Source organism: Roseibium algicola (assembly GCF_001999245.1).
In the GTDB taxonomy this organism is placed as follows: Bacteria; Pseudomonadota; Alphaproteobacteria; order Rhizobiales; family Stappiaceae; genus Roseibium; species Roseibium algicola.
Map to the genome: position 1 here is coordinate 3,544,350 of NZ_CP019630.1, position 57,671 is coordinate 3,602,020.

50 protein-coding genes and 1 tRNA gene (2 of these 51 cut by a window edge) are annotated in these 57,671 nt (G+C 59.4%); 33 read left to right on the plus strand and 18 right to left on the minus strand.

The window, feature by feature from the left end; all coding sequences use genetic code 11:
- Nucleotides 1-837: the 5' portion of an RluA family pseudouridine synthase gene (locus tag B0E33_RS16475; RefSeq protein WP_077291778.1), read on the minus strand. It extends 189 nt beyond the left edge of the window; the window shows 837 of its 1,026 coding nt (coding positions 1-837); the start codon lies at nt 835-837; its stop codon lies off the left edge, out of view.
- Between B0E33_RS16475 and B0E33_RS16480 the strand changes: the two genes are divergently transcribed.
- On the plus strand, nt 836-1,192 hold the full coding sequence (locus B0E33_RS16480) for a hypothetical protein (protein WP_077291779.1): 357 nt from the start codon (nt 836-838) through the stop codon (nt 1,190-1,192). The genes B0E33_RS16475 and B0E33_RS16480 overlap by 2 nt on opposite strands.
- Nucleotides 1,193-1,327: 135 nt before the next feature.
- Nucleotides 1,328-1,403, plus strand: a tRNA-Glu gene (locus tag B0E33_RS16485).
- A gap of 91 nt (nt 1,404-1,494) precedes the next feature.
- On the opposite strand, the gene B0E33_RS16490 is transcribed toward B0E33_RS16485, so the two are convergent.
- The 3 genes from B0E33_RS16490 to B0E33_RS16500 all read right to left on the minus strand — a co-directional run bounded on the left by B0E33_RS16490 (nt 1,495) and on the right by B0E33_RS16500 (nt 4,481).
- Complete coding sequence (locus B0E33_RS16490; protein WP_055661274.1) at nt 1,495-2,277, minus strand: DeoR/GlpR family DNA-binding transcription regulator; 783 nt, start codon at nt 2,275-2,277, stop codon at nt 1,495-1,497.
- Between the two features lie 148 nt (nt 2,278-2,425).
- Nucleotides 2,426-3,736, minus strand: a complete 1,311-nt coding sequence (locus tag B0E33_RS16495; RefSeq protein WP_208997641.1) for a coiled-coil domain-containing protein — start codon at nt 3,734-3,736, stop codon at nt 2,426-2,428.
- Nucleotides 3,737-3,875: 139 nt separating this feature from the next.
- A complete protein-coding gene (locus B0E33_RS16500) occupies nt 3,876-4,481 on the minus strand; it encodes a DUF1134 domain-containing protein (RefSeq protein WP_023003415.1) in 606 nt (201 codons plus the stop codon).
- Nucleotides 4,482-4,754: 273 nt separating this feature from the next.
- Here B0E33_RS16500 and B0E33_RS16505 point away from each other — a divergent pair, with 273 nt between their 5' ends.
- The 9 genes from B0E33_RS16505 (at nt 4,755) to B0E33_RS16545 (ending at nt 14,651) form a co-directional block, all read left to right on the plus strand.
- Nucleotides 4,755-5,090 carry an eL24 family ribosomal protein gene (locus B0E33_RS16505; protein WP_208984764.1) on the plus strand — a complete coding sequence of 112 codons (336 nt, stop codon included), beginning with the start codon at nt 4,755-4,757 and terminating at the stop codon, nt 5,088-5,090.
- Nucleotides 5,091-5,273: 183 nt separating this feature from the next.
- Nucleotides 5,274-5,918 (plus strand): histidine phosphotransferase ChpT, encoded by a 645-nt coding sequence (gene chpT, locus B0E33_RS16510; protein ID WP_023003413.1) that lies wholly within the window; start codon nt 5,274-5,276, stop codon nt 5,916-5,918.
- A gap of 134 nt (nt 5,919-6,052) precedes the next feature.
- Nucleotides 6,053-8,851: a hybrid sensor histidine kinase/response regulator gene (locus tag B0E33_RS16515; RefSeq protein WP_055661212.1), complete on the plus strand. Its 2,799-nt coding sequence runs from the start codon at nt 6,053-6,055 to the stop codon at nt 8,849-8,851.
- Nucleotides 8,848-9,339 (plus strand): chemotaxis protein CheW, encoded by a 492-nt coding sequence (locus B0E33_RS16520; protein ID WP_023003411.1) that lies wholly within the window; start codon nt 8,848-8,850, stop codon nt 9,337-9,339. The genes B0E33_RS16515 and B0E33_RS16520 overlap by 4 nt, the downstream gene beginning before the upstream one ends.
- A gap of 36 nt (nt 9,340-9,375) precedes the next feature.
- Nucleotides 9,376-9,741 (plus strand): response regulator, encoded by a 366-nt coding sequence (locus B0E33_RS16525; protein WP_031270504.1) that lies wholly within the window; start codon nt 9,376-9,378, stop codon nt 9,739-9,741.
- A 20-nt stretch (nt 9,742-9,761) separates the two neighbouring features.
- Entirely contained in the window at nt 9,762-10,985 is a 1,224-nt protein-coding gene (locus tag B0E33_RS16530; RefSeq protein ID WP_023003409.1) for a protein-glutamate methylesterase/protein-glutamine glutaminase, read from the plus strand.
- Nucleotides 10,982-11,872, plus strand: coding sequence for a CheR family methyltransferase (locus B0E33_RS16535; protein ID WP_023003408.1), 891 nt, complete (start codon nt 10,982-10,984; stop codon nt 11,870-11,872). Before B0E33_RS16530 ends, B0E33_RS16535 begins: the two co-directional genes overlap by 4 nt.
- A gap of 310 nt (nt 11,873-12,182) precedes the next feature.
- Entirely contained in the window at nt 12,183-13,154 is a 972-nt protein-coding gene (locus B0E33_RS16540; protein WP_077291781.1) for an MBL fold metallo-hydrolase, read from the plus strand.
- A gap of 141 nt (nt 13,155-13,295) precedes the next feature.
- The gene (locus tag B0E33_RS16545; RefSeq protein ID WP_077291782.1) at nt 13,296-14,651 is read left to right on the plus strand and encodes a lamin tail domain-containing protein; all 1,356 of its coding nucleotides are present in this window, start codon (nt 13,296-13,298) and stop codon (nt 14,649-14,651) included.
- 83 nt (nt 14,652-14,734) lie between these two features.
- Here B0E33_RS16545 and ctrA read toward each other — a convergent pair whose 3' ends face one another.
- The gene (gene ctrA / locus B0E33_RS16550) at nt 14,735-15,427 is read right to left on the minus strand and encodes a response regulator transcription factor CtrA (RefSeq protein ID WP_031270498.1); all 693 of its coding nucleotides are present in this window, start codon (nt 15,425-15,427) and stop codon (nt 14,735-14,737) included.
- A 372-nt stretch (nt 15,428-15,799) separates the two neighbouring features.
- Here ctrA and fliI point away from each other — a divergent pair, with 372 nt between their 5' ends.
- The 3 genes from fliI (at nt 15,800) to B0E33_RS16565 (ending at nt 18,204) form a co-directional block, all read left to right on the plus strand.
- Nucleotides 15,800-17,125 (plus strand): flagellar protein export ATPase FliI, encoded by a 1,326-nt coding sequence (gene fliI, locus B0E33_RS16555; protein WP_077291783.1) that lies wholly within the window; start codon nt 15,800-15,802, stop codon nt 17,123-17,125.
- A gap of 28 nt (nt 17,126-17,153) precedes the next feature.
- Nucleotides 17,154-17,561 (plus strand): flagellar export protein FliJ, encoded by a 408-nt coding sequence (gene fliJ, locus B0E33_RS16560; protein WP_077291784.1) that lies wholly within the window; start codon nt 17,154-17,156, stop codon nt 17,559-17,561.
- Nucleotides 17,562-17,769: 208 nt separating this feature from the next.
- Nucleotides 17,770-18,204 carry a paraquat-inducible protein A gene (locus B0E33_RS16565; RefSeq protein WP_055661214.1) on the plus strand — a complete coding sequence of 145 codons (435 nt, stop codon included), beginning with the start codon at nt 17,770-17,772 and terminating at the stop codon, nt 18,202-18,204.
- 86 nt (nt 18,205-18,290) lie between these two features.
- On the opposite strand, the gene B0E33_RS16570 is transcribed toward B0E33_RS16565, so the two are convergent.
- Complete coding sequence (locus tag B0E33_RS16570; RefSeq protein ID WP_023003401.1) at nt 18,291-19,406, minus strand: DUF2336 domain-containing protein; 1,116 nt, start codon at nt 19,404-19,406, stop codon at nt 18,291-18,293.
- Between the two features lie 298 nt (nt 19,407-19,704).
- Here B0E33_RS16570 and B0E33_RS16575 point away from each other — a divergent pair, with 298 nt between their 5' ends.
- The 10 genes from B0E33_RS16575 (at nt 19,705) to arsB (ending at nt 32,657) form a co-directional block, all read left to right on the plus strand.
- Entirely contained in the window at nt 19,705-22,008 is a 2,304-nt protein-coding gene (locus B0E33_RS16575) for a mechanosensitive ion channel domain-containing protein (RefSeq protein WP_208997642.1), read from the plus strand.
- Nucleotides 22,009-22,179: 171 nt separating this feature from the next.
- Entirely contained in the window at nt 22,180-23,700 is a 1,521-nt protein-coding gene (gene glpD / locus B0E33_RS16580; RefSeq protein ID WP_077291785.1) for a glycerol-3-phosphate dehydrogenase, read from the plus strand.
- Nucleotides 23,701-23,776: 76 nt separating this feature from the next.
- On the plus strand, nt 23,777-25,270 hold the full coding sequence (gene glpK / locus B0E33_RS16585; RefSeq protein WP_077291786.1) for a glycerol kinase GlpK: 1,494 nt from the start codon (nt 23,777-23,779) through the stop codon (nt 25,268-25,270).
- A 297-nt stretch (nt 25,271-25,567) separates the two neighbouring features.
- Nucleotides 25,568-27,172: an ABC transporter substrate-binding protein gene (locus tag B0E33_RS16590; RefSeq protein ID WP_023003397.1), complete on the plus strand. Its 1,605-nt coding sequence runs from the start codon at nt 25,568-25,570 to the stop codon at nt 27,170-27,172.
- A 118-nt stretch (nt 27,173-27,290) separates the two neighbouring features.
- On the plus strand, nt 27,291-28,298 hold the full coding sequence (locus tag B0E33_RS16595; protein ID WP_023003396.1) for an ABC transporter permease subunit: 1,008 nt from the start codon (nt 27,291-27,293) through the stop codon (nt 28,296-28,298).
- 16 nt (nt 28,299-28,314) lie between these two features.
- On the plus strand, nt 28,315-29,244 hold the full coding sequence (locus tag B0E33_RS16600; protein WP_023003395.1) for an ABC transporter permease subunit: 930 nt from the start codon (nt 28,315-28,317) through the stop codon (nt 29,242-29,244).
- A 3-nt stretch (nt 29,245-29,247) separates the two neighbouring features.
- Complete coding sequence (locus tag B0E33_RS16605; RefSeq protein WP_023003394.1) at nt 29,248-30,084, plus strand: ABC transporter ATP-binding protein; 837 nt, start codon at nt 29,248-29,250, stop codon at nt 30,082-30,084.
- 1 nt (nt 30,085) lies between these two features.
- Nucleotides 30,086-30,916 (plus strand): dipeptide ABC transporter ATP-binding protein, encoded by an 831-nt coding sequence (locus B0E33_RS16610; RefSeq protein ID WP_077291787.1) that lies wholly within the window; start codon nt 30,086-30,088, stop codon nt 30,914-30,916.
- A 179-nt stretch (nt 30,917-31,095) separates the two neighbouring features.
- Entirely contained in the window at nt 31,096-31,449 is a 354-nt protein-coding gene (locus B0E33_RS16615) for an ArsR/SmtB family transcription factor (protein ID WP_055661220.1), read from the plus strand.
- A 161-nt stretch (nt 31,450-31,610) separates the two neighbouring features.
- Nucleotides 31,611-32,657 carry an ACR3 family arsenite efflux transporter gene (gene arsB, locus B0E33_RS16620; RefSeq protein WP_023003391.1) on the plus strand — a complete coding sequence of 349 codons (1,047 nt, stop codon included), beginning with the start codon at nt 31,611-31,613 and terminating at the stop codon, nt 32,655-32,657.
- On the opposite strand, the gene B0E33_RS16625 is transcribed toward arsB, so the two are convergent.
- Nucleotides 32,636-33,301: a GntR family transcriptional regulator gene (locus tag B0E33_RS16625; RefSeq protein WP_055661222.1), complete on the minus strand. Its 666-nt coding sequence runs from the start codon at nt 33,299-33,301 to the stop codon at nt 32,636-32,638. The two genes, arsB and B0E33_RS16625, sit on opposite strands and share 22 nt — an antisense overlap.
- A gap of 192 nt (nt 33,302-33,493) precedes the next feature.
- Between B0E33_RS16625 and B0E33_RS16630 the strand changes: the two genes are divergently transcribed.
- Nucleotides 33,494-34,735 (plus strand): NAD(P)/FAD-dependent oxidoreductase, encoded by a 1,242-nt coding sequence (locus tag B0E33_RS16630; protein ID WP_077291788.1) that lies wholly within the window; start codon nt 33,494-33,496, stop codon nt 34,733-34,735.
- A gap of 41 nt (nt 34,736-34,776) precedes the next feature.
- Here the strand turns inward: B0E33_RS16630 and B0E33_RS16635 are convergent, their stop codons facing one another.
- Both B0E33_RS16635 and B0E33_RS16640 read right to left on the minus strand, forming a co-directional pair.
- Nucleotides 34,777-35,202, minus strand: coding sequence for a GNAT family N-acetyltransferase (locus B0E33_RS16635; protein ID WP_077291789.1), 426 nt, complete (start codon nt 35,200-35,202; stop codon nt 34,777-34,779).
- Between the two features lie 224 nt (nt 35,203-35,426).
- On the minus strand, nt 35,427-36,113 hold the full coding sequence (locus B0E33_RS16640) for a DUF2270 domain-containing protein (protein ID WP_023003387.1): 687 nt from the start codon (nt 36,111-36,113) through the stop codon (nt 35,427-35,429).
- A gap of 252 nt (nt 36,114-36,365) precedes the next feature.
- Here B0E33_RS16640 and B0E33_RS16645 point away from each other — a divergent pair, with 252 nt between their 5' ends.
- Complete coding sequence (locus B0E33_RS16645; RefSeq protein WP_077291790.1) at nt 36,366-37,304, plus strand: MliC family protein; 939 nt, start codon at nt 36,366-36,368, stop codon at nt 37,302-37,304.
- A gap of 43 nt (nt 37,305-37,347) precedes the next feature.
- Here the strand turns inward: B0E33_RS16645 and B0E33_RS16650 are convergent, their stop codons facing one another.
- A complete protein-coding gene (locus B0E33_RS16650) occupies nt 37,348-39,798 on the minus strand; it encodes a Tex family protein (RefSeq protein WP_077291791.1) in 2,451 nt (816 codons plus the stop codon).
- A 407-nt stretch (nt 39,799-40,205) separates the two neighbouring features.
- Between B0E33_RS16650 and B0E33_RS16655 the strand changes: the two genes are divergently transcribed.
- A complete protein-coding gene (locus tag B0E33_RS16655; protein WP_077291792.1) occupies nt 40,206-40,856 on the plus strand; it encodes a TetR/AcrR family transcriptional regulator in 651 nt (216 codons plus the stop codon).
- Here the strand turns inward: B0E33_RS16655 and B0E33_RS16660 are convergent.
- Both B0E33_RS16660 and B0E33_RS16665 read right to left on the minus strand, forming a co-directional pair.
- A complete protein-coding gene (locus tag B0E33_RS16660) occupies nt 40,840-41,961 on the minus strand; it encodes an ATP-dependent DNA helicase (protein ID WP_077291793.1) in 1,122 nt (373 codons plus the stop codon). The genes B0E33_RS16655 and B0E33_RS16660 overlap by 17 nt on opposite strands.
- Before the next feature lie 408 nt (nt 41,962-42,369).
- Nucleotides 42,370-43,692 (minus strand): NAD(P)/FAD-dependent oxidoreductase, encoded by a 1,323-nt coding sequence (locus B0E33_RS16665; RefSeq protein WP_077291794.1) that lies wholly within the window; start codon nt 43,690-43,692, stop codon nt 42,370-42,372.
- A gap of 285 nt (nt 43,693-43,977) precedes the next feature.
- Here B0E33_RS16665 and B0E33_RS16670 point away from each other — a divergent pair, with 285 nt between their 5' ends.
- Together B0E33_RS16670 and B0E33_RS16675 are read left to right on the plus strand one after the other, a co-directional pair.
- Complete coding sequence (locus B0E33_RS16670) at nt 43,978-44,913, plus strand: fatty acid desaturase (RefSeq protein WP_077291795.1); 936 nt, start codon at nt 43,978-43,980, stop codon at nt 44,911-44,913.
- On the plus strand, nt 44,910-45,737 hold the full coding sequence (locus B0E33_RS16675) for a phosphate/phosphite/phosphonate ABC transporter substrate-binding protein (RefSeq protein ID WP_208997643.1): 828 nt from the start codon (nt 44,910-44,912) through the stop codon (nt 45,735-45,737). The genes B0E33_RS16670 and B0E33_RS16675 overlap by 4 nt, the downstream gene beginning before the upstream one ends.
- A 78-nt stretch (nt 45,738-45,815) precedes the next feature.
- Here B0E33_RS16675 and B0E33_RS31505 read toward each other — a convergent pair whose 3' ends face one another.
- Nucleotides 45,816-45,944, minus strand: coding sequence for a hypothetical protein (locus tag B0E33_RS31505; protein WP_265733497.1), 129 nt, complete (start codon nt 45,942-45,944; stop codon nt 45,816-45,818).
- A 168-nt stretch (nt 45,945-46,112) separates the two neighbouring features.
- Here B0E33_RS31505 and B0E33_RS16680 point away from each other — a divergent pair, with 168 nt between their 5' ends.
- The gene (locus B0E33_RS16680; RefSeq protein ID WP_031270486.1) at nt 46,113-47,015 is read left to right on the plus strand and encodes a LysR substrate-binding domain-containing protein; all 903 of its coding nucleotides are present in this window, start codon (nt 46,113-46,115) and stop codon (nt 47,013-47,015) included.
- Between the two features lie 122 nt (nt 47,016-47,137).
- A complete protein-coding gene (locus tag B0E33_RS16685) occupies nt 47,138-47,446 on the plus strand; it encodes a hypothetical protein (protein WP_077291796.1) in 309 nt (102 codons plus the stop codon).
- Nucleotides 47,447-48,086: 640 nt separating this feature from the next.
- On the opposite strand, the gene B0E33_RS16690 is transcribed toward B0E33_RS16685, so the two are convergent.
- On the minus strand, nt 48,087-50,522 hold the full coding sequence (locus tag B0E33_RS16690) for a GcvT family protein (RefSeq protein ID WP_077291797.1): 2,436 nt from the start codon (nt 50,520-50,522) through the stop codon (nt 48,087-48,089).
- 66 nt (nt 50,523-50,588) lie between these two features.
- On the minus strand, nt 50,589-52,166 hold the full coding sequence (locus B0E33_RS16695; RefSeq protein ID WP_077291798.1) for a trimethylamine methyltransferase family protein: 1,578 nt from the start codon (nt 52,164-52,166) through the stop codon (nt 50,589-50,591).
- 253 nt (nt 52,167-52,419) lie between these two features.
- Here B0E33_RS16695 and B0E33_RS16700 point away from each other — a divergent pair, with 253 nt between their 5' ends.
- Nucleotides 52,420-53,337 carry a phosphotransferase gene (locus B0E33_RS16700; protein ID WP_077293393.1) on the plus strand — a complete coding sequence of 306 codons (918 nt, stop codon included), beginning with the start codon at nt 52,420-52,422 and terminating at the stop codon, nt 53,335-53,337.
- Nucleotides 53,338-53,392: 55 nt separating this feature from the next.
- On the plus strand, nt 53,393-54,439 hold the full coding sequence (locus B0E33_RS16705) for an ABC transporter ATP-binding protein (protein ID WP_077291799.1): 1,047 nt from the start codon (nt 53,393-53,395) through the stop codon (nt 54,437-54,439).
- 71 nt (nt 54,440-54,510) lie between these two features.
- Here the strand turns inward: B0E33_RS16705 and B0E33_RS16710 are convergent, their stop codons facing one another.
- The 3 genes from B0E33_RS16710 to B0E33_RS16720 form a co-directional block, all read right to left on the minus strand.
- Nucleotides 54,511-56,211 carry an ABC transporter permease gene (locus B0E33_RS16710; RefSeq protein ID WP_077293395.1) on the minus strand — a complete coding sequence of 567 codons (1,701 nt, stop codon included), beginning with the start codon at nt 56,209-56,211 and terminating at the stop codon, nt 54,511-54,513.
- 252 nt (nt 56,212-56,463) lie between these two features.
- A complete protein-coding gene (locus B0E33_RS16715; protein WP_077291800.1) occupies nt 56,464-57,444 on the minus strand; it encodes an ABC transporter substrate-binding protein in 981 nt (326 codons plus the stop codon).
- Nucleotides 57,445-57,633: 189 nt separating this feature from the next.
- Nucleotides 57,634-57,671 carry the 3' end of an MBL fold metallo-hydrolase gene (locus B0E33_RS16720; RefSeq protein WP_077291801.1) on the minus strand. 883 nt of this gene lie beyond the right edge of the window, so 38 of the gene's 921 nt are visible here — the last part of the coding sequence; the start codon falls outside the window, past its right edge; it ends in the stop codon at nt 57,634-57,636.

Below are 57,671 nucleotides of genomic sequence, written 5' to 3' on the forward strand. Positions count from 1 at the left end.
CCCGTAATCATCGTCTCCGATCAGCGGATGGCCAATGTGGGCCATGTGCACGCGGATCTGGTGGGTGCGTCCGGTTTCAAGGCGGCATTCCAGCAGCGAGGCGAGCGCAGGCTGTTCGGCGTTGCCGAAGCGCTCCTTCACCTGCCAGTGTGTGATGGCGTGGCGGCCGGACGTCTTGACGACGGCAATCTTCTGACGGTTTGCCTGTGAACGGGCCAGATTGGCATTGATCGTGCCTTTCAGGCCGGAGGGTGCCCCCCAGACCAGAGCCGAATAGGCGCGTTCCAGCGGTCCGGTGCGGCCGTGGTCGGCAAACTGGGCTGCAAGGCCCTTGTGAGCCTGGTCGGTCTTGGCGACGACAAGCAGTCCGGAGGTGTCCTTGTCGATCCTGTGAACGATGCCGGGGCGCTTCACGCCGCCGATGCCGGAAAGGCTGTCACCGCAATGATGGATGAGTGCATTGACGAGGGTGCCGGTCCAGTTGCCGGCACCAGGATGGACGACAAGCCCCGCCGGTTTGTCTACCACGATAAGGTGTTCGTCCTCAAAGACGACCGAGACGGGGATGTCCTCGCCCTTGGGCTCCGGGTCTTCTGCCTGCGGCAAAGTGAGGGTCAGGGCATCGCCTTCATTGACCCGGTATTTCGGCTCCACTATTTTCGCGCCGCCGACGGTGACGTCCCCGGACTTGATCAGGGACTGGATCCTGTTGCGGCTAAAGGCTTCCAGATGAGCCGCCAGCACCGCATCCAGCCGTTTCCCGGCATCGGCTGCATCAACTGTTAAACTGAAATCCTGGTCCAGACCGGCCGGATACTCGAGGGAATTGTCTGTCATGTCACAACCTGATTATCGGGATGAGGGGCCGGGTGAAAAGCCGCTTGATCCTGCGGCCGAACGCATCCAGGCCAAACTGAAGCGTTTGTTGCTCGGCTCGTCCCTCGTCATGATCGCCGGCTTTATCGCTGTCTTTGCAGCAATTCTCTACAAGATCAACTCCAATAAGTCCGATGTTTCAGCCGATCAATATGCCGCAACAGTGGCAGTTGGCGCTGACGCGGAAATTTTGCATGCCGACCTTTCGAACGGTCTCTTGCTGGTTCTGGTGCGCGAAGGCAGCAAGACGGCGCTACTGCGCTTCGATCCCGTCACGGGCAAGCAACTGGGCCGCACGGATTTTGTGGCACGCTGACGTAGCGTCGCGCGTGTCGCGCGCGGTTATGAACAGGCATGTGACAGAAAAATGAAAATTAGGGCTTGCGTCTTTTGTCATGCAGCCGTATACGCACGGTCCTCGGCTTGAGACACTGAGCTTCTCAAGCCCCGCGCGCCCATCGTCTAGCGGTCTAGGACGCCGCCCTTTCACGGCGGAAACACGGGTTCGAGTCCCGTTGGGCGTGCCATTTCTCCCCAAGGCACAAACAGCATATCCACATCCTGCGCACAGGGTTCTCCACCCGTTTGTGCACCGGTTACACGGAGTGCTGTGTTCGATTAGCCGGCAGTGCTGTCTTCCTGCTGGCCGGTCTCGATCAGTTCGACTTCTGCGTCTTGCGCGATCTGCGCGAAATCTGGCGAGGGGCAATAATCCGTTACGAAAGTAGTGACCTGTCGCAGGTGTCCGACACGGACCGGTGCAGTGCGCTCGAACTTGGTGCTGTCGGCGGCCAGAATGACGTGCCTGGCGTTGTCCATGATGGTCTTGGTGACTTTCACTTCCCGGTAGTCGTAATCGAGCAGGGAGCCGTCGGGATCGATCGCGGAAGCGCCGATGACGGCAAAATCGACCTTGAACTGGCGCATGAAGTCCACCGCGGCCTCGCCGACAATGCCGCCGTCGGAATGGCGCAACACGCCACCGGCAATCACCACCTCGATCTGGGAATAGCCGCGCATCAGGCTGGCGACGTTGATGTTGTTGGTGATCACCATCAGGCCGCGATGCTGGAGCAGCGCCTGTGCGACGGCTTCCGTGGTGGTGCCGATGTTGATGAAGATGGACGCGTTGTCAGGAATGAGCGAGGCAACCTTCTCGCCGATGTCTGCCTTTTCCCTGCTGGAGATGATCCTGCGCGCCTCGTAGCCGACATTTTCGATGCCGGACGACAGCAGGGCCCCGCCGTGGGTGCGCGCCAGCAGGCGCCGGTCGCAAAGCTCGTTGAGGTCCTTGCGGATCGTCTGCGGGCTGACATCAAACCGCCGGGCGAGATCGTCGACGCTGACGCGGCCCATCTGCCGTGCGAGTTCGAGAATGGCGTTGTGGCGTTCGATCAACATGTACGGCAGACTCATCCTGTGCATGACGGGCTGGCTGCGTTCCTGCATCTGCAAACGGAAATGCGGGCGAAGAGCAGCAGCGCGTCAGGTTCGTTCAATATTCGGACGAATGTCCATCGGACTAGATGACCGGAGCGACCTGCTCAGATCAAGCCACATCTTTCTTTTTTTGTTTCGTGGCTTTCGTTTTCCGGTCGCTGTCTTGCGCGGCGCCGGTACTTGCAGGCGTTGTTTCCGCCTCCGGCTTTGGCTTGTTCCGGCTGGAAGCAACGATCCTGCTTACCAGCGCTTCAGCCGCGTTGGCGATATCGCCGGATCTTGATTGTGCTTGTGCCGTGCCCTGGTCCGCGTCTGCCTGCAGATTTTCCTTGGAGGATGCCTCAGGCCGGTTGCGATCTTCCGGCGGGCTGTCCTTGGTCTGAAGAGAAACCGGGACGAAAGGCAGTGCCGGCTTTGCGGGAGCGCCTGCGGCAGAAGCATTGACGGCTGGAGACGCCTGACCGGTCAGCTTTTCGGCAAGGGCGCGGAAATCGCGGCGCAGATCCACGAGAGCTGGAACCGAGGACAGGTCCTTCTGCAGCTTTGCCATCTGGGCGGTGATCCGCTGAAGCGCACGGTCTTTTTCAGCAGCGTCGGCCTGGTAGCGGGCGGCTTCGCCGGAAAGCTTTTCCAGCTCGGCATCAAGATGTTTCTGGCGCTCGTTTTCCGGAAGCCTGGCTGCGTCCAGCATCAGCGACAGACGGGTGACTTCAGCCTGTGCGGACACATAGTTGGATTCCGTGTCGACCAATTGGGCTTCCAGTTCGGCGAGCCTTGTCTTTGCGGTTTCGCTGCGCACAGCGTCCATCTGGCCTGCAACTGTCGGCTCATACCGGGCCAGCTTGGCCTTCAAAGTGGCAACTTCCGCTTCAAGTCCGGTGATTGTGGCAAGTGCCATGGTGCCGGACGCCGGCAGCCAGCCGCTGTCGTCTTCTGCGGGTTCTTCCGGCTTCGCCTCGGCAGGCGTGTCTTCGGGAGCCTTGGTCCAGCTTTCCGCAAGAGCCCGTTCGGCTTCCGACAGCTTCTTTTTCAGGGAGGTCACTTCGGACGACAGCATGTCGACAGCGTGCTGATCACTTGCCTGGGCGGCGACCTTGGCTTCCAGGCCGGAAATCGTTTCCTTGTGAGATTTCGTCAGCGCTTCAACTTCCGCCCGCATCAGTGTGGTTTCGAGCTGAAACTTCGCAGCCTTCTCACGTTCGTTGTCGAGACGCTTCTCGACACGGCGCAATTCTACCGCGTGGCGCGCGCGTTCCTGATCCTGGGCAGCGCGGACTTCGGCGTAACTGGTCGGATTGACGGCGCGCAGGGCTTCTTCGGTCAGTCGGGCGGCCCGGCGGTAAAATGCAGGCAGGATTGCCAGTCCGATCAGGCCGGCGGTGCAAAACCCCAGCGCCACATACATCGCTGCTTCAATCAAGTCCGGCTCCCGGTTACGTTCTAAAAAACGCCCACAACTCCATCATTAGACGACAGTCGCCCTGCCGCCAAGTGTCCTGCGTGGAACGAATGCAACCCGTCTTCGTCGCCAGGTTGCGACAGCCGCCTTTCCGGTCCGATCAGAACGGGTTCCAGGTCGGCTTGTCGGTGAACTTCAGGTATCCCATGTTCAGCCCGAGACGGGCGCCGACACCGGCGCGCACAGGCACCAGCACGATTTCGTTGTTCAAGAGCACGGTCATGCCGACCCCGCCGACCAGGTAAGCCGATCCGTTGACACCGGCAAAGCGGGTGTAGAGGGAGTTCACGGTGGGCAGGTTATAGACCAGCATCATCACCCGCGCACCATCCGCGCCAAAGTCCCAGCCTACGGACGGGCCTTGCCAGAACAGCTTGTGAGTGCCGGCGTTGCGTGTGTAGAGGTTGCCTTCGCCATAGCGGGCGCCGGCGATGAGCGCTCCGGAGCCTTCTTCGCCGAGCACGTAACCGTTCGGTTCGCCGTAGCTGGAGAAGGCCTTCTCGACGACTGATGCAAGCCCACCCGAAACAGAGCCGAAGAACTGGTGGCCTGCCTGCAGGATTTCGTCCTGGTCGTAGGTTTGTCCAGACGGAATGGGCTCGTTGCCGGAATTCTGGGAGTACGCCGGGTTGGAAAACGCAAATGCACACAAGGCCAGGAACGCAGCCGATATCAGGGATACAACTCGCCGGGAACTTTGTGCCATTCGATATTCTCCCAAAATCTGTTGGCCGCGCCGATTGTTGCCGCTCGGTCAGACCGCAATGTTAAACTGATGCAATATCATGCTGATTCGCATGAGATGGTGCACCTTACATAAGCCGAATCAATGGAAAGCTGGCCTCAAAAAAAGACAAGGTTATGTCTTTGTGCTGTATTGATCCTGCTCTCCTGTCTTTTTGCGGGGAAAGTCTTCGCGCGTCCCCAGGTTTTCGTTCCCGATCCGATCACGGGATACGCGCTCGGCGGACATGACCCGGTGAGCTATTTCGTCGATGGTTACCCGCGCAAGGGAAAGCGGAACCATGTGCACAAATGGGGTGGCACGGAATGGATCTTCGTCAATGAAGGCAATCTTGCCGCCTTCAAGCGGGATCCTGAAGCCTATGCACCGCTTTTTGCCGCCTGCGGCGGGTATGCGCTGTCCGAAGGCTTTGGCACGGCGGGCAATCCGTTCATCTATGCCATTGTCGACGGACGGCTGGTCTTTTTCCATTCGGTGGTCAACCGGTTCCTGTTCGTCGTCAACGGCAGCCAGCTGATGACGGCGGCCCAAGACAATGCCGAACGGGTCGGCTGCGTGCCGATGCGGTAGGTGGTTACCCGGTTAAACTGCTCCCGGACGCCGGAAAAGGCGGATTTCGGGGCAAACTTTCATCTGGATGACATGGTTTGCTGTCCGCCGCTGCCTTGGCAGCCGCTGTGCGGATGTGTAACTCTTGCAACCACTATATCGAATCAGTTTCCGCCGCCTCCTCAAGAAGAGCCTCAAAACGCCATGTCTGCACTAAAAGAGCTTTCCTCTCTTGATCTTGCCGCCCTGGTGGCCAGCCGCGTCTGCCACGACATCATTTCTCCCGTAGGGGCGATAACCAACGGGTTGGAAGTGCTGGACGAGGAGGGGTCGGAGGACATGCGTGAATTCGCCATGGACCTCATCCGCAAGAGTGCGCGCCAGGCATCTGCAAAACTGCAGTTCGCCCGTCTTGCCTTCGGCGCTGCAGGCTCGGCAGGCGCGGAGATCGACCTGGGGGACGCTCAGGTCGTTGCCACCGGGTTCATGGAAAACGAAAAATCCGATCTAAATTGGCAATTGACCCGGCACCTGATGCCGAAGAACTACGTAAAACTACTTCTCAACTTGATCCTCATCGCCAACCAGTGCGTTCCGCGTGGTGGAGAAATCAAGGTTGAAATGGAAGGCGACCCACAATCTCCGTCCTTCACGCTTCAGGCCAGCGGCCTCAATCCACGCATTCCGCTCGGAATGAAGGAAACTCTGAGCGGAGAAGAGCCTGAACGGGTCGATGCGCACTCGGTTCAGCCGATCTACACGTTGCTGCTCGCCCGTGAATGCGGCATGGTATTAACGATAGATAAACAAGAAGAGTTGGTAAAAATAACGGCCCTCTTGGCAGAATAAACAAGGCCTCTAAAAGTCTCCATCCGCTTCAGCGTATCTTAACTGTTTGCCGTCAACCTAGCTCTCATGGACTTCTCGGTCCAGACGTCCCTTTTGGGATGCGGAACCAGTAACAAGTCGGGTGAGAGCAGGCCATGGACGACCTCCTCAGGGAATTCATTACAGAGACGAACGAAAGTCTCGATGTTGTTGACGTTGAGCTCGTAAAATTCGAGCAGGAACCGAACAACGCGACTATCCTAGATAATATTTTCCGCCTGGTGCACACGATCAAGGGCACCTGTGGCTTCCTGGGTCTTCCCCGTCTTGAAGGTATCGCGCATGCGGCTGAGACCCTCATGGGCAAGTTCCGCGATGGCGCTCCTGTCACGCAAGAAGCCGTTTCCCTCATTCTGACCTCGATCGACCAGATCAAGGACATTCTGGGTGAACTGGAAGCTGCCGAAGGCGAAGAGCCGCAAGGCGACGACAGTGAGCTGATCGGCCAGTTGGAAGAGATGTCCGCGAAAGCTGATGCCGCCATGAAGGGTGGCGCAGCCGTCACGGAAGCGCCTGTGGCTGAAGCCGTTGCGGCTGAGCCGGAAGCGCCTGCCGAAGAAGCTGCCGCCGAGCAAGCTCTTGAACGTCCGCTCCGTCCTGGCGAAGTGTCGCTGGACGAACTGGAGCGCGCGTTCCGCGAAACCGAAGTTGAAGTCGAAGTCGCCGAGCCGGAAGTTCCGGAACTCGAAGAGATCGTCGACGAAGCCGATGAGCCAGAGCCTGCTCCCGTTGCGGTCAAGGCAGAAGCCAAGGCGGCTGCGAAAGCCCCGGCGAAAAAGGCTGGCGGCGAAGGCGGCGAGAAGAAATCCTCCGGTGGCGGTGTTTCCAACCAGAGCATCCGCGTTGCGGTCGACACGCTCGAGCACCTGATGACCATGGTGTCCGAACTGGTGCTGACCCGGAACCAGCTTCTGGAAATCGTACGCCGCCATGAAGACAGCGAATTCAAGGTGCCGCTGCAGCGTCTGTCGAATGTAACTGCCGAACTGCAGGAAGGCGTCATGGCGACGCGCATGCAGCCGATCGGCAATGCCTGGCAGAAACTGCCGCGCATCGTTCGCGATCTCAGCCAGGAACTTGAAAAGCCGATCGAACTGGAAATGATCGGTGCGGATACCGAACTGGACCGCCAGGTTCTCGAGATGATCAAGGACCCGCTCACGCACATGGTCCGCAACTCGGCCGACCATGGTCTTGAGCGCCCGGATGAGCGCCGCTCTGCAGGCAAGCCTGAAAAGGGTACCATTACCCTGGCGGCTTACCATGAAGGCGGCCACATCATCATCGAAGTTCGCGATGACGGTAAGGGCATCGACGTCGACAAGGTGAAGGCGAAGGTCGTGGAACGCGGCCTGGCGTCGGAAGCCGAAGTCGACAAGATGACGGACGCCCAGATCCACAAGTTCATCTTCGCAGCCGGGTTCTCCACGGCCGCAAAGGTCACGAGCGTGTCCGGCCGCGGCGTCGGCATGGATGTCGTCCGCAACAACATCGAACTGATCGGCGGTACTGTCGACCTGCGCTCTACCCAGGGCAAGGGCTCGAGCTTCATCATCAAGATCCCGCTGACGCTTGCCATTGTTTCGACGCTGATCGTCGAAGCCGGCGGCGACCGGTTCGCCATCCCGCAGCTTTCCGTTGTCGAACTGGTCCGCGTGCAGACCAATTCGGAACACCGTATAGAGCGGATCAAGGACACCCCGGTCCTGCGCTTGCGCAACAAGCTGCTGCCGCTGGTGCACCTGTCCCAGCTCCTCGGTATCTATGAGGGCGAAAACGCGGACGAGGCGATTGATGCGGACAACGGCTTTATCGTTGTCATGCAGGTCGGGAGCCAGACATTCGGCGTGGTTGTCGACGGTGTCTTCCATACGGAGGAAATCGTGGTCAAGCCGATGTCGACGATGCTGCGCAACCTCGGCATGTTCTCCGGCAACACCATCCTGGGCGACGGTTCCGTGATCATGATCATCGATCCGAACGGTATCGCCGGTGCCATGGCAAGTCATGCATCCAGCGCGGTCACAGAGAACCAGGAAGACGAACGGGAAGACCTGCAGAGCCGCGCGATTTCCGGCCAGAGCTCGATCTCGCTTCTGCTGTTCCGTGCCGGTGCGCCGGAACCGAAAGCCGTGCCGCTGTCTCTGGTCACGCGCCTGGAGGAGTTCGAGGTCTCCAAGATCGAACGGTCGAACGGCCGCGATCTGGTCCAGTACCGCGGTGCGCTCATGCCGCTCGTCTATCTGAACGAAGGCGACAGCCACAAGTCGGAAGGCACGCAGCCAATGCTGGTGTTCTCCGATGCGGGACGCTCCATGGGCCTCGTGGTCGACGAGATCGTCGACATCGTCGAGGACCGCATGAACATCGAAGTCGGTTCGGAACGTCCGGGCATCCTCGGCTCTGCCGTGGTGAAGGAACGTGCGACCGAGATCATCGACCTCGGCTACTATCTGCCGCAGGCCTTTGAAGACTGGTTCATGCGCAAGGAAATGGACATCGAGGCGCTGACGAAGAAGGTTCTCTTCGTGGATGACTCGTCCTTCTTCCGCAACATGCTGACACCGGTTCTGAAGGCTGCCGGCTACGATGTGACCACCTGTACCGGTCCGCATCAGGCGTTCGAACTTCTGGAAAACGGCGACAAGTTCCATGCGATCGTCAGTGATATCGAAATGCCGGAAATCAACGGCTTCGAGTTCTGTGAATCGCTGCGCCGCGATCCCCGGTTCCGCAATATCCCGATCCTGGCCTTGTCGTCCATGGTGACGCCGGCCTCGATCGAACGCGGCCGCCAGGCGGGCTTTGACGACTATGTCGCCAAATTCGACCGTCCGGGCCTGATCGCCGCCCTGAAAGACGTCTTCTCCGGTGAAATGGGAGCTGCAGCATGAGTGTGCTGGAACACAAACTGACCGCGGAGCAAAAAGCCGCAAGTGACATGATCCAGTATGTGACCGTCGTCATCGGCGGCCAGCTGTTCGGCCTGCCCATTTCCCAGGTTCACGACGTGTTCGTGCCGGAAAGCGTAACTCGCGTGCCGATGTCCGCACCCGAGGTTCAGGGTGTCCTGAACCTGCGTGGACGCATCGTCACCGCAATCAACATGCGCCGCCGCCTTCACTTGCCTCCGCTGAAGGAAGGGCAGATGATGGCCGTGGGCATCGAGTACAAGCAGGAAAGCTACGGCCTTGTCATCGACACGGTTGGTGAGGTGCTGACGCTGCCGTCCGCATCTGCAGAGCCCAACCCGTCGAACCTGGATCGCCGTTGGGCCGAGATCTCCGGAGGCGTCCATCGTCTGGACGGCCGCCTGATGGTCATTCTGGATGTCGACCGTCTGCTTGGTGCGATGTTCACCGAACCTATGGCTGCAGCATAACTGGGCCGCAATGGCCATTGAGTGGAGTTACGCCTGATGAAACAGTGCCTCGTAGTAGATGACTCAAGCGTCATCCGGAAGGTGGCTCGCCGCATTCTCGAGGATATGAATTTCGAGATTACGGAAGCGGAAGACGGCCAGAAGGCGCTTGACGAATGCCGCAAGACCATGCCGGACGCCATCCTGCTGGACTGGAACATGCCCGTCATGGACGGACTTGAGTTCCTGACCAGCCTGCGTGCGGAAGAAGGCGGAGAAAACCCGATCGTCGTATTCTGCACGACCGAAAACGATGTTGCTCACATCGCCCGCGCCATCCGCGCCGGTGCAAACGAGTACATCATGAAACCGTTTGACCGCGAAATCGTGGAAGCCAAGTTTCAGGAAGTCGGTCTTATCTAGTTTCGAGTTGGGCAGTCTAAATGGCGTTTGCGCAAAGAAGCATAACTGCGGGCACGAGTCCGGGCAGCGACCCCATCAAAGTCATGGTCGTAGATGACGCTGTCGTCATCCGCGGACTCCTGACACGCTGGCTCGGTGAAGACAAAAGTCTGAAAGTCGTCAGCTCGCATCGCAACGGCAAGCTTGCTGTAGAAGATATCGAAAAAAGCAATCCCGACGTCGTCGTTCTCGACATCGAGATGCCGGAAATGGACGGCATGACGGCCTTGCCGCTCATGCTGGCGAAGAAGCGCGATCTCGTCGTGATCATGGCTTCGACGCTGACCCGCCGCAACGCGGAAATCAGCCTGAAGGCCCTGTCTCTGGGCGCGGCCGACTATGTGCCGAAGCCGGAATCGACTTCCGAGGTCACGACGTCCATCGATTTTCGCCGTGAGCTGATCGAGAAGGTCAAGGCTCTTGGGGCACGTGCATTGCGCATGCGCGGTCCTGCGCGCACCATGCGGGCAGAAACCAGCGCAGGCCGCACCGCGCAGCCGGTCAGACCGATTTCTGCGCGTCCGGCAACGGATACAAGGGCGACCTTTCGCGGAGCTGCTCAACCGGCGGGAGCTGCTGCCGGTGCAGTGAAGTACCAGACACGTCCGTACTCTTCCGCGCGTCCGCGCATCCTTGCGATCGGTTCCTCGACGGGCGGTCCGCAGGCACTGCAGGAAGTCATGCGCGAAGTCGGTACGGCCATGAATGATGTGCCGGTGGTCATCACCCAGCATATGCCGCCAACCTTCACTGCCATTCTGGCCGAGCATATGGGCAAGGCTGCCCTGCGTCCGTCCAAGGAAGGTGAAGATGGCGAAGTGCTGAAGCCCGGCAATATCTATGTCGCGCCTGGCGGCAAGCACATGATCGTGGAAAAGGACGGCGGTGTCGCCAAGATCCGGCTGACCGACGGTCCTCCCGTGAATTTCTGCAAGCCTGCCGTCGATCCCCTGTTCGACAGCGTTGCGAAGGTATTCGGTTCGGCAAGCCTGGGTGTCATCCTGACCGGTATGGGTCATGACGGCGCTGAAGGCGTCAAGACGATTGCAGCAGGCGGCGGCAGCGTGATCACGCAGGACGAAGCCACAAGCGTGGTCTGGGGCATGCCGGGCGCAGCTGCACAAACGGGCGTTTGCAGCGAAATTCTACCCTTGAAGGAGATCGGCCCGAAGATCTCGCGCGTTCTGAAGGGGAACACGAGATGACCCCGAGCGAGTTCGAGTTTCTGAAAAACTTCCTGAAGACCCGTTCCGGCCTGGTTCTGTCCAACGACAAGCAATACCTGGTCGAAAGCCGTCTTCTGCCGATTGCACGCAGCTCCAAGCTGGAAACGCTCAGTGCGGTGATCCAGCAGCTTCAGCGCGGCACCAACAGAGCGCTGGAAACGGACGTCGTTGAGGCGATGACGACCAACGAGTCGTTCTTCTTTCGCGACAAGACACCGTTCGAGCACTTCAAGGACACGATGCTGCCGGCGCTGCTGGAAAGCCGCGCGACACGCAAGCAGATCAAGATCTGGTGTGCGGCTGCCTCGACCGGGCAGGAGCCTTATTCCCTGGGCATCTGCCTGAAGGAAGATGCGGCCAAGATGGCTGGCTGGCGAACCCGGATCCTGGGTACGGACCTCTCCAATGAAGTGCTGGAAAAAGCCAAAACCGGCCTTTACAGCCAATTCGAGGTTCAGCGTGGTCTGCCGATCCAGATGCTGCTGAAATACTTCGAGCAGAAGGGTGACATGTGGCAGATCAATGCCGGCATGCGCGCCATGATCGAATGGAAGAAGCTGAACCTGCTGGAAAGCTTCACCCATCTGGGCGAGTTTGACATCATTTTCTGCCGCAACGTGCTGATCTACTTCGATCAGGCAACCAAGACGGAAATCCTCGGCCGGTTGGCGAAATCCCTGCCGGATGACGGGTATCTCGTTCTCGGTGCCGCAGAAACCGTGGTCGGTCTGACGGATGCCTTCAAGCCGGTGCCCGGTAAGAGAGGCCTCTTCCAGAAGAAACAGGCTGCACAGGCCGCAACCGGCACGGCAGCAACGCCCCGCCTGGCCGTGGGAGCTGGAGCAGGCCTGGGTCTGCAGCGTTAACCCTGCGTCCCTTCTTCGGCACGGTTCGGACATATCGGATCACGTTCAAAGGCGGCCTCTGGCCGCCTTTTTCATTCGCTGTACCGTGAAGGAATCCCTTCAAAAAAGCGGTCTGTTGCGAGTGAGCAAGTTTTTGAAATTCATTTTGTTCGTTCGCTCTCGTGAAGTTTATCCAGCTGGCGGCGAACAGCACTTGTCTGCATCTGCATCCATTCCATTTTCTCGATCGTAAGCTTTGCGTCCTGCCGATCACTCGGGGTGTTCGACTGCGGGACTGTTTTCATGAATCGGAATTGCAGGGAGTGGGAATATGACCGAGATAAAAGTTGAACTCACACGTCGCGCGGCGCTTCTGGGAGCAGGTGGGGCGCTTGCCGGGGCAAGTCTTGCCGGAACCACCGTTGTCCATGCGGCTGCAGAAAAGCATGCCGCTGTGCCGGCGCCCGTCGCCCGCTATTCCGTAGGCGGGTTCGAGGTGACAACCCTGCACGATGGTGCGGTCTCCCTGACCGAACCGCAGAAAACCTTTGCCATGAATGTCGACGCGGATACTTTTTCTGCGACCAATGCCAATAACTTCCTGCCCAACGACAGTTTCCAGATCAGTTTTACGCCAACGCTCGTGAACACGGGCAGCGAACTGATCCTGTTCGACACAGGCAATGGCGAAGGTGCCCGGCCAGGTCGCGGAAAGATGCGTGCTGCGCTGGAAAATGCGGGATACACGCCGGAGCAGGTTGACGTGGTGGTGCTGACGCACATGCATCCCGACCACGTCAGCGGTCTGATGGAAGGCGGCGCGCCGACCTTCGCCAATGCCCGCTATGTGACCGGGCAGAAGGAATATGACTTCTGGGCAGCAATGGATGCCGAAGCCAATGGGGTGACCAAGCTGATGGCGAGCCACGTCAAACCGTTGGCGGAGAAAATGACTTTCCTCGATGACGGCGGCAGCGTGACGACGGGTGTCACCGCGATGGCTGCTGCAGGTCATACCCCCGGTCACATGATCTACATGCTTGAAAGCGACGGCAAGCAGCTTGCCATAACGGCGGATACCGCCAATCACTACGTCTGGTCGCTGGCGCATCCCGAATGGGAAGTGCGCTTCGACATGGACAAGGAAGGCGCCGCGGCCACCCGCAAGACCGTCTTCGGTATGCTGGCCGCCGACAAGATCCCGTTCGTGGGCTATCACATGCCGTTCCCGGCGGTCGGCTACGTGGAGACCAACGACAGCGGTTTCCGTTACGTCCCTGCGTCATACCAGCTGCAGCTCTGATCCTGCCATTGCAAGTGCGGAAAGGCCGGCGGCAACGCCGGCTTTTTTGTTTTCGCCGGACAGTTACGAGTTTCCGTCTGGTAGTGAAAATGTCATAAACGTGTGAAAGCCTTCTTCTCGTTACTTCAGGTTGAGGCTCGCATGTCAGACCATATCTATCAGGCCATTTGGAACGAAGATGCCGACCGGTTCAGTGTCAGCACGCGCAACGTGGATGGTGACTGGACGGACATGACAGCCGACATTCTGCTGGACGAGCAGGTGAAGGCCAAAGGGTCCCGCCAGATCGACCTGGCAGCGAACCCGCTCTTTGCCCGGGTCGATTTCGACAAGATGGCGGCGAGCGATCTGTACCAGACCTTCATCCGGCTTCTGGACAACTATGCGGTCCACTTTCGCGACCCGGAAACCATTTCGCCTGCCGAGCGAGACGAGATCGAAGGGTTTCTCGATCTGGTGATTGCAAGCCGGCCGATGCAGATCGCCTTCGAGCATATTTCTGCCGAGCTCGTCAGGGACATGACCGCTGAAACCTTCCGGCAGGATCTGTTCCGGATGTGGTTCGAGGTCTACACCAACTTCTTCCGGGGCAAGTCGACCCACTTCTGCACGGGCTTCGAGCATGTTTTTGTCGGCGAAGGCAAATACAAGAAAGGGGCGAATTCCGCCTCGGAGAAGGGTGAAATCTCCGGTTATCACTCCTGGGTGAAATTCGCGCTGGACGAGCTCAACAACCGGGTCGACTACCTTGGTTACAAATACGATCTCGGAGGTCCCGGACCGGAGAACCCCCATGTCGTGACGCTGCAGATGGTCTGGAACCACCAGGACATGACCGGCAACCTTGTCGCTGAGCTCTTCAAGAGCAAGGGTGGATTTTTTGTCGGCAGCAGTCCTGCGTGCGAATTCGCGCTCGGCACGCTTGCCTATTACGAAGGCCTGCACGGCTTGCTCACCAACCAGAAGAAGCGTGTTCAGCTCGGTGAGGGCAAGTTCGATCTGGTGATGTATCACGAGACCACGGCTGATGGCTCGCTGGGGCAGCACATCCGCTCATTCTACCCTGTGTTCCTTGGTGACGGCAGCACCCGCACGGACGATTCTGGCAATGTGGTCGTGCGTCCAAGGACCGTTGAAATGCAGAATGACGGTCCGCTTCGCATTCTTTCGGCCCTGCCGAACCCGCCGGGGGATGACCAGGGCACGGAATGGGTGGAGATCTGGAATGCCGGTGCAGCGGACATCGACCTCACGGGCTACGAACTGCGGGACAAGATGGGCAGGCCGCAGCCGGTGGAGGCGGTTGTTCTGATTGCAGGTGCCGTTTTGAAGGTGTCGGTGACGCGGGCGACGGTCCATCACATGCAGATGTCGAACCGCAAAGGGTTGATTACCCTGCATGACAGTTCCGGCGAGATGCTGGCGTCAGTCAATTACGGGCAGGCGGGGGAAGGGGCTGTGCTGACCTTTGCCGAGCGCGCAGGTGGCCAAGGCTAGAACAGCCTTGTCACATCCAACCCTCAGCAACAAAAAGCCCCGGCAGTGCCGGGGCTTTTAAAACGTCAACGTCTGATGCTGGATCAGGCGGCTGCTTCGACGTCCGGCTCGCGCAGAACGTAACCTCGGCCCCACACCGTTTCAATGTAGTTCTTGCCGGAGGTTGCAGCTGCCAGCTTCTTGCGAAGCTTACAGATAAACACGTCGATGATCTTCAGTTCCGGCTCGTCCATGCCGCCATAGAGATGGTTCAGGAACATCTCCTTGGTGAGCGTCGTTCCCTTGCGCAGGGAGAGAAGCTCCAGCATCTGGTATTCCTTGCCGGTCAGATGGACGCGCTGGCCGCCGACTTCGACGGTTTTGGTGTCCAGGTTGACCTTCAGGTCGCCAGTGACGATGACCGACTGTGCGTGCCCCTTGGAGCGGCGGACGATTGCGTGGATACGCGCGACCAGCTCGTCCTTGTGGAACGGCTTGGTCATGTAATCGTCGGCGCCGAAGCCGAGGCCGCGAACCTTGTCTTCGATACCCGCGTTACCGGAAAGGATCAGGATCGGTGTCTTGACCTTGGAAACGCGTAGTGTCCGGAGAACCTCGTAACCGGACATGTCCGGCAGGTTCAAATCCAACATAATGATGTCGTAATCGTACAGTTTGCCGAGGTCGATGCCTTCCTCGCCAAGATCTGTCGTGTAGACGTTGAAGTTCTCGGACTTCAGCATCAGCTCGATGCTCTGCGCCGTGGCGCTGTCATCCTCAATCAACAATACACGCATGCCAATCCCCTTGTTCTGCCTTTCCTGGGCAAGTCGCAACGGCTCTGTCGGTGCCTGCTACGAAGGACTGATGTTAACCCCGACTCAAAGCTATCGGTTAATGGTTAACAAAATATGATTCGTAACGGCAAGCTCTGGAGAGAGGAAACTGTGAACAACACTCAACTTATTGAATCCCCAGAAAAAATTCGGATTCACAAATCTTAATGTTGAACTTTAAGAACCGGCGCTAACCGATTCCGTTCAGATTCCTTTCAACAAAGCCGTTTTGACTTCGAAATGGCTCTCGCTTGTCAGCCTTCCAAAGGTTAAGATTAACCAGAGTCGTAAACGATCGGTTACCAAAACCGTTAACGAGGGAAGGAATCTTACGTGAAGGCGCTTTTCGCCGAGATTGATTCGCTCATGCCGACCGAAATTTATGGCCGGGTGACTGCGGTTCAGGGACTTCTCGTCGAGATTGCGGGCCCTATTCACGAAATGAGTGTCGGCTCGAGATTGTTGATCGACAACGGTGAGGATAACCCGAAAGTGCCCGCAGAGGTTGTGGGTTTTCGTGAAGGACACGCACTTTGCATGCCTTTTTCCGGGCTCGAAGGCGTGCGAATGGGTTGCAAAGCCGTGATTCAATCGCGTGACAGCGTGGTTCATCCGGCAAATGCCTGGCTTGGCCGAGTGATTAACGCACTTGGTGAACCGATTGATGGTAAAGGAAGTCTTGTTCATGGCGGAGTGCCTCGCAAATTGCGAAGTTCGCCTCCGCCGGCCTCCGAACGTAAACGAGTTGGACCGGCCCTGGATCTCGGCGTTCGCGCACTTAATACATTCGTAACCTGTTGCGAGGGGCAGCGAATGGGCATTTTTGCCGGCTCCGGCGTCGGCAAGTCCGTGCTGATGTCCATGCTGGCGCGCAACACAAAATGTGATGTCGCGGTGATCGGCCTTATCGGCGAACGCGGTCGAGAAGTTCAGGAGTTCATCGAGGACGATCTGGGCGATTCGGGGCTGGAGCGCTCCGTGGTCGTCGTCGCGACCTCAGATGAAAGCGTTCTGATGCGGCGGCAGGCCGCCTATCTGACCATGACTGTTGCCGAACATTTCCGCGATGAAGGCAAGAACGTGCTGTGCATGATGGACTCGGTAACGCGATTCGCCATGGCACAGCGCGAAATCGGCTTGTCGATCGGCGAGCCGCCGACCTCCAAGGGCTATACGCCGACGGTCTTCACCGAATTGCCGCGACTTCTGGAACGGGCAGGTCCCGGCAAGGAGAACAGCGGATCGATCACCGGCCTTTTCACCGTTCTTGTGGAGGGTGACAATCACAACGAGCCTGTGGCCGACGCGGTGCGCGGTATTCTCGATGGCCACGTGGTGATGGAACGCGGCATTGCCGAGCGTGGCCGGTATCCGGCAATCAATGTGCTGAAATCCGTGTCACGAACCATGCCGCGCTGCGTGCCGCCGGAGCAGCTCCCGGTTCTGCGCAGGGCCCGACAGCTTCTGTCGACCTATACGGACATGGAAGAATTGATCCGGCTGGGCGCATACCGGAAGGGATCGGACCCGACCGTGGACGAAGCCATCTACAGGTTCGACATGATCGACGAATTCCTGAATCAGGGAAAAGACGAAGCGACATCACTTTCTGACGGGTATGAGCAACTTGCCAACCTTTTGGAAATGACTCAGGGGTAGACTGCCCGTGTTAGGGGAGTATTGAGTAATGAAAACCCGAGACAGTTTGATCCGTTTGAAGCGGTTTCAGGTTGACGAGAAACGACGACAGCTTGCTCAGATCGAGAGCATGATCGCCGAGTTCAACCGTATGGCCGATGAACTCGATGACCAGATCCGGTCGGAGCAGGAGCGGGTCGGTATTACGGATGTCACGCATTTTGCCTATCCGACGTTTGCCAAGGCCGCAGCGGACCGTCGCGACAACCTGCGCAATTCCGCGCATGAACTGGACGACCAGCTGCGACGTGCCCAGGACGAGCTCAGCGAGGCGATCGAGGAGCTGAAGAAGTTCGAGCAGCTGGAAGAACGCGACCAGCAGCGCGAGCGCACAGCCCAGGAACTGGCGGAGCAGGATCAGCTCGACGAAGTTGCTGCGCGGGCTCGAGGTCGATAACGGCTTACTGAACTTCCCTAGAAACAGCCGGTCTCCGAATGGGGGCTGGCAGGGCTTGATGTACGTTCTTATATTCCTGATCGTTGCTCGCGGCGGTCAGGTTTTGTGCTTTCCGATCCGGGTGATATAGGAAATGGTGCTCCTCCTGGTGATGCCGGGCGCAGGTGCCGCTACGAGTTTACGCGATAGCCAGGGTACGGCAGTTTCAATGCGATTTTTTCTGGCTTTGCTGCTTCCCGTTTCCACTTTCTCGTTCGCCCTCGGACTGACGCAGCCGCTTATGCGGTTCGAGCGCCTCTATTTTCTGGAAGACCGACCGACGCTGATCGAAATGGTGACCAGCCTCTATCACGAGGGCGATGCGGTTCTTGCCGCGATCGTGGCGCTGTTTTCGATCGGGTTTCCAGCGCTGAAGATCCTTCTGATCCATGTGGCCGTGCTTAGTGGTGCCAAGACGCGTTCGCTTGCGCTCCTGTCGATGGTCAGCAAGTGGTCGATGCTGGATGTCATGCTGGTGGCGCTGGTGCTTTTTGCCGCCAAGACAAGCGGACTGGCGGCAGCCGCCATTTTGCCGGGCCTCTGGTTCTACGCGGCCGCGACCCTGTCGACGGCAATCGCCGCGACGCTTTGTTCCAAAAGCTGAATTTTCGAAAAACGCGGCTTAGAGTAAGCGCTGACAACCTTGCTTATCGATATGTTGGTTGGAACGAAGCAACGTTGGCGTTGTCGCTACATTGCCGCGACACGTCCGGGACGATCACCCGTGGGTCTTGGTTTCTTTTCCCGCCGGTTCGCCTGGAAATCACCGCATCGGGATTGTTTGGTCTGTGCCGTGCTGTCGAGAAACTTCTTGTAGGTGGCCGTCCATTCGGAGCCCTGCGTTGCCGGGATCTTCAAATGGTCGCAGCGAACCTTGGCGAAAAGGGCGAAGGTCGGCGTGTCGAGGCCGGCTTTCTCCGCGGTTCTGAGAACCAGATCCTTCTTGCCGTTGAAGACCGCATCCTTGAGTGCCTTCTGGGCCGTTCGGCCGCGCGCGCTGAGCAGCTCGATCGCGTGATTGAAGCGGCCATCCTGCAGTAACAGGATCATAAGCTCGTTGACGGTGATTTCCGCACGCTCCGCTTCCCGCCACAGGAGGGTCATGTCCGGATTGTTGAGGGCATCGCCGAATTCCCGGCGCAGCACCTTCAGTCTTGCGATCTGGTCCAGTTGATCCTGCGACAGGGAGCCTTCAATGATACTGCGCAGGCGCTTCTTGGTTTCATCGTCCACAAGCGGCAGCAAGGCCCGGCACACTGCCGGGGAAAGATCGGAGCGCAGGCACAGGTCCTCGCGCAGGACCACGTCTTCCGTGGCGTATTTGACGAAACTCAGCATGGTTTCGCGGGACAGTTTGATCTCGCGGTTGCCGGCCAGAATGCGGTGCACCGGGCGGTCGCCTTTTTCGGCAATGGCATCTGAGACTTCAGGCGAGAGGTCGGTGCGGCGGGCAATCACCTGTAGATGGCTGTTGCTCAGCCGTTCGACGAAGTCGATCAGGTCTTCCTGGGTCAGCGCGGGGCTTTGTGCAAGCAGGGGCATGGCCACGTTGACGTCGTCTTCGGCGATCTTGCGGGCAAGCTCCGGCGGCGTGTTGACTTGCGAAGCGAGCTTGTGCGCCAGCCTGGCGCGGTCCCTGGGCGAGCCGACACTGTACAGTTTTATGATTACTTCGGAGAAGATTGCCAGTTCCCGGTCGGTCCGCTCATCGAGGTTCGCAATCACAAGTTCGCTCACCTGCGCGAACAGCCGTCGTCGCGCCTCGTCTGTGCCTTCCTGTGCAAGCTTGATCAAGGACCTGGGCATCCTTCCTCCTCGTCGGGCCAGATTGGCGCCCATATTGTTATTATTACGTTACCCGATAAATGGAGGCTGGCATATTACCTTGCGTAAAGGTGAAATCTTTTTGCGATTTCCAGTGAATCCTTGTTTCTGCTGGTTTTGATGCGGTCGTTACTGCACGGGAAACTTGCGTTTTATAATAGTACCTAAAAAATGTCCGAAGACAGCAGTCTGAACCCTTTTCATCCGCGACTGTTCCTCCATATTGTCCCTGCCATGGCCGGACCCCCGCCGGTCTTTCTGGAATTGACAAGAGTTTGAAATGAAGATTTTGCGCTGCTGCCTCTTTGCCCTGATGACAATGATGCTTGCCGGGTTGGCTCCGGTTCTGGCTCAGGAAAGCGGGGGGCAGGCCCCGGCGCAGGAGCAAGCGCCACCGGCCGATGTCGAGCAGGCGAGCCAGGCCCTGATAAAGGTTCTGAATGACCCTGAAAGCCGAGCGGCGTTGATCGATCTCTTGCAGAAAAGCACAGGGGACAGCCAGCCTGCTGAAGGTGACAGGCAGGTTCCCGGGAATGAAGCTGCAATTCCGGTTCAGGGGATCTCCCAACCCCTGCAACAGGAAAACTTCGCCCTGCGGATCGGTGAATACACACGGGTTCTGGTGGATGACGCGGGGTATCTGCTGGAGCAGGCAATGCGCTCGTTGAACGGCCTGGTTCTGGTCGCGCGCGGCGATATCCCGGTGAAATGGGACCGGGTCGAGGATATCGCGATCCAGGTCGGCATCGTGCTTCTTGCGGCTTATCTCGGCTTTTTTGCCAGCCAGCTGATCGCGAAGGCACTTTATCCGCGCATGTCGCTTTATGCGCGTTACGGCGGTGGGCTGACGCGCAGTTTCATTCTTGTTCTGACATCGGTCGTCGATGCAGTGACGGTAGGTGTCGGTTGGGCCGTCGGCAACGCGGCGGCCCTGGCAAGCTTCGGTGGAATAAATGCAGGCGTAACGCTTCAGGAAAGTCTCGCGCTGAACGCGTTTTTCATCCTTGGCATGGCCAACGTCTCGCTGCGCTTCATATTCGCGCCGGGGCGGCCGGAACTGCGGTTGCTGCCGTTCACCGATGAAAGTTCGCTGTACTGGTACGGGCGTTTGCGGTTGTTCATGTACTGGATGGTCTTTGGCCTGTTCCTGGCCGTGCCGATCGCCAATGTTGCGGTATCCTTCGTGCTCGGCAACGCCTTGCGGTTCCTCGTCGTGCTTCTCGGGATGATCTATCTTCTGGTGCTGGTGCACCAGAACAGACACCGGGTAAACGAGGGGGCGCGGGATTACGCCGAGCATCTGCAGAGCGCTCTTGCCAAGCGGGCGCTCGTGCTCGTCGGTCAGCTCTGGCACCTGGCTGCCTACGGCTATATCGCGGCGGTTTTCATCATCTGGGTGACCCGGCCGTTTGACGCGACAACCATTATTCTGCGGGCAACGGGACTGTCGATCCTCACCATCATGGCGGGCATGGCCATTTCTCTGGTCGTGACCAAGGCCATCAAGGGCGGGATACGCCTGCCGGACGACCTGAACCGGACCCTTCCGGCGCTTCAGAGCCGGCTGAACGCCTTTGTGCCGCGCCTTCTGAAGTTCATCCGGTTCGCCGTCTTCCTGGTGACGGTGTTGCTGCTTCTGGAGATCTGGGGTCTGTTGACGGTTGCCGAATGGCTGGTCAGCGAAGCCGGGGTGCAGCTTCTGAGCAGCTACGGTTCTGCCTTCCTGGTCCTGCTCGTGGCTTTCATGATCTGGCTTGCCGTCATGTCGTGGGTAGACCTCAGGCTGCAGTCCCGTTCCGGATACATCGTAACAGCGCGCGAACGCACGCTGTTCCAGTTGTTCCGCAATGCATCGACGGTCGTCATCGTGGTGATGGCGCTGCTCTTGTCGCTGTCGGAAGTCGGCGTCGATATCGGTCCGCTGATCGCCGGTGCCGGTGTCGTCGGTCTGGCGATTTCCTTCGGTGCACAGACCCTGGTCAAGGACATCATCACCGGAGCCTTCATCCAGGTCGAGAATGCCATCAACGAGGGCGACGTCGTCACCGTTGCCGGGATAACGGGAACGGTCGAGGGGATCACCGTCCGGTCGGTGCGCATGCGCGACATCGACGGAACAACCCACATCATTCCGTTCTCGTCGGTCGACATGGTGTCCAACTTCATGCGCGGCTTCTCCTATCATGTCGCGCTGATTGGTGTTGCCTACGACACGAATATCACCCACGCCAAGGACGCCATGCTGGAAGCCTTCCGCAGACTGAAGGAAACGGATTTCGGACCCAAGATCATCGGTGATTTCGAAATGCACGGCGTTACCAATTTCGGTGCCAGCTCCATTGATATCCGCGGCCGCATCAAGACCGTCCCGGGGGATCAGTGGGGCGTCGGGCGTGCGTATAACGAATTCGTCAAACAGGTCTTTGACGAACGGAATATCGAAATCCCGTTCCCGCAAGTGACCTATCACGCCGCTACGCCTCCCTTCGTGGACGACGGGAACAAACCGAAACAGCGCAAGAAGGTTGACGTTTCTTCGACCCAGTTGGAGGACGATGCTCCGGCAGACGACGGAGAAAACTAGACAGATCAATACCTTGTAGTTTCTGAGTGATCTATTTAACCCCGGCGGAGGCGCGAGCTTCTTGCCGGGGTGTTTCGTCTTGGTGTGCGAAATTGTTGATTGAATTTCGAGAAGTTTCGTTTTATTTTCATTTTCAATCCTGAGACGCAAAAACACAGGCCGGGGACAGTTATGGCTGCGGATTACGATCTTTTGATCATTGGTGGGGGCATCAACGGAACGGGCATCGCCCGCGACGCGGTCGGCCGGGGGGCTTCGGTTCTTCTGGTCGAAATGGGTGACCTTGCCGGCGCCACATCGTCGGCCTCGACCAAGCTCATCCACGGCGGACTGCGCTATCTGGAATATTACGAGTTCGGTCTGGTGCGCAAAGCGCTGAAAGAGCGTGAAGTGCTGTGGCGCGCAGCGCCGCATATTGCCTGGCCGCTGCGGTTCATTCTGCCGCATCACAAGGACCTGCGTCCGGCATGGCTCCTGCGGCTCGGCCTCTTCATGTATGACCATCTCGGCGGGCGGGAATTGCTGCCGGCCACCAAGACCGTGCGTCTGGATCAGGCTCCGTTCTCGCAAGGGCTCAAGAAGCTCTTCAAGAAGGGGTTCGAATATTCGGACTGCTGGGTGGACGATGCCCGACTGGTGGTTCTGAATGCGCGCGATGCGGCTGATCGCGGTGCCGAAATCCAGACGCGCACCAAATGCATCAGCGCGCGGCGCGACGGCGACGTCTGGCAGGTCGTTCTGAAAGACCTTGCAAGCGGCGAGGAAAAGACCGTCACTGCCAATGTGCTGGTCAATGCCGCCGGGCCCTGGGTTGCGGACATGCTGAGCGGCGTTACCGGGGCGAACAACAGTTCCAGCGTCCGGCTGGTCAAGGGCAGCCACATCATCGTCAAGCGCCAGTTCGAACACGACCGTTGCTTCATCTTCCAGAACGGTGACGGCCGGATCGTGTTCGCCATTCCTTATGAAAACGACTTCACGCTGATTGGCACGACCGATGTCGATTTCCAGGATGACCTGAGCAAGGTCGAGATCTCGAAGGACGAAATCGCGTATCTGTGCAAGGCGGCGAGCGAGTATCTGGAAAACGCGATCACGCCTGAAGATGTGGTCCATACCTATTCCGGCGTCCGCCCGCTCTACGATGACGGCGCAAAGGATGCCAAGGCGGCGACGCGCGACTATGTGCTTGAGCTGGATGCGGGCGATACAAAGCCGGCGATCCTGTCCGTCTTCGGTGGCAAGATCACGACCTATCGCAAGCTTGCCGAGCATGTCCTGGAAAAGTTGGAGCCGTATCTGCCTTTCAAGCGCGGGGTATGGACGGCCTATGCGCCGCTGCCGGGCGGTGATTTCAAGGTGAGCGAGTTCGATGCGGAAGTGTCACGCCTCAAGGCCGATTATCCGTTCCTCGACAAGGTATTCGCAACTCGTCTGACCCGTCTTTACGGCACGGATGCGCGCTTCATACTCGGGGAAGCGAAGACGCTCGAAGATCTCGGCCGCTGCTTTGGCTACAATCTTCATGAAGCGGAAGTGAAATGGCTGGTCCGCCGCGAATGGGCCCGCAGCGCGCAGGACATCCTGTGGCGGCGGACGAAACTGGGGTTGCAGCTCAGCGGGGAGGAAGCTGCCGAGCTGGACACCTATCTGTCGGCTTATCTTGCGGAGCAGGCCGGCGCTGCGGCATAGTTTTATCAAACGGAACCAGATGACCTGCCGGCCTTGCCGGCAGTTTTCATGACAAGAAGAAAACGGGAGGTGCGCCATGGCCGGATGTGTTTTGGCAATAGACCAGGGCACGACGTCGAGCCGGGCAATTGTCTTCGGCGACGATTTCCATCCAATCAGTGTGGGGCAGCAGGAGTTTCCGCAACACTTCCCGAAGTCGGGTTGGGTGGAGCATTCGCCGGCCGATATCTGGACGAGTACGCTGCGCGTGTGTCGGGAAGCGCTGGAAAAGGCACCGTCCGGTGGCGCTGATGTCGCCGCGATCGGGATCACCAACCAGCGGGAAACCACCCTTGTCTGGGACCGATCGACGGGCGAACCGGTCTACAACGCCATCGTCTGGCAGGACCGGCGTACGGCCGATTTCTGTGCGAAATTGCGCTCGGAAGGCCGCGAAGGAGTTTTTTCCGCCAAGACGGGCCTGTTGCTGGATCCCTATTTTTCCGGAACCAAGATCGCCTGGATCCTCGACAATGTGGACGGTGTGCGCGAGCGTGCGGAACGCGGTGAGCTTGCCTTCGGCACCGTCGACACATGGTTGATCTGGCAACTCACGGGCGGCAAGGTACACGCAACCGATGCCACCAACGCTTCCCGGACGCTGATCTACAACATTCACGAAAACAAGTGGGATGAAGAGCTTTGCAAGCTCCTCAACATCCCGCAGAACCTGCTGCCCGAGGTCAAGGACAGTGCGGATGATTTCGGCGTCACCGACACGGAATTGTTCGGCCGGGCAATACCGATCCTCGGCGTTGCCGGCGACCAGCAGGCCGCGACGGTCGGGCAGGCATGCTTCAAGCCGGGAATGGTCAAGTCCACCTACGGCACGGGTTGCTTTGCACTGATGAACACCGGGTCCAAGCCGGTCCGGTCCAATAACCGTATGCTGACGACCATCGCCTACAGGCTGAACGGCGAAACCACATATGCGCTCGAAGGGTCGATCTTCGTTGCCGGTGCTGCCGTGCAGTGGCTGCGCGACGGTCTGGGTCTCATCGAAAGTGCCGGCGACACGCAGTCGCTTGCCGAACAGGCTGATCCCAACCAGGACGTCTACCTTGTTCCTGCCTTCGTTGGTCTTGGCGCTCCCTATTGGGACGCGGAAGCCCGGGGCGCGCTGTTCGGTCTGACGCGAAACACGGGTCCGAAGGAAATTGCCCGGGCGGTCCTGCAAAGCGTTGGTTACCAGACCAGCGACCTGGTTGAAGCCATGCGGGCAGACTGGCCGGAGGCCGAACAACCGGTGCTCCGTGTCGATGGCGGCATGACGGCATCCGACTGGACGATGCAGTTCCTGGCCGACATTCTGGGCGCGCCGGTCGACCGGCCGACTGTCCCGGAAACGACGGCGCTCGGGGCAGCGTGGCTCGCCGGATCGAAGGCAGGTATCTGGCCTGGGGCCGAGGCATTTTCGGCAGAATGGAAGCTGGAAAAGCGTTTCGAGCCACGTTTACAGGAAAGTGAGCGGGCCAGATTGCTTGCCGGATGGCAGGACGCTGTCAAACGAACCCGTTCTACGCAGGATTGAGAAATTCAGGGGCTCCCGTTGTTGCGGGAGCCTTTTGTTTTCAGGCGGTTAGATGAAGCTTGAAAAACGCTGCCGTTGCGGTATTTGTTTCTCGTGAGTTAACGTTGCCGCATTAAAAATTTACGGCAGCAACTCTTACCTAGCAAAAAAATTTCAAAAACATCCTCAAATTAGAAATATGTTGGCAGTTGATTTTCTGCCAAAAAAACGCCTTAGTTTGCGCTGGCTTGGGCTTAACTCCTTTGCGCGATTCAACGATGCAAGGCCCTTGCTCTTCATCAAGGGGAGAACAGTTTGATGAATTTCCAAAAAACCTTGAAGGCATCCCTTCTTGGCGTAAGCCTTGCTGTGATTGCAGCGACCGGCGCTTCTGCAAAAAACCTGGTTTATTGCTCTGAAGGTTCGCCTGAAGGCTTTGATGCTGCACTTTACACCGCAGGCACGACGTTCGACGCTTCCTCCAAGCCGATCTACAACCGGCTTGTCGAGTTCAAGCGCGGCACGACCGAAGTGCTGCCGGGCCTGGCTGAAAGCTGGGAAGTTTCCGAAGACGGTCTGGAATACACCTTCAAGCTGCGTCAGGGTGTGAAGTTCCACACCACCAGCTTCTTCACGCCGACCCGTGAATTCAATGCAGACGACGTGATCTTCACCTTCGAGCGTCAGCTGAAGAAGGATCATCCGTGGCACGAATACACCGCCGGTACCGCGTGGGAATATTTCGACGGCATGTCCATGCCGGACCTGATCAAGGAAATCGTCAGGGTTGACGACTACACGGTCAAGTTCGTCCTGAACCGCCCGGAAGCACCGATGATCGCCAACCTGGCGATGGACTTCGCTTCCGTCGTGTCTGCCGAATACGCAGCGCAGCTTGAAGCAGCCGGTTCCAAGGAACAGCTGAACCAGCAGCCGGTCGGCACCGGTCCGTTCTCCTTCGTGGGTTACCAGAAGGACGCCGTGATCCGTTATGCGGCAAACCCGGACTACTGGGGTGGCAAGCAGCCGGTCGACAACCTGATCTTCGCGATCACTCCGGATGCAGCCGTGCGTCTTCAGAAGCTGAAGGCCGGTGAATGTCACGTCATGCCGTACCCGGCACCGGCCGACATCGCCGACATCAAGGCTGACGGCAACCTGACCCTGATGGAACAGCAGGGCCTGAACGTCGGTTACCTCGCTTACAACACCAAGCAGGCACCGTTCGACAAGCCGGAAGTCCGCAAGGCGCTGAACCACGCGATCAACAAGCAGGCGATCCTCGACGCAGTTTTCCAGGGCTCCGGCCAGGCTGCCAAGAACCCGATCCCGCCGACGATGTGGTCCTACAACGACGCCGTTGAAGACGACGACTACAATCCGGAACTGGCCAAGGAAATGCTGGCAGCAGCTGGTGTATCCGATCTTTCCATGAAGATCTGGGCAATGCCGGTACAGCGTCCGTACAACCCGAACGCTCGTCGCATGGCTGAAGTCATGCAGGCCGACTTCGCGAACGTCGGCGTGAACGTCGAGATCGTTTCCTACGAATGGGGTGAATACCTGTCCCGTTCCAAGGACGAGAACCGCGACGGTGCCGTGCTTCTCGGCTGGACCGGTGACAACGGCGACCCGGACAACTTCCTGGCCGTTCTGCTCGGCTGTGACGGTGTCGGCGGCTCCAACCGCGCCCAGTGGTGCAACGAAGAGTTCGACGCGCTGATCAAGAAGGCAAAGACCGTGACCAGCAAGGAAGAGCGCACCAAGCTCTACGAAGAGGCACAGGTCGTGTTCAAGGAGCAGGCTCCGTGGGCAACCATCGCGCACTCCGTGGTCTTCATGCCGATGTCCTCCAAGGTCTCTGGCTATGTCATGGACCCGCTCGGCGGCCACTGGTTTGACGGCGTGGACATTGCGGAGTAAATCCGCCTAACTCGAAGAGGGCGCTGGCAGCAATGCCGGCGCCTTCGGACATTCTGGCCGGCGGATGCTTTCCTGACATCAGGTCGTTTCCGCTGGCTCTTCGTATCTGGAACCTGACATGCTTCGCTTTCTTCTAGGTCGTCTCGGCCTGTTGATACCGACATTCTTCGGCGTCACCCTCGTCGCCTTCTCGTTTATCCGCATGCTGCCCGGCGATCCTGCCGAACTGCTCGCAGGCGAGCGCGGTATATCTGATGAGCGGAGGGCTCAGGTCCTTGGCCAGCTTGGCTTCGACAAACCGCTCTGGCAACAGTACCTCGACTACATCGCAGGTATCTTCCAGGGGGATCTGGGCACGTCCTTCGTGTCGAAGAAGCCGGTGCTGGATGAATTTCTGACACTGTTTCCGGCGACTGCCGAACTCGCGCTCTGCGCCATCATCATTGCCGTCTGCCTTGGCATTCCCGCCGGCATCTTCGCGGCCGTGAAGCGCGGATCGGTTGCCGACCAGGCAATCATGGGCACGGCGCTGGTCGGTTACTCGATGCCGATCTTCTGGTGGGGCCTGCTGCTGATCATCCTGTTTTCGGGAACCCTCGGCTGGACACCGGTCTCAGGGCGCATCTCGCTGATGTTCTTCTTCCCGCAGGTCACCGGCTTCATGCTGATCGACAGTCTGCTGTCCGGCGAGAAGGGGGCCTTCCTCTCCGCCGTCCGTCACCTGATCCTGCCGTCCATCGTTCTGGCGACCATTCCGATGGCGGTGATCGCACGCCAGACCCGATCCGCCATGCTGGAAGTTCTGGGCGAGGACTATGTGCGCACGGCCCGCGCGAAAGGCCTGCCGCCCCGCGCGGTGATCGGTCTGCATGCGCTGCGCAATGCCCTTATCCCGGTGGTGACCACCATCGGCCTGCAGGTCGGCGTGCTTCTTGCCGGCGCGATCCTGACAGAGACTATCTTCTCCTGGCCGGGCATCGGCAAATGGCTCGTCGACAGCATCTCGCGCCGCGACTACTTCGTGGTCCAGGGTGGTCTGCTGCTGATCGCCGGGATCATCATGATGGTCAACCTGATCGTGGACGTGCTCTACGGCCTGATCAATCCGCGAATTCGCCACAACTGAGCCGGGGACAAGGAAAATGACAAATACCTCGCCGGCTGCGAAAGCCGATCAGACCAAGCTCCAGGCCGAAAGCCGCAACGCCACCAAGGCGCAGCTTGTCGAGTTCTGGTACTACTTCTCACAGAACAAGGGTGCCGTTGTCGGCCTCGTGGTGTTCGCGTTGCTGGTCCTCATGGCCATCTTCGCGCCGCTGGTCGCGCCGCATAGCCCCGACTTCCAGTATCGCGACAGTTTCCTCGTGCCTCCGGTCTGGGAGGAGGGCGGCAAGGCCGCGTTCCTGCTGGGAACGGATGCCGTTGGCCGTGATATTCTTTCGCGCCTCATCTTCGGCGCGCGCTTCTCGCTGTTCATCGGTGTTGTCGTCGTCACCATCGCCCTTGTCGGCGGTGTCGTGATCGGCCTTGTCGCCGGTTATATGCGCGGCATGACCGACACGCTGATCATGCGTGTGATGGACATCATCCTGGCATTCCCCTCGCTTCTGCTGGCCCTCGTGCTGGTGGCTATCCTGGGACCCGGGCTGATCAACGCCATGATCGCAATTGCCATCGTGCTGCAGCCGCATTTCGTGCGTCTGACCCGCGCGGCCGTCCTGTCCGAACGCACACGAGACTATGTCGTCGCGGCGAAAGTGGCAGGTGCCGGGCACATGCGGCTGATGTTCAAGACGATCCTGCCAAACTGTCTGGCGCCGCTGATCGTTCAGGCGACGCTGTCGTTCTCCAACGCGATCCTGGATGCGGCCGCCCTCGGCTTCCTGGGTATGGGAGCACAGCCGCCAACACCGGAATGGGGCACCATGCTTGCCGAAGCGCGCGAATTCATCCTGCGCGCGTGGTGGGTTGTAACCTTCCCGGGTCTGGCGATCCTGATCACCGTTCTTGCCATCAACCTGGTCGGTGACGGTCTGCGCGATGCGCTCGACCCGAAACTGAAGAGGAGCTAAGCCATGTCTCTTCTTGAAATCAGAAACCTGAAGGTCGAGTTCGACACCGCCAAGGGCCCGTTCAAGGCGCTCGACGGCGTTGATTATGCGGTCGATGCAGGCGAGGTCCTGGCGATCGTCGGCGAATCCGGGTCCGGAAAATCCGTTGCCATGCTGGCGACCATGGGTCTGCTACCGAACACGGCAACGATCACCGCCGACAAGATGGAATTCGAGGGTCTCGACCTGCGCACCCTGTCGGCCAAGGAGCGGCGCCGGGTGATCGGGAAAGACATCTCGATGATCTTCCAGGAGCCGATTGCCAGTCTCAACCCGTGTTTCACGGTTGGCTTCCAGCTCAGTGAAACATTGAAGACCCACATGGGATTGAAGGGACGTCAGGCCCGGGACCGGGTGGTCGAGATCCTGACCTCCGTCGGTATTCCGAACCCAGCCGAACGCCTGTCCGCATTTCCGCATCAGATGTCGGGCGGCCAGTGCCAGCGTGTGATGATCGCCATGGCAATTGCCTGTGCGCCGAAACTGCTGATCGCCGACGAGCCGACGACTGCCCTCGACGTGACGATCCAGAAACAGATCCTGGATCTCCTGGTCAAGCTGCAGCAGGACAGCGGCATGGGGCTGATCATGATTACCCATGACATGGGCGTGGTGGCCGAAACCGCCGATCGTGTCATCGTGCAGTACAAGGGCCGCAAGATGGAGGAGGCCGACGTGCTGTCCCTCTTCGAAAACCCCAAGAACCCGTATACGAAGGCATTGCTTTCAGCGTTGCCGGAAAATGCCACCGGCGACCGCTTGCCGACGGTGAGCGACTTTGCCGAAGCGGGAGGTTTCTGAGATGGCTGACGATGTGATCCTCAAGGTCCGCGATCTTTACCGGACCTATGACATCAAGGGCGGCATGTTCAAGAAGGCGTCGACCCTGACCGCCGTCAAGGGTGTGAACCTGGATGTGGAACGCGGCACCACCCTTGCCGTGGTCGGCGAAAGTGGCTGTGGCAAGTCGACCCTTGCGCGCATGCTCACCATGATCGACGCGCAGTCTTCCGGCCTTATCGAGATCGATGGCCTGCCGATCGATATTTCCAAGACCGGTATTTCCCGCGAAATGCGCCAGAAGGTGCAGATCGTTTTCCAGAACCCCTATGGCTCGCTGAATCCGCGCCAGAAGATTGGCCATGTTCTGGAAGAGCCGCTTCTCCTGAACACCGACATGCCGTCGGCAGAGCGCCGTGACCTGGCGCTGCAGATGCTGGAGAAGGTCGGGTTGCAGCCGGAGCACTACGGCCGTTATCCGCACATGTTCTCCGGTGGCCAGCGCCAGCGCATCGCGATTGCGCGGGCAATCATGATGAAGCCGAAGTTGCTGGTGCTCGATGAGCCGGTCTCCGCGCTTGACCTGTCGGTCCAGGCGCAGATTCTGAACCTGCTTGCGGACCTGCAGGAGGAGATGGGCCTCACCTATGTGTTCATCTCTCACGACCTGTCGGTGGTGCGCTACATCGCAGACAAGGTGATGGTGATGTATTTCGGTGAAGTGGTGGAATACGGCACGCGGGACGAGGTTTTCGAGAACCCGCAGCACGAATACACCAAGACACTGTTCGCCGCGACGCCGAATGCGGATGTGGAAAGCATCAGGAAACGACTGGCTGCAAAGGCTGCCTGAACCGGCGGTTCTGTCAGACGCTGAAAACAAGACCCTCGCTCTTTCCGGAGCGGGGGTCTTTTGCTTTCGGTCACGGAGCAGCGCTCACATTCCCACCCGGTCGCAGCTTCGGTTTGCAACTTCTTGCAACGCAGCAATTTTTGGGTTGCATAGTTCCATATTTCGAGTATTCTCGAAATATGGAAAAAGAAGACGCCCTGAATGCATTGGCAGCTCTTGGTCAGGAAACCCGCCTCGACGTCTTTCGCCTGTTGGTGAAGGCCGGAAAAGAAGGCATGACCGCCGGTGCCATATCAGATGCACTCGATGTGCGTCCGAATACCCTGTCGACCCACCTGGGCGCCTTGTCCCGTTCCGGCCTTGTGCACGCCGAACGGGACGGGCGCTCGATTTGTTATCGGGCGAGCCTGGAAGCGATGCAGGGCCTCGTGACCTACCTGTTGCAGGACTGCTGCGGCGGCAACCCGGAACTCTGCGCACCGATCGCGTCGCTTGTGGCCGGTGGCGGCTGTGAACCAGGTGGGAAGTGCTGACATTCAGGAAACAGATACGCCTGGATGCCGGAAGGGGGTTCCTTTCGGCTGCAAGGCAAGCTGCGTGACCGGTTCTGAGCGATTTGATGTTGAGACACCTCGGGCAGGTTTTCAACGCTGCTCCCTGGTTTGCTGAAATGCCGATGTGAGAGAGAGTTGGAATGACACAGGAAACGTCACCCATGGGGCTCTTCGAGCGCTTCTTGTCGCTCTGGGTTGCCTTGTGCATTGCCGCCGGGGTCGGGCTCGGCGCCCTCTTTCCCGGGGTCTTCGAGGCGATCGCCTCTCTGGAATATGCCAGCGTCAATCTGGTTGTGGCCGTACTCATCTGGGTGATGATCTACCCGATGATGGTCAACGTCGATTTTGCCTCGCTGAAGGATGTCGGCCGCAAGCCCAAGGGGCTTTGCATCACGATCGTCGTCAACTGGCTGGTCAAGCCCTTCACGATGGCGGCACTCGGCATCCTGTTCTTCGAACACGTATTCGCGGGGCTGGTGGATCCGCAGACTGCGAAAGAGTACATCGCCGGCATGATCCTGCTCGGCGTCGCGCCGTGCACGGCCATGGTCTTCGTCTGGAGCCAGCTGGTGCGCGGCGATGCCAACTACACGCTTGTCCAGGTCTCCATCAACGACATCATCATGGTGTTTGCCTTCGCGCCCATCGCAGCGCTGCTGCTTGGTGTGACCGACATCGTCGTGCCGTGGCAGACCTTGCTGCTGTCGGTGATCCTTTATGTGATCATTCCGCTGGTGGCCGGCTATTTTACCCGCAAGGCGCTGGATGGATCAGGGAGCGATGAGCGCATCGCCGAGTTCACGGGAAAGGTCAAACCCTTCTCCGTCATGGGTCTTCTGGCAACCGTTGTCCTGCTGTTCGGATTTCAGGCGCAGACCATCCTGGAAAAGCCGCTGGTGATCGTGTTGATTGCCGTGCCCCTGCTTATCCAGAGCTATGGCATTTTCTTCGTCGCCTACGCCTGGGGGTATCTGTGGCGGGTGCCGTTCAACACCGCCGCGCCGGCAGCGCTGATCGGGACGTCCAACTTCTTCGAACTTGCCGTGGCCGTTGCCATCAGCCTGTTCGGTCTGAACTCGGGCGCTGCCCTTGCGACGGTTGTCGGTGTTCTTGTGGAAGTGCCGGTGATGCTGTCGCTGGTCGCCTTTGCAAACCGGACACGGTCTCACTTTCCGGCGGCTGCCTGACCGGAGCCGCTGACCAGCGTCGTTGCCTGACGGCGCAGGTACAGCATGAGGTTTTCCGCGTGATCCATCGCGGCGGCCTCGTCTCCGGCGGCAACGGCGCGCATGACCTCCATGTGGCTCCAGGCTGCCGGGGTGAGATCCTCCTCACCAAAATGGCGGTACCAGAACCGGCGGCTCTGCGTCTGCAAAGGGGCCAGAGCCTTTGCCGCAAAGGGGTTGCAGGCAGCGGCCGAGACGACTTCGTCGAAGGCTTTGTCCAGGCGCAGATAATCCGCCACGTCCGGCTTCGCAGCCGCCTCGCGCATGTCTAGCGCAATCGCTTCAAGGGTTCTGCGGTCGTCCTTGCTGGCAAGCCGCGCTGCCAGCCCTGCAACGAGACGTTCCAGGGCGTGGCGGGCCTCAAGGACCTTCAGAAAATCGGACGGGTTCATTTCCGCAACGACAATGCCAAGCCGCGGCCGGATGTTCAAAAGGCCTTCCCAGGACAGCCGCTGAATGGCTTCGCGTATGGGTGTTCTGCCAAAACCCAGTCTCTGTGTAAGCGCGGCTTCCGTGACTGTTGCCCCTGGTTTCAGTTTCAGGGTCACGATTTCTTCTTCCAGCAGGCGATAAGCCTGAGTGGATCGGCTGAAATCTGCGGACATGAAAGTCTGGGCCTTTATATGTTTCAGATGTGCGAGTGATATATCAGAAGGTCAGCCGCTAGACGAGCCTTGCCGGTTCTGGCAGGACGGTGAACCTGAAAACAGACTGTTGGTCCGGTCGGTGGATCCTTGCGACATCCGCATTGTTTCGCCAACCAGGTCGTTGATCGCGAACGAGAAAAGAAACGCCGAATGAGCAAGGGACATGTCCATGTGGTTGGTGCGGGCATCGTCGGGCTGGCGACCGCTGCCAGCCTGGTGCAACGCGGATACGGCGTTACTGTGCTGGACCGCGAAGGCCCTGCGGCAGGCGCAAGCCAGGGCAACGCGGCTGCCATCGCCTGGACAGACGTCGCGCCTCTTGCTTCGCCTGGTCTTTGGAAACAGGCCTTCAAATGGATGCTGGATCCGCTGGGTCCCTTGTCGGTCCGTCCAGCCTATGCGCTCAAGATCCTGCCGTGGATGCTGCGTTTCATGGCGGCTTCAAACCCTGCAAAGGTGGCGCAGAGCACGAAGGCGCTGGCGGATCTGAATGGAGGCGCTCTTCCGGCGTGGGAAGCGCTCTGGCGGACAACGGGAACCCACAACCAGGTGCGCCGGGACGGCTGCCTGGAACTGTTCGACACGGTGCAGTCGCTTGAAGCCTCGCGCGCGGGCTGGGCGGAGCAGCGCGACTACGGCATCAAGGTTGAGGAACTGGATGCATCAGCGATCCGGGATCTGGAACCGGACCTTTCTTCCCGTGTCGTCGGCGGGGCACTCGTGCCGGACTGGGTGCAAGTGGATGAGCCCAAGGTCCTTTGCCTTTCGGTTGCCGAGTGGCTGTCATCTCAGGGTGTCAAGTTCGAGGTTGGTGAGGTCAGCCGCTTGCAGCCCAATGACAAGGGTTGTGACGTGATCCTGAAAGATGGCAGCACGATCGCGGCCGAGCGACTGGTGATTGCCTGCGGGGCATGGTCGAAGGCCCTTGCCGCGCAGCTGGGAGATCCGATCCCGCTGGATACGGAGCGCGGTTACAACATCACCATCCCGAACCCCGGCGTTAACGTGAACCGCATGATCATGCTGTCCGGTCACGGGTTCGTCCTGTCGCGTCTGTCCAGCGGCTTGCGCGTCGGCGGGGCGGTGGAATTCGGTGGTCTCGACCTGCCGCCGAACTGGCGCCGCGTGGACGCAATGCTGGCCAAGGCAAAGCTGTTTTTCCCGGAGCTCAAGTCGGAAGGCGGCAAACGCTGGATGGGGTTCCGCCCGTCCATTCCGGACAGCCTGCCGGTCATCTCACCGGCAACACGGCATAGCAGCATCTTTTATGCCTTTGGCCACGCCCACCACGGTCTGACGCAGTCTGCCGTCACAGGGCAGATGATTGCGGACATGATCGAGGGCGCGCGGCCTGATATCGATCCAGCGCCCTTTGCGGCAAGCCGGTTCTGAGCCAATGTCAGTTGCGGCGGCCACAGGCCGCCGCTTTTCTGTCAGGGCTTCATCGTCAGTTTAATGCTGATGTGCTGTGCCTGTTCGTGAAAGTATTCTTCGGTCGGCACAAAGCCATAGGCGGTGTAAAAACGCCGGCCGCGAGCATTCTCCTTGAAGACTTCAACGGTGAGCGGCCCCTTCTGTTTGACCGCGTGATCCACAAGGGCCCTTCCGAGGCCACGTCCATGATATTGCGGGTCCAGAAACAAGCCGCCGATATAGTTGTCCAGCAGCGAGATAAAGCCGACGGCAACCCCATTGATCTCCGTGACGTAGGATTCCGCCTTTGGCAGATAGATGTCGCGGATGGCGGTAGCGGCCATGTCGTGGAAGTCGTCACTCAGAAACGGGTGGGCGAATTCACTGGCCTTGCGCCAGATATGGATGATCCGTTCAGCGTCCTGGCTGACATAGGGTCTGATCATTTGGATAACATTGTCCTCGTCCGATCATGAGGTCACGACCGGGTGGTGTCTCTCTTCAGGTTTGGCAAACGCAGTCCGGAGCAGCCGGAGGCGATTTGCGGATGGGCACCGATGGGTGCCCGAGAGGTCAGGACATAAAATCTCCGAAGTGGACTGAGAGGCCCATACCACACCCTGCTGCCGGAGGAAAAGACATGTGCTTCTCGAAGCTGACACCGGCTGTCTCAGATCGACTGCATCGGCGAGCGGCGTTTTTCCCGGTAGAGCTTGTCCAGTCGCAAGGTCACGATGGCAAACACCACCCAGCTGGTATGAAAGACAAGACCTGCAAGCATGACGGTCCATCCGGGGATCGGCCCTATCGCCGCCCGTTGGAACACGTCGGCAAGGCTGGTCAGTGGGACGGGGTGTATCGCCAGCTTGCCGTAGTAGGCGACAGCCTGGATCGCCAGGATCCAGGAATAGTTGCTGCGCAAGCGCCGTCCTGCCGCCCTGACCAGCGAGATATGATAATGCGGCATCTCATAGTCGTCGGAGAGCATCGTTGCCCAGCTTCCGCGCATGGGCACTTTGCCTCCAGCGAGGATAGGCGCGTAAAAGTCCGTCTCCATCAGCCGTGCCCGGGCCCGAAACATGTTGTAGTAGCGGTAGCGGCGAGCTTCGAAGATCAGGAAAACAGTTACCAGCAGCCCCACCAGCACCATGGGCAAGGGTGAGGCTTCCTTGTTGGAGAATGTCGCGGACAGGGCGATGCCGGTGGTGACGACGGCCCAGTTGGTGGTGTTATCGAGGCGGGTGCGCCAATGTGTGCTGCGAAACACCTCCGCGCGGTAAAGGTGGGCAAGCGCGGTGAGCGTGCCGGACTCCATGTCCTGCTTGGGCCAGTCCTGTTCCTGATCCTTCTGAGACATATTCCGTTCCTAAACGGACTTCCTTTTAAAACAGAGTAATGCAGTTTCCCGCTATTGCCAGAGGGGCAAAATTGACCATGGCGAAGCCGGGGAAGGGCGCGCGCTGCCTGTCTGACATAGTGCCGCGCAAGTAGCCGCAAAACGAAGTTCCATTTCCTGTTCGTATGACCTAAAGTTCGTCGTTGAATACAGTAATTTTCTCCGAAGACGCTGCATTTCCTCTTAAGTAACTTCAATAGAACAGGCATTTTGATGAGCAGATTTTCGCTTTTTGTCGTGCTGGCAACACTTGTTTTGCCAGCCAGTTTCGCTTTCGCCTCACCGGACGTCGATTTCCCGCAAAACGGTGCATCCTACGGCGGCAAGGTTCGCAGTGGTCCTGGTATGCAATACGGGCAAAGTGGCAGTCTCCGTCAGGGGGATGCCATTTTGATCCTGTCCGGTACCGGGGTCATGATGAATGGATACGAGTGGTTCCAGGTCAGGTACCGCAACGGACAGACAGGCTACCACTGGGGCGGGCTGTTCTGCTCGGAGCGCCCATACCCGGGGATATATGAGGTCTGCGGAGGCCGGCCTCAGGTCCAGAACCCGGTGCCGCAGCAACCTGGTGGCCAACTGTCGGCAGCTCCTGGTGTGAATGGCCAGAATGTTGGTGTCGTCCGGCATTCTGGCGGCAGTTTCACAAACGTTGGAAACGGCCAGTGGCAGGAAGCGGACGTCTACGGCACCGTGAATTTCCATTTTCAGGAATTCGGCCGGGACGACTGGTCGGTGTATCTCCACGATGCTTCAAGAAATGTGACGCTGCAGCTGGATCTGCATCGGCGCATGATCCTTTATGCGCAGGGAAATGGTCCGCGGTCGGACCTATACCAGATCACCGATGCCTTTCCGGCGCGCAACTATCAACCGGCAGCAGCTGGCAATGTGGCGCAGCCGGCCGCCGGTGACTCAATCACGGTGCATTACACGTGCACCGAAGGATTGCCTTTGACGGCCACCTACGTGCAAAGCGGCAATGGCCACCTGATCTACACCATTGACGGTCACACGCCGAGACGGCTCGAGCAGGTCGTCTCAGGGTCAGGCGCGCGTTATACGGACGGTCAGTACACGGTTCACAGCAAGGGACGGCAGCTCTTGCTCCAGTCGCCTTCGGGCATCGATGAATGTTACGAAAACCAGTAACAGGTTGATCCAGCGGCGCTGATAACGCCGCTGGATCAGTCCGTCATTTCTTCTTGTTCATCGCTGCGGCGAGTGCCGCGGCCAAGGCGTTGTTGCCGCTGTCTCCGCCGGAGGACTTCGGCGCGCCGCCACCACGGGGGCCATTTCCGCGCGGGCCGTTACCGCCGCCGGGTCCCTTGCCGCTGGGGGCTCTGCCTCCCGGACCGTTCCGGTTCTGGCCACCCCTGTCCTGACCACCACGCTCGCGCTGGCCCTGGTAATCTGCCTGGGACTTCATGGTCATGGAGATGCGCTTGCGTGGAACATCCACTTCCAGGACCGTCACCTTGACGATGTCACCGGCCTTCACGACCTTGTGCGGATCATCGACGAACCGATCAGCCAATTGGGAAACATGCACCAGCCCGTCCTGATGAACACCAACATCGACGAAGGCGCCGAAGTTGGTAACGTTGGTGACCGTGCCTTCCAGCTTCATGCCCGGTTTCAGGTCGGAAATTTCCTCGACGCCGTCCTGAAGGGTCGCGGTCTTGAATTCGGGGCGCGGGTCGCGGCCCGGCTTTTCCAGTTCCGACAGGATGTCCTTCACGGTTGGAAGGCCGAATTTCTCGTCGGTGAATTCTGACGGTTCGAGGCCTTTCAGCAGTGAGGCATCGCCCATGATCTGGCGCACGTCGCGGCCGCAGGCCTTCACGATCCGTTTTGCCAAGGGATAGGCTTCCGGGTGGACGGAGGAGGCGTCGAGCGGTTCCTTGCCTTCGTTGATGCGCAGAAAGCCTGCGCAAAGTTCAAAAGCCTTGGCGCCGAGGCGCGGGACTTCCTTGAGCTGGGTCCGACTGTCGAACCGGCCGATGGCTTCACGGTGTTCGACCACGGCCTTTGCCAGACTGTCCGACAGGCCGGAAATGCGCGACAGCAGGGCGGGAGAGGCGGTGTTGAGATCAACGCCGACGGCATTCACCGCGTCTTCGACAACCGCATCCAGCGCACGGGCCAGCTTGGTCTGGTTGACGTCGTGCTGGTACTGGCCGACCCCGATGGACTTCGGTTCGATCTTGACCAGTTCGGCAAGCGGGTCCTGCAGGCGGCGGGCGATGGAGGCCGCGCCGCGCAGGGAAACGTCGACATCCGGCATTTCCTTCGCCGCCAGTTCCGAGGCCGAATAGACCGAAGCACCGGCCTCGTTGACGATGACCTTTACCGGGCGCTGGGCGGCGGGAATGTCGGCAAGAACGTCACCCGCCAGCTTGTCTGTTTCACGGCTGGCCGTGCCGTTGCCGATGGCGATCAGGCCGACCTTGTGTTTCGCGATCAAGGCGAGGAGAGCGGCGCGGGAGCCGGAAACATCATTGCGCGGCTGGAACGGATAGATGGTCGCGGTTTCGACCAGCTTGCCGGTTGCATCGACAACGGCAACCTTCACACCTGTCCGGATGCCGGGATCGAGGCCGAGTGTGGTTCTGGAGCCGGCGGGCGCTGCCAGCAGAAGATCCTTGAGGTTGCGGGCAAAAACCTGGATGGCTTCTTCTTCCGCCTTGTCACGCAGGACACCCATCAGGTCGAGTTCCAGGTGCAGGGCAAGCTTCACCTTCCAGGCGAAACGCGCAGCTTCCATAAGCCACTTGTCGCCAGGGCGGCCCCGGTCAGCGATGCCATAGGTGTCAGCAACCATCTTTACGGCGGGCAGGACAGGGGAGACGTCGTCAGCATCAACCGTCAGGTCGACAGACAGGATGCCTTCGTTGCGACCACGGAACAGCGCAAGGGCGCGGTGACTCGGGATCTTGGACCATTGTTCGGAATAGTCGAAATAGTCGGCGAATTTCGCACCTTTTTCCGCCATGCCGTCGATGAGTTTCGATTGAACGACACCACGTTCCTCGACATGGCGGCGCAGGCGGCCGACCAGCTCGGCGTTTTCGGCAAAGCGTTCCATCAGGATCTGGCGAGCACCGTCAAGCGCCGCCTTGGTGTCGGCAACGCCCTTGCCTTCATCCACGTAAGCGGCCGCTTCGGCTTCGGGGTCTCGGGTGGGATCACCCAGAAGAGTGTCGGCCAGCGGTTCCAGGCCGGCTTCACGGGCAATCTGTGCCTTGGTGCGACGCTTCTTCTTGAACGGCAGATAGATGTCCTCAAGCTGGGACTTTGTATCGGCTGCCTGAATGCTGGCAACAAGATCGTCTGTGAGCTTGCCCTGCTCTTCGATTGATTTGGTTATGGCGACGCGGCGGTCTTCCATTTCGCGCAGATAAATCAGCCGCTCTTCGAGCTTGCGCAGCTGGGTGTCGTCAAGCCCGCCGGTGGCTTCCTTCCGGTAGCGGGCGATGAATGGCACCGTCGAACCTTCGTCCAGCATCTGGACGGCCGAATTCACCTGGCCGGCCTTGCAGCCGATTTCATCCGCGATCCTCTGTGCGATGCGCAGGGCGGTCTGGGCGGACAGGTCGGCCTTGGGAGTGGACGTGGTCGGGTCGGTCATCGATACGCTTGCCATTTACGAAAGGTACTTTCCGTCGAGAAAAATCTGAGCCGCAGACGATAAGCCCCCTCAATCGGGCGGAAAAGGGACCGATGAGCTCCGTCCACTGTGAAATACCGAAAGATTGCCGGATCGGGCGCGCCGGATTGAAACGAGCTGAGCCCAATGGCGAACCAATTTCACAGCAGGCAGTGCAGTGAAATTGTTTTGGTATGCACTTTTAGGTTGAATGGTGGGTAGTTCCTGTACGAATTGCAATAAATTGCGTATTCTGCGTTGAAAACGAGCAGCTATTCTTTCAACAGGATGTCGTGGTCGGTTGGTGGTGCGCATGGTGGGCAAGGGCACACATCCTGCCGAGGTTCAAGGTTCCCGAGCTTTAATAACCGGATCACACGGTTTGTTATGAGGAGTGCAGACCGATGGCGCGCGGACGGCCAAGAAAAATCGATACCAAAGACGCTCTTCATTCCGTGATGATCGCCTTTTGGCAGAACGGCTATACCGGCACATCCATGAGCGATCTTGCCGAAGCGTCAGGCATGGCCAAACCGGGCCTTTATGCCGCGTTCGGCGATAAGGAAGCACTGTTCGAAAAGGCGCTTCTGCATTATTTCGAAACCTATGGCGGGCCGGTTTTTGCCAGGTTGAAACGGGCTGAAAAACACGTTGTACAGGACTTCAGGGATTTTCTCGGTGCCGTCGCGGACCTGACGCTGGACAAGGAAACGCCGGCTGGATGTTTTCTCGTCAATGCGCTTGTCGATTGCACATATGGCGCTCAGCGGCATCAGGAAGTCGTGCTGAACCTGAGGGCTGCACGGTTCAAGGCCATCAGGGATCGCCTTTTAAAGGCGGTTGCCGCGGGGGAGATGTCTGAAGATACCGACGTGGACCGGACGGCAACCTTCATCGACGGACAGTTTTCGGCAATTGCCCTGCTTGGGCGCAGCGGCAGCAGCGAGAACGACCTCAGAACCTTTATCGAGACCGGTCTCCAGGCACTTCCTGCCAGCAATGATCTGCAGGAGATTTCCGAAGCCGCGTTCGACTCGCCTATCTTACGACAGTGATCTTCTCGGCGGCGCGGGTGACTGCGGTATAAAGCCAGCGGCTCTTGTGCTCGCGGAATGCCCAACTTTCATCGAACAGGACAACGTTGTCCCACTGCGAGCCCTGGGCCTTGTGGACGGTCAGCGCATAGCCGTAGTCGAATTCGTCCGCCTTGCGCCGGATGGCATAGGGAATGCTTTCCGCGCCATCCTCGAACATGGCCGGCAACACCTTCACCTTGACGGCGTTTCTCGAGAGCTCGTCCTCGGACACGACATCGAAGCGCAACGTGTTGCCACGTGGGGGCCGCAGGCGCTTGACCGTCCATAGACCGCCGTTCAAAAGCCCCTTGGTCTTGTCGTTCCTGAGGCACACCAGCTTGTCGCCGACCGCTGGCATGGGAGTGGAGAAATCCTTCAACTCGCGAATGCGGGCGTTGTAGAGCCTGCGCGTCTTGTTGGTGCCGACCAGCACCTGATCGGCGGCAAGGATCTGGTCCTTGTCGATGTCGCGCCGGTGGATCACCCGGCTTTCGCCGAATGTGCCGTAGTCGAGCTGGCCACCGTCGCGAATGGTCATCGACATGCGCACGATCGGATTGTCCTGCGCCTGCCGGTGAACCTCGGTCAGCATCACGTCGGGTTCTGCTTCGGTGAAAAAGCCGCCGCCCTTGACCGGAGGCAGCTGTGCCGGGTCACCCAGCACCAGAACAGGCGTGCCGAAGGACAGAAGGTCCTTGCCCAGGTCTTCGTCCACCATGGAGCATTCGTCGATGACGATCAGGCTCGCGGTCGAAGCCTGGCTGTCACGCTTGATGGCAAACTGCGGGCCGCTGTCGTCATCATCGTCGTCAAGGTCGTCTTCTTCCTTGGCCGAGCGTGGGCGGTAGATCAGCGAATGGATCGTGCCCGCGTCCTCGCAGCCTTTCTGGCGCAGCACATGAGCAGCCTTGCCGGTGAAGGCGCCAAAACAGACGTCGCCGTCGATGCCTTCCGCCAGATGCCGGGCAAGCGTTGTCTTGCCCGTGCCCGCAAAGCCGAACAGGCGGAACACCTGCCTGTCGCCGCGCTTTAGCCAGGCAGCGGCTTCTTTCAGGGCTTCATCTTGTTGCGGGGACCAGGCCACGGAATGCTCCTTCAGGATCAGAACCGGTTGCTTACCCCGAAACGGGCGATTCGACCACGGCGGAATTGGGGGGGCTTGAGGCCGTTATGTTCAGGCGCGCGCACCGGGCGTTCGTCCAGCGAAGCCAGACAGGAGCCGTTTCCAATCCAGACGCCAGCCTCAGACCTTGCCGTAGTTCCAACCCCAACCCCAGCCGCAGCCGTAGACCCAGGCTCAGCCCCAACCCAGTCCCAACCTCCCCCTCATCCTGAGGAGGGCCGAAGGCCTGTCTCGAAGGATGGGTAGCACACTCAGGAGCAAGTAGCCCATCCTTCGAGACGCGCACTTTCGTGCGCTCCTCAGGATGAGGGGGAGGGTTGGGGATCGCCCCTACGATTTCGGCTCAGAAGAACAGAAGCTTGAGTGAAATTACCCGAGCACCGAAAACGAACTTTCCTTCGTCAGCTCGCGCTTGCGGGAGAACGTCGCCGTGTTGAGCGTGTGGGGGACATGCTCCAGCTTGAATTGCAATGGCGTGGCGTCATGATCGTTGCCAGCTTCGCAGTAACCGATCAGATCTGTCATCAAGCGCCCGGCAACGGTTGCGTTCTTGAACTGGTTGCCGCTGGTTCCGATGGCCAGGTAGTAGCCATCGACATTGGTGCGGTCGTAAATCGGAAGCCAGTCGTCCGTCGCATCATAGAGCGCCGCAACCCCCACAGGGTGCTGGGAAACGCCCAGCTCGGGTACTCGTTGAGAGTAGCGGTAGGCATAGGTGAGACCGCGATCGGTGAGGTCCATGGCGAAATCGTCGGGATCTTCCACGAGATGCGGATCGCAGGCAGGGTTCTGGCTGCCGATCATCAACTGGCCGCCGCCACCCGGCTTGACGTAGACGGAGATGTCGTTGTCTGAAACGACGAGACCTTCGCGGGAATAATTCAGACTTTGGGGCGGGGCGATCTGAACCACTTCCTGGCGCAGCGGGCGGTGGCCGATCTTCAGTCCGGTTTCGCCTTCCAGGAGCGCGTTCACCTTGCCGGAATGCGGGCCAGCGACATTGATGACGATAGGTGCCGGGATATGTTCGCCGTTCTCAGTGAGAACACCGGTGACACGGTTGTTCTCAACGGGAATCTTGACGATCCTGGTCTTGAAGCGGAACTGCGCCCCAAGCCTGGCTGCCGCATCCTTCAGGTTGCGGGCGGCGATTTGCGGATCGTCGACGTAGCCACCTGCCGGGAAGAAGACACCGCCCTGAAGCGCGCCACCGGTCGGCATGCCGAAGTCATCGTCATCCATGGTTTTCGCCGGGGCGAAACAGTCCAGGTTGTAGCCGGGGAGTTCTTGTGTGATGCGGTCGGCCGACCAGTGTTCATAAGGGATGCCGAGGGCGTCGGCATGTTCCAGAACATGCTTCTGGTAGTTGTCGGATGCGGTCTTCATCACCAGGGTGCCGGTCTCGATGAAATGCGCCAGTTCCCCGGCGTCTTCCGTTTCCAGATAGGCCTGCCAGTTCTTCCAGTCGTGATAGCCTTCAAGGGCCATCGCCGTGCCGTCGCGCGTGGAATAATAGGTGCGGATCACCGCCGCGGAACTGGAGGTGGAGCCATAGCCGGCTGCCGGCAGGGCGTCGACATTCAGTGTCTTGTAGCCCTTGCGCGTCATGGACAATGCGATGGCGCAACCGATGATGCCGGCACCGATGATAATCACGTCATGGCGGTTCGGCGTTTCGTTTGATGTTGGCATGGCAGTCCTTCCTTCCGGCGTTTCGCCCAGAACAGAGGACAGTCCCTTTTTTGTCTAGCGGCAAAACCGCCACTTGATGTTCCGATCCAGTCATATCGTTTGTCGGAAAGGCTGCAGATGCAGCTAAAAATCATCATCTGTTTACAAATAAAACCATCATGCTGAGTTTGCTAAATATCGTGGAATTTGTTCTCAAGTCTCAAATTGTCCTGAAGATGGCCCGCGCGCATAGTCAAGCCAGTTCATGTCGGTTTACGCCGATTTTTCAAACATTTGGAGACTTCCTTGCCGCGCGCGAAATTCTGCGAGTGGCCGACATTGGCCCTGATTCTGGCCACCTCGTCGGCTTGGTTTTTGTTGATAGGGTTCTATTCCGAGCTTGGACCTTTCGTGGTCTGCCCCCTGGCAGCGATCCTGGTGACACTGCAATCCTCACTGCAACACGAGGTGCTTCATGGTCACCCCACGCGCAGTCCCGCACTCAACGAAGCCCTGGTCTACTGCTCGTTCGGCCTGTGCGTGCCGTATCGCCGCTTCAAGTCTCTTCACCTGCGCCATCATAACAACGACCGGCTGACGGATCCTTATGACGATCCGGAAAGCTACTATCTGGCCTGGTCAGACTGGCAGAGCCTTCCTCGTCCGATACAAATGATCCTGACGATCAACAACACGCTATTGGGCCGGCTGCTGATCGGACCGATGGTATCGATGGTCGGTTTCGTGGGAGCCGAAATCCGGATGATGCTTGCGGGGGACAAGGTCGTCATGCGCGCCTGGGCACATCATGTTGCCGGTGTGGTGCCGCTTGTCCTGTTTGTCACTCTGGTCGGCGGCATGCCGTTCTGGCTGTATGTTCTCGGCGTCGCCTATCCGGGCATGAGCCTGTTGATGCTGCGCACCTATGCGGAGCACCGTGCGCATGAACATGCGGAGGCGCGGTCGATCATCGTCGAGTTCTGCCCGGTGTTCTCGCTTCTGTTTCTGAACAATAATCTCCATGTCGTTCATCACGCCAATCCGCGGGCACCCTGGTATCATCTTCCGAAGATTTACCGCGCTGCCCGCTCGGAATGGCAGGAGCGGAACGGCGGCTATGTCTTTGCGAGCTATTTCCAGTTGGCCAGGCACTATTTTTTCAAGGTGAAGGAGCCTGTTGTGCACCCGATCAAATACAATGAGACCAGCGGATTTCCTGCCGCGGAAAAGGCGGTGTCTTGACCGGTGGATCTTTTCTAGCTGTCCGGCTGCCGATGTACGACTGGCCGGAGGTACGTCATGCCACGCGGGATCTTGAAAGCGCGCTCCAGGGCGCGCTTTGCCGCGTTCTGGGACTGAGTGAAGGCGATATCCGGCCATGGCAGGATGGGCAAGATCTGGTGGAGGCCTGGACGGACCCGGATCTCCTCTTGTCGCAAACCTGCGGATACCCCCTGACCCATGCGCTCGCAGGCAAGGTCCGGCTCGTGGGGACGCCTCATTACGATGCCGAAGGGTGCGATGGCCCAAGATATTGCAGTCAGCTGATCGTCAAGCGTGACAGCTCCCACCAAAACCTGGAGGGCCTGCGCGGTCACCGGGCGGTTTTCAACGGGTCGGACAGCCAGTCAGGCATGAATACTTTCCGTCACGCGGTGGCGCAGCTTGATACTGAAGGCGCTTTCTTTTCAGACGTCATTGTGAGCGGGAGCCACCTGGCGTCGTTGAAGGCCGTTGCGGAGGGCAAGGCCGACATCGCTTCCATCGATGCAGTCTGCTGGGCACTGGTCTGCCGGGAAATACCGGAGCTGGCGGCGCAAGTTCGGCCGCTTGCCCGCACAGCATCTGCGCCCGGGTTGCCGCTGATCACTTCCCGCCGTTTCAGCGATGGGGAACACGCTCTTATTCGCGATACCGTTGCCGAGGTGCTTTCAGCGCCTGAAACGCAACAAAGCCGTGAACGCCTTGGCATTCACGGCTTTTCGAAACTGTCTTCCGACGATTACGCGGTTATCTTGAAGATGGAAACCGAGGCGGCAGAGCGCGGGTATCCCGTGCTGGCCTGACGCTGGTTTCAAACCCTCTGGAAAATTGTCAGATTGCCGGCTTCAGGCCGGCAATCGGCAGTTATCCAGATCGTCGGATCAGCGTTTCTTGGACTTCTGAGCTTCGCGCTGGCGCAGGGCCTGGTTCATACGAACCAGCTCTGCCGTGGTGTGTCCGCTGACGACACCCATGAGGTTGGTGCCGAGGGCTTGTGCAAGATAGGTCATGGCGTTGCCAATCCTGAGCGTATTCGATTGTTACAAGAAAGTGCGGTCCACTGCTTAAACGCGAGGCCGCTTGCCTGCTATATGGGTAGAACTTGCAGTTCAATCAATCGAATAGTATTCATCTATTCGTTCAAAAAAATTGAACTGAACTTCCGGGAAATCTGGACCATGCAAAAGTTGCCCGGCACAGGCATGCCGCTGATCGATCTGGATCTTTACAGGACCTTTTTGGTAATCGCGGAAACCTCAAGTTTTTCAAAAGCTTCCGAGCTTGTTGGGCGAACGCCGTCAGCAGTTTCAATGCAGATCAAAAAACTTGAATCGATCCTCGGGGTTTCGGTGTTCGCCCGGGAAGGGCGCACCGTACGTATGACTACGGAAGGCGAAGCTTTGCTTGGATATGCGCGGCGTATCCTGATGCTGAACGAGGAAGCTGTTTCGCTGTTCCTGTCTCCTGAAGTGGAAGGCGAAGTCCGCTTCGGAGCGCCGTCCGATTTCGGCACCAGGTTCCTGCCCAACATACTTTCACGCTTTGCACGCTCTCATCCTGGTGTGAACGTGGACGTGCATCTCGATGGCAGTCCGATGCTGGATGAGAAGGTGAAGAAGGGGGAGCTGGACCTTGCGCTCTTTACCGCCCGTCCGGGTACCGCACTGGCGCGGGGAGGCACAATCGTCTTCACCGAGCCGCTGGTCTGGGTAGGACTGGAAGGTGGTATCGCCTATGAGCGCGATCCTTTGCCGCTTGCCGTTTCCACGCCCGGGTGCCCCTGGCGCAGAGCTGCGCGGGTTGCGCTGGACGATGCCCAGAAGCCTTACCGCGTTTCCTACACCAGCTTTCACAGCGCCGGCCAGGAAGCCGCGCTGCTGGCGGACCTTGCCGTGGCTCCCTTTCCGGCGAGTGTTGTCGAGGCGCCCCTGATGGCCCTGGACGAACGGCATGGCCTGCCGGAAATCGGCGACTATCACATTCTCATGGCCGAGCGGGCTCATGCGGGCAAAGCCACTCATGCGTTCGCCAAGCATGTTGCCGAAAGCTTCAAGGACCTCAGCCACGGCGTCTCGGCCTGAAGTCAGTCTGTCGCGTTAACCATAATTTCCGTTTCACGGGACAAACCCGCAGGACCTCTGGCGCAAAAGTTAACGAGCGGTTACGATTCATGGTAAATGAAGCGTTAACAGCGAGACGTGTCATGAATTCCATCTGCAAAACCCTGCTGGCCGCAGCCGGCTTTAGCATCGCCCTTGGAGCCGCGGTGCAGGCCGAAAGCGGCACGACGCGCATTGTCCACGACGAACCTTATGGTGCCATCGTGACCAAGGAAGCCGGTGTGCTGGTGTTCCGCGGCCTGCCACCGACCCGCAAGGTAATCGTCAATCCGGACGGCAAGACACCGCTGGAACTGAAGCAGACCGAAGTGACCGAGACCAACGTGATGGTCTTTGCCGATCAAAGCGATTACGTGCGCGCCCTCGGGCCGAAGATCATCCGGTTGAAGTAAAGGCCGAGAACCGGTCTGCAGGCGTGTTCTGATAAGCCGACTGGTTTCTGCCATCGGTTTGCTTAGGTCGCATGATAATCTGCCAGTCCCCACCAAACTCCTCATCCGGAGGAGGGCTGAAAGCCCGTCTCTAAGGATGGGTCACTTGTGTTGGCGTTTGCCGCCCATCCTTCGAGACGGCGCTTCGCGCCTCCTCAGGATGAGGGGGGAGACGTTCGGGATGAGGGGAGCGGAAAGCGGAGTTCAGCAAAGGCGAAGAATCGGGGTGTTCCGGATGGAGTGACTGCGCAGGTCTCTGAATCGATCTGTCGCTCTGCGCTCTTCGGAACTCGGCAGGTATCCTCAGTGCTGGGACGCTCTTGTCCGCTCAACAGTCCTCGTCTTCCCTGCCTTTTCGTGCCGACCCCACCTCCGGTAAATCCCAATCTTTCCCTACACCAACCCCTCATCCTAAGGAGGGCCGGAGGCCCGTCTCGAAGGATGGGCCGCTTGTTCCCGAGTATGCTGCCCATCCTTCGAGACGGCGCTTTGCGCCTCCTCAGGATGAGGTTGAGGGGAGGGGAGCCCGGGAGGATAGGAGGAGGTGGAGTTCAGGAGGGGGAGGCGGTCGTTGGGGTGTTGGTCCGACGACCGGATGCATTTACATGCGCATGCGTTCGGCTTTCGGGTCGAACAGCGGTTCGCTGATGATGGTGGCCTTGCGGCGCTCGCCGAGGATTTCGATCTCGAAGGCGCCTTCCTGCGTGTTCGTTGCCAGTTCCGAAGGAATATACCCTTGTGCGAGGGATTTCCGCAGGTAGTGAGCGTAGCCGCCGGAAGTCACCCAGCCGATCACCTTGCCATCGTGCCACACGGGCTCATCGCCCATGACGTCGGCGTCCGACGCGTCGACCACGAAGCTGACACGCAGGCGCTTCGGGCCTTCATCGAATTCTTTCTGAGCCGCCTCCTTGCCGATGAAGGTGTCCTTGGACAGCTTCACGAACCGGCCAAGATCGGCTTCGAATGCGCCGTAGATCGGGCGGAACTCGCGGAACCAGGTGCCGAAGTTCTTTTCCAGTCGCAGGCAGAGCAGGGCGCGCATGCCGAAGTTGACGATGTTGAACTCGGCTCCGGCCTTCATCAGCGCATCATAGACCTGACGCTGGTACTCCGGCGCCATCCAGATCTCGTAGCCAAGGTCGCCCGTGTAGGTGATGCGATTGACCTTGCAGGGGGCGTTGGCAACGTCCATTTCGCGGAAGTCCATGAACCGGAAGGCCTCGCCCGAGACATCGTCTCCGGTGATCTTCTCCAGAACCTTGCGCGAATTGGGACCGGCGATGGAGAGGCCAACCCAGCCGAGGTTGATTGCGCGGATCGTCACCGAGCCGTCCTCTGGCAGGTGCTTCTCGAACCAGCGCATGTGATAGATCTCGGCCTGGGACGAGCCCCACATGTAGAACTTCTGGTCGCTGGCCCGGGCGATGGTGAAATCACCGATCAGTTTGCCGTTCTCGTTCAGCATCGGCGTCAGGATGATGCGGCCGACCTTCGGCATTGTGTTGGTCATCAAAAGCGACAGGAAGCTTTCCGCGCCTGGCCCGGTGATCTCGTATTTGGCGAAGTTGGCCGTCTCCGTCACGCCCACGCTCTCGCGCACAGCCCGGCACTCGGCGCCGATGTGCTCAAAATCGTTGGAGCGGTGGTAGGAAACGATGTCCCTGGCTTCCACGCCTTCCGGAGCGAACCAGAGCGGTGTTTCCAGGCCCCAGCTGTCGCCCATGACGGCGCCTTGCGCCAGCATGCGGTCGTAAAGCGGGGTTGTCTGCTGCGGGCGGGCGGCCGGAAGTTCCTCGTTGGGGAAACGGATCCGGAACCGGCGGCGGTAATTTTCCTGAACCTTGGCATTGGTATAGGAGAGCGTTGCCCAGGTGCCGTAGCGGGCAACATCCATGCCCCAGATGTCGTAGCCGGGGTCGCCGTTGATCATCCAGTTGGCGAGCGTCAGGCCGACACCGCCGCCCTGGCTGAACCCGGCCATGACGCCGCAGGCCACCCAGTAGTTCCGAAGACCGCGAACCGGGCCGACCAGCGGGTTGCCGTCCGGCGCGAAGGTGAAAGGCCCATTGATGATCTGCTTGATGCCGGCATTCTGCAGGGCGGGGAAATGCTCGAAGCCGACTTCCAGCTCCGGCGCGATCCGGTCGAGATCCGGCGCCAGCAGTTCGTGGCCGAAATCCCAGGGGGTCTGGCGCGGGCTCCACGGGCGGCAGTTCTGCTCGTAGGTGCCGAGCAGTACGCCCTTGCCTTCCTGACGGGTGTAGATCTCACCGCCGAAATCCAGAACGCCGATCAGTTCCTTGCCGGTGGCCTCGTTGTGTGAGGTCACTTCCTCCATCTCGTCGGTCAGGAGGTACATGTGCTCCATGGCGAGCACCGGCAGTTCGATGCCGACCATGCGCCCGCATTCGCGTGCCCACAGGCCACCGGCGTTGACCACGTGTTCGGCGTGGATCGTGCCCTTGTTGGTGATGACATCCCAGGTGCCGTCGGGCGTCTGAACCAGTTCTTCCACCTTGGTGTGGCGCAGGACGGTCGCGCCGTTGACGCGGGCCGCCTTGGCATAGGCATGGGTGGTGCCGGAGGGGTCGAGATGGCCTTCAATCGGGTCCCAGAGCGCGCCGATGAAGTGTTTCTCGTCCAGAAGCGGGAACATCTTCTTGGCTTCGGAGACCGAGATCAGCTCCAGGTCCATGCCGAGATAGCGCCCCTTGGCCTGGGCAAGACGCAGGAAATCCATCCGCTCGGGCGTATCGGCCAGCATGACACCGCCGGTCAGGTGCAGGCTGCAGGACTGGCCGGAAATTTCTTCCAGTTCCTTGTAGAGGTCGACGGTGTAACTTTGCAGCTGGGCTACGTTCGGATCGCCGTTCAGGGTGTGGAAGCCGCCTGCTGCGTGCCAGGAGGAGCCGGATGTCAGTTCGTCGCGCTCGATCAGCGTGACGTCTTTCCAGCCGAGCTTGGTCAGGTGATACAGAACGCTGCAGCCGACAACGCCACCGCCAATGACAACAACCTGAGTGTGGGTATTCATGCAATCTGCTCCGGAAGCGCCTGCTCTTGCGCGGCAGGCCGTGTTCGAACGTTAAACGTGAAATGATCAAAAGTCGGTCGGGGCGCCGCCCTCGGCCTTTCGCCTCTCGACAAAGGCGGTGATTTCCTCGTCGATGGCCGGATCAAGCGGGGGCTGCTCATAGGCTTCCAGAGCCTTCTTGTAGAGCATGTTCGCCTTGTCGTAGGCGGTCGGGCTGCCTGCTTCCGACCAGCTTTCGTAATTGCGCCAGTCGGAAACGATGGGCGCGTAGAAAGCGTCCTTGTAACGGTCCTTGGTGTGCTGGGTGCCGAAGAAGTGGCCCGCCGGTCCGACCTCGCGGATCGCATCGACGGCAAGGGCTGCCTCTGACACATCAAGCGGCGTCAGGTATTCGGCGATCTTCTGGAGCAGATCGATGTCGGTGATGAATTTCTCGAAACCCGCACTCAGTCCGCCTTCCAGCCATCCGGCGGCATGCTTGATGATATGGGCCCCGCCGTTGATCGCGCCCCATTCCGACAAGGTGGTTTCCAGCGCGGCCTGATAGTCGACCGTGTTGGCCGCGCAAACGCCTGACGACCTGTAGGGAAGATGATAGCGCCGGGCGAGCTGGCCGCCGACGATTGCTGCCTTCATGTATTCCGGCGTGCCGAAGGCCGGCGCGCCGGATTTCATGTCGACGTTGGACGTGAAGCCGCCATAAACCACCGGCACACCCGGCCGCACAATCTGGGCGAAGGCGATCCCGGCAAGGGCTTCCGCGTTCTGCAGGGTCAGCGCGCCGGCAACGGTGACCGGAGCCATGGCACCGGCAAGAGTGAAAGGCGTGACGATGGAAACCTGTCCGGCCTTGGCCATTTCGATCAGGCCTTGCAGCATTGGTGTGTCGAGCCTCAGTGGCGAGGACGTGTTGATGACCGTTGCCACGCACGGCGTCTCGACGAATTCCTCCGGGGTAAGGCCGTAGCCGATCCGGGTCAGTTCCAGTCCGTCGAGGTTGCGCTCCTTGCCGAGCGAATAGATGTGATAGACCTTGTCGGTGAGCCGCAGCATGTCTGCAACGCAGTCGAGATGGCGCACGGAAGCGTGGATATCGACCGGTTCGACCGGGTAGCCCATGACGCAGTGAATGATGTTGAAGAACTGCGACAGTTTCAGGAAGTTGCGATAGTCCTCCTGGTTGCCCGGGCGGCGGCCGTGGTCGCGGTCGACGGCATTGGGGGCGCTGGCCACACAGGAAAAGGCAAGAGCATCGCCGCCCACCTGCAGATCATGCGCCCGGTTGCGCGCACGGATCGTGAATTCGGCCGGGGCCTTGGCAACAAGCTCTTCCACCATCGCCCGGTCCATGCGTACACGGTCTTCACCCGGCTTGATGTCGGCCCCGGCATCTTTCAGGATCTGCTTTGCTTCCTCGTGCAGGAAGTCGATGCCGATCTCTTCCAGAACGCGCATGGATGCGTCGTGGATCGCTTCAAGTTCGTCAGCGGAAACGGCTTCCAAGGGCTTGAAGATATGCCGCGGCTGCTTGAAGGGTTTTTGCGGAAAGAGATCCGGACCGGTCTTCTCGCCGCCCCTGCGCCGCCGTCCGCGCCGTGCGGGAGCCGTCTCGGCAAGCGAGGCCGTTTCGATGTCATGCGTCATGTCGTCCGCCACTTTTCCTGAAAGCCGGACCTGATGCCCTGGAAAGGCTTGGGCGCGGCCCGGTCTGCGCCATCTCATCAGACGTTACTTGAGAGGGGACTTTCAGCGGGCAGTCTCAGAACGACGGCCAGTGCTTCAACTCCGACATCCGGCACCGTGTCCTCGATCCAGCCGTGGTCTCGCCAATCGGAGGGCTTGACGGAAAGGGACTTCAAAGCGATCAGAACAAGGAGACTTTTTGTGGGGACCCTTGGTGCGCGTGTTGTTGTCGGATTCGGAACTGCTGTCTTTTCTGAAAACGCTACTGCCGGTGAAGGACTGGTCAGTTGCACGGCTGCGACCGTTGCCGGTCGCCTATACCGCCCGGTTCTGGCGCCTGGACACGCCTGGCCGAAGCTATGTTATCAAGGAGTTCTTCCCCGAAAACGAAGACAATCCTCTCTATCCGACCTTGCCAAGGCAGGAGGCGGACGCCCTTGCCGTTCTAGCCCGCCATGGCCTGTCGCCGGAACTTGAAGCTTTCACCTACAGTCCGGCGAAAACACCGCTGTTGATCTATGGCTATCCGACCCCCGTCGACAACGAGATTGATGTCGGAGAAGCCGCCGAGCTGATCGGTCGGTTTGCCGCCTTGAGTGAACCGGTGCCGGGACACCAGACCGTTCCGGCCGGATATCACGAGGTGCTGGCGCGGGGCGATGCCATGCTGGCGCTCATTCCGCATAGCCGCAAGGCGGCGAACCTGAAGCGGTCGCGCCCTGCGGACGGCGCCGTCAAAAAGCGCGAGATCAAGCGTTCACTCGTTCATCGCAGTTTCTGTCTCGGCACGATCCAGGCAACCGGCGATGGTGCCCGGCTGATCGATTGGCAATTCGCCGGGCTTGGTGACCCGGTCGAGGATATCGCCTGTTTTGTCTCGCCCGGTCTTGCAACGCTCTATGGCCTTCATCCGCTTGTCGCCCATGCGGAGGAAATGTTCCTGACGCGTTATCCTGACCAGGAGACGGTCGAGCATTTTCTGAAGGAGCGCGGCGCCTATCACTGGTGCCTTGCAGCCTATTGCCTGTTCCGCCACGAAACACTGATGCATTCCAACGCCCCGGCGGCCAGGGCCTATGGCCGCGCGCTGGAAGAGGAAGTCGACCTGCTGCTGCGTTTGCGGGGCCGATGAAGGGCGTTTGCAGCAGTTGTAATCAATCTGTCATGGGAGAAGGCTAACGGGAGGCATGTCCATCCAGCTTGCTTCCGTTTCCAAGTCCTTCGATGCCCATAAGGCGCTGAACAGCGTGTCCCTTTCGATTGAGGACGGCACGTTTTTCGTGGTGCTCGGCCCGTCCGGTTGCGGCAAGTCGACCTTGCTGCGCGCCATTGCCGGGTTGGAGCCGGTCGATGCGGGAGAGATCAAACTCAGTGGGCAGGCCGTTGCCGGCAAGGGCCTGCACCTGCCGCCCGAGCAGCGTCAGGTGGGAGTGGTGTTTCAGTCCTATGCGCTGTGGCCGCACATGAATGTTGCCGCCAATGTCGCCTTTCCGCTGGAGACGGCGGGAGAAAGGCGGAGCGCGGTGACGGCCCGTGTGGCGGAGTGCCTGGAAACGGTGGCCTTGACACCGTTCCGGCAGCGCAAGCCGGCCGAACTTTCTGGCGGTCAGCGCCAACGGGTGGCGCTGGCGCGGTGCCTGGCGCAGGGCGCGCGCACCGTCCTGATGGACGAGCCTCTCGCCAATCTCGATCCGCATCTGCGCAGCACGATGGAAGAAGAGCTGGCGGCATTCCACAGGGCGAGCGGCGCGACGACGCTTTTCATTACGCACGATCAGCGCGAGGCAATGGCCCTTGCCGACAAGGTGGCAGTGATGTGGGATGGCAGCATCCTGCAGGCGGACGATCCCGACACGCTTTACCGCCGTCCGAATTCGAAGAAGGTTGCCGGTTTCATCGGCCGCAGCACCCTCGTTCCGGTGGATGTGCTGCGAGTTGAAAACGGCAAGGCGCAAGTGCGCTTCGGCAATGTTATCGCGGTCGTCGATTGCCCTGACCAAACAATTTCGGGCCCTGCAACTTTGTTGCTCAGGCCGGAACATCTGGTGCTCGCAACGGGCACTTCCGGCTTCGAGGCAACGGTCGAACGGACGATCTACCGGGGTGGCTATTGGGAAGTTTTCGTCCGTCTGAAAGGCCTTTCGCAATTGCTTCTCATGGTGCTTCACCGAAAGGCGGAACCTGGCGAGCTCCTGCAGCTCGATATCCTGCGCGGCTGGGTGTTGCCGGAGTGAGTTTTGTTACTTGTTGTCACCCCGGGCAAAGCGCAGCGCAGACCCGGGATGACAAGAGTTTCGGCTATCCCTCAATCCTTCCAGGGGATCGTCCCGGCCGGAACCCTGCGGGCCAGTGCATTCATTGTCAGCATGATCAAAATCGTTGCGGCGACGACCACAACCGACATGGCGGCGGCAAGCGTAGTGTAGCCGCCGTCTTCGTAGTTGAAGATTGTCGTGCCGATGGTCTCGTTGCCGGTGGACCAGAGCAGGGCGGAGACCGTGACCTCGTTGTAAGCGGTCAGGAACACCAGGATTGCACCGGAGGCAGCCGCGGGAGCTGCGAGCGGGGTGAAGATCCTTGTCATGCGCCGGTAGAACCCGGCGCCAGCCACCCGAGCCGCATCTTCCAATGAACCATCCATTTGCAGGAAGGCGGCGGCAACCGGTTTCAGGCCCACCGCCAGGAAAACGGAGACATAGGCAATCAGGATGATCCAGAGGGTGCCGTAGAGCGAGATGTTGAAAAGCGGCAGGGGGCGGATGAACGCCAGGATGAAGGCGATCGACATCACCAGGCCGGGCACGGCAAAGGCGACTTCCGACTGTGTGAGCGCAAGGCTCGCCCAGGTTCTGTGAGCCGGTTTCCGATGGGCGAGAAAATAGGCCAAGAACAGGCTGATGACAGCAATGACAAGCGCGGCAACCCCGGCAATGAAAGTTGAGTTGGCGAAGGCCCTGAGTGTGACGGACTGGCGCCAGAGTACCTCGGTGAAGTTTTCGAGTGTCAGGGTTTCCGCAGACAGCGGCAGGCCGTAAGTGCGGACCAGCGAGGTCGCCAGCAGCGAGGCTGTCGGCAGCAGCAGCACGAAGGCGACGAACAGCCAGAGAGTGGCTTCCACAAAGGGACGCTTGCGGCCAAGGGCGATCGCCAGAGGGTCTTGCGGCAGACCGATGAGGCTGGTGCGCAGGCGCCGCTGCAGCACACCTTGCAGCAGGATTGCGGCAAGGGCGACAACGGCCAGGATAACAGAAATGACCGCCACGTTTGGCAGGACATCCGGACCGAAGCTTGCCAGCCTTCGCCAGACCAGAACGGGCAAGGTGGTGTAGCGCGCCGGTATGCCGATCAGGGCATTGATGCCGAAGTTGCCAAGTGCGGCAACGAAGGCGAGCGCAAAACCGGCCAGCAGGGATGGCGCGAGCAACGGCAAGGTGATCCTGCGCAACATCAAGAAGCTTCCGGAGCCGGAAACGCGGGCCGCGTCTGAGAGTTCGCGCGGAAACGACCTCAACGCGGCACGGACAAGCAGGAACACCAGCGGGCTGTGCTGCAGGGTCAGAAGCAGGACGAGGCCTTCGCGGGAGTAGAGAGGGTGGGTGGAGCCGAGTTCCGGAGCCAGCCCAAGCCAGCGCAACACCGGACTGCCCGGGCCGAGCGCCTGTATCCAGGCAATTGCCGTTACATGCGGCGGGATCATCATCGGCAGCAGGATCAGGAAGACCAGCAGGCCCTTGGCGCGAATATCGGTGAGGCCAATCAGCAGTGCGAGCAGGGTGCCGAGCGCGGTTGCTGCCAGTGCCGACAAGAAACTGCTCTCAACGGAATGCCAAAGTGCGCTTCGGACCGACCGGCTCTGCACGGCTTCCATCAACGGGCCGAGGTCGAGACCGCCATCACTCGTCAGCCCGGTCTTGAACAAAAGCAGCAGCGGCAGGCCGCAGATCAGCGTTGCACCAAGCACAAGCGCGAGGAGGGTGGTCTTTTCGGAAAGCTTCGATAGCTGCACAGGGATTTGCCGTTGCTTCTCGCAGTCATTCCGGACAAGTGAGGCGTAGCCGAGCGATGATCCGGAATCCAGACATGTTTCGCGCCGGAGACGCGGCCAAATTCCAAATGGAACAGTATTCGCTTTGCTCATGCTGATGTCTGGATTCCGGAGCAGCATGAGCAAAGCTGCATTTGTCCGGAATGACGGGGGAACGGAAAAAAGCAGCGAAGCTTCCGCCACGCTGCCCGTTGTCGAAAGGAGGCGTTGGCCTTATCCGCCGAAGATCTCGGAGAATTTCATCTTGTCGGCCTGGTCCTGTTCCAGGGCCTTGGCCGGATCGAAATCCATGAGCTTGATCTGGTCGCGAGCGGGGAAGCCCTCCGGAGCCGGGACGCCCGGGTGCGCCGGCAAATAGCCCTGGGATGCGGCAAGCTTCTGACCGTCTTCAGAAATCAGGAAGTCGACAAATGCCTTGGCGGCATCCGGATTCTGGGCAGTGGAGAGGATCGCAACCGGCTCGGTGACGGCGGAAACGCCTTCTTCCGGGAAGACGAACTCAACCGGTGCGCCTTTTACCTTTTCGCGGATCGGCAGGAAGTCGACGACGAAGCCGTAGAGTTTCTCGCCACCGGCAATCGCCTTGTAGACGCCGCCATTGCCGCCCTGCGGGTTGGCGCCCTGGTCTGCGAGGCCTTCGTAATAGGCCCAGCCAAGCTCCGGGTTGGAGGTCAGCGCAGTCATGTGGATGGTCGCGGCGCCGGAGGTCAGCGGCGACGGCATTGCCAGCTTGTCCTTTGCTTCCGGCTTCAGGAGATCCTTATAGGAGGTCGGCTTCATCGGCGCGTTGGTGTTGTACATGATGCCGGTGGTGATCAGTTTGGTGGAGAAGTAGCTCTTGTCCTTGTCCATGATCGCCGGATCGTAGGCGGAAACGTCGGCTGCCTCATGCGCCATCAGACGACCTTCCTGCTTCAGGCTCTCCATGGTCACCATGTCGGCGATCAGCAGTACGTCCGGCTTCGGCGCGCCGGCTTCGAATTCGGCCAGCAGCTTCGCCATGATCTTGGTGGTGCCGTCACGGACCCACTCGACTTCAACGCCCGGATGCGCCGCGGTGAAGGCATCGACGGTTGCCTGGGCGTCGGCGTTCGGCTGGGAGGTGTAGAGCACGAGCTTGCCGGTAACATCTTCGGCGTAAGCGGAGGCGGATGCCGCGGCCAGGAGGCCGGCTGCGATCAGAAGCTTTTTCATGTGACAGATCCTTTGCACAGAGCAGCAAAAGGGTTGCGGATGAAAATCGCCTATCAGCTCTACATGACAGTTTTATTCAGACAGCGAGTATTTTTACGGGTAATTTTGCCGGCTAAGTTTAGTTTGTTGGAGGCGTTTGCGGCAGCCGGCATCTCCTTTGGAGACGCCGGTGCCCCGTTGTTTTCGTGGTCAGACGTAACTTACGCAGGTGCCTTCCGAAACAAGAT

Bases quoted from the DNA above. Each gene is read 5' to 3' on its own strand.
- B0E33_RS16480 (WP_077291779.1), top strand. From the start codon at position 836: ATGTCACAACCTGATTATCGGGATGAGGGGCCGGGTGAAAAGCCGCTT.
- B0E33_RS16490 (WP_055661274.1), bottom strand. From the start codon at position 2,277: ATGTTGATCGAACGCCACAACGCCATTCTCGAACTCGCACGGCAGATG.
- B0E33_RS16500 (WP_023003415.1), bottom strand. From the start codon at position 4,481: ATGGCACAAAGTTCCCGGCGAGTTGTATCCCTGATATCGGCTGCGTTC.
- chpT (WP_023003413.1), top strand. From the start codon at position 5,274: ATGTCTGCACTAAAAGAGCTTTCCTCTCTTGATCTTGCCGCCCTGGTG.
- B0E33_RS16515 (WP_055661212.1), top strand. From the start codon at position 6,053: ATGGACGACCTCCTCAGGGAATTCATTACAGAGACGAACGAAAGTCTC.
- B0E33_RS16520 (WP_023003411.1), top strand. From the start codon at position 8,848: ATGAGTGTGCTGGAACACAAACTGACCGCGGAGCAAAAAGCCGCAAGT.
- B0E33_RS16525 (WP_031270504.1), top strand. From the start codon at position 9,376: ATGAAACAGTGCCTCGTAGTAGATGACTCAAGCGTCATCCGGAAGGTG.
- B0E33_RS16530 (WP_023003409.1), top strand. From the start codon at position 9,762: ATGGCGTTTGCGCAAAGAAGCATAACTGCGGGCACGAGTCCGGGCAGC.
- B0E33_RS16535 (WP_023003408.1), top strand. From the start codon at position 10,982: ATGACCCCGAGCGAGTTCGAGTTTCTGAAAAACTTCCTGAAGACCCGT.
- B0E33_RS16540 (WP_077291781.1), top strand. From the start codon at position 12,183: ATGACCGAGATAAAAGTTGAACTCACACGTCGCGCGGCGCTTCTGGGA.
- B0E33_RS16545 (WP_077291782.1), top strand. From the start codon at position 13,296: ATGTCAGACCATATCTATCAGGCCATTTGGAACGAAGATGCCGACCGG.
- ctrA (WP_031270498.1), bottom strand. From the start codon at position 15,427: ATGCGTGTATTGTTGATTGAGGATGACAGCGCCACGGCGCAGAGCATC.
- fliJ (WP_077291784.1), top strand. From the start codon at position 17,154: ATGAAAACCCGAGACAGTTTGATCCGTTTGAAGCGGTTTCAGGTTGAC.
- B0E33_RS16565 (WP_055661214.1), top strand. From the start codon at position 17,770: ATGCGATTTTTTCTGGCTTTGCTGCTTCCCGTTTCCACTTTCTCGTTC.
- B0E33_RS16570 (WP_023003401.1), bottom strand. From the start codon at position 19,406: ATGCCCAGGTCCTTGATCAAGCTTGCACAGGAAGGCACAGACGAGGCG.
- B0E33_RS16575 (WP_208997642.1), top strand. From the start codon at position 19,705: ATGAAGATTTTGCGCTGCTGCCTCTTTGCCCTGATGACAATGATGCTT.
- glpD (WP_077291785.1), top strand. From the start codon at position 22,180: ATGGCTGCGGATTACGATCTTTTGATCATTGGTGGGGGCATCAACGGA.
- glpK (WP_077291786.1), top strand. From the start codon at position 23,777: ATGGCCGGATGTGTTTTGGCAATAGACCAGGGCACGACGTCGAGCCGG.
- B0E33_RS16590 (WP_023003397.1), top strand. From the start codon at position 25,568: ATGAATTTCCAAAAAACCTTGAAGGCATCCCTTCTTGGCGTAAGCCTT.
- B0E33_RS16595 (WP_023003396.1), top strand. From the start codon at position 27,291: ATGCTTCGCTTTCTTCTAGGTCGTCTCGGCCTGTTGATACCGACATTC.
- B0E33_RS16600 (WP_023003395.1), top strand. From the start codon at position 28,315: ATGACAAATACCTCGCCGGCTGCGAAAGCCGATCAGACCAAGCTCCAG.
- B0E33_RS16605 (WP_023003394.1), top strand. From the start codon at position 29,248: ATGTCTCTTCTTGAAATCAGAAACCTGAAGGTCGAGTTCGACACCGCC.
- B0E33_RS16610 (WP_077291787.1), top strand. From the start codon at position 30,086: ATGGCTGACGATGTGATCCTCAAGGTCCGCGATCTTTACCGGACCTAT.
- B0E33_RS16615 (WP_055661220.1), top strand. From the start codon at position 31,096: ATGGAAAAAGAAGACGCCCTGAATGCATTGGCAGCTCTTGGTCAGGAA.
- arsB (WP_023003391.1), top strand. From the start codon at position 31,611: ATGACACAGGAAACGTCACCCATGGGGCTCTTCGAGCGCTTCTTGTCG.
- B0E33_RS16625 (WP_055661222.1), bottom strand. From the start codon at position 33,301: ATGTCCGCAGATTTCAGCCGATCCACTCAGGCTTATCGCCTGCTGGAA.
- B0E33_RS16630 (WP_077291788.1), top strand. From the start codon at position 33,494: ATGAGCAAGGGACATGTCCATGTGGTTGGTGCGGGCATCGTCGGGCTG.
- B0E33_RS16635 (WP_077291789.1), bottom strand. From the start codon at position 35,202: ATGATCAGACCCTATGTCAGCCAGGACGCTGAACGGATCATCCATATC.
- B0E33_RS16640 (WP_023003387.1), bottom strand. From the start codon at position 36,113: ATGTCTCAGAAGGATCAGGAACAGGACTGGCCCAAGCAGGACATGGAG.
- B0E33_RS16645 (WP_077291790.1), top strand. From the start codon at position 36,366: ATGAGCAGATTTTCGCTTTTTGTCGTGCTGGCAACACTTGTTTTGCCA.
- B0E33_RS16650 (WP_077291791.1), bottom strand. From the start codon at position 39,798: ATGGCAAGCGTATCGATGACCGACCCGACCACGTCCACTCCCAAGGCC.
- B0E33_RS16655 (WP_077291792.1), top strand. From the start codon at position 40,206: ATGGCGCGCGGACGGCCAAGAAAAATCGATACCAAAGACGCTCTTCAT.
- B0E33_RS16665 (WP_077291794.1), bottom strand. From the start codon at position 43,692: ATGCCAACATCAAACGAAACGCCGAACCGCCATGACGTGATTATCATC.
- B0E33_RS31505 (WP_265733497.1), bottom strand. From the start codon at position 45,944: ATGACCTATCTTGCACAAGCCCTCGGCACCAACCTCATGGGTGTCGTC.
- B0E33_RS16680 (WP_031270486.1), top strand. From the start codon at position 46,113: ATGCAAAAGTTGCCCGGCACAGGCATGCCGCTGATCGATCTGGATCTT.
- B0E33_RS16685 (WP_077291796.1), top strand. From the start codon at position 47,138: ATGAATTCCATCTGCAAAACCCTGCTGGCCGCAGCCGGCTTTAGCATC.
- B0E33_RS16690 (WP_077291797.1), bottom strand. From the start codon at position 50,522: ATGAATACCCACACTCAGGTTGTTGTCATTGGCGGTGGCGTTGTCGGC.
- B0E33_RS16695 (WP_077291798.1), bottom strand. From the start codon at position 52,166: ATGACGCATGACATCGAAACGGCCTCGCTTGCCGAGACGGCTCCCGCA.
- B0E33_RS16705 (WP_077291799.1), top strand. From the start codon at position 53,393: ATGTCCATCCAGCTTGCTTCCGTTTCCAAGTCCTTCGATGCCCATAAG.
- B0E33_RS16715 (WP_077291800.1), bottom strand. From the start codon at position 57,444: ATGAAAAAGCTTCTGATCGCAGCCGGCCTCCTGGCCGCGGCATCCGCC.